Genomic DNA, 57671 nt, shown 5'->3' on the forward strand with positions numbered 1-57671 from the left:
CAAAGTGGAGCTAACGCAATCTTATCAAATCTCCATGTCGAAGAGAAGCAATACATCCCGACGTGGAATCATCATGTCAAGCATGCGCGACCCATGCAACCAGGATTTTGAACGGTGTGGTTTTTTCCCGCGGATCACCCGAAGCGACTCCCACGGTGGGGAGGTACGGAGGCTTTCCCCCCATCCTGCACGTTTATCGCATACCCGCCTGTCGCGCGGATGCCGCCAACATCCACAACGCCCACAGCGCGGCGGAAAAATCCCGTCTCCCGGCCAGATGGCGATCGATCATCCGTGTGACCGCCCCAGGTTCGAACCAGCCGGTGGCGGCGAGGGTCTTCACAAAAGCCGGATCCCGCAACCGACCCGCCAGCGGACCCCGCGTCCAGGTCACGAGCGGCAGGTTGAACCCCTGTTTGGGGCGCCAGAGGATCTCTGCGGGCAGCACGGGTTGCATGGCCTGTTTGAGGAGATATTTTCCAATTCCTTGATGTAGTTTCCAGTCCGGCGGCAGCCCGGCGAGCCACTCCACCAGCTGGTAATCGAGCAGCGGAGCGCGCACTTCCAGGCCATGGGCCATGCTGGCGCGATCCACCTTCACGAGCACCCGACCGGCCAGAAACCCCTTGAGATCCAGAGCCTGCAAGCGTGACAGGGGGTGTTCCGGCGCATCCGTCGCGTAGGCGCGCCAGATCTCGCGGGTTTCGAATCCCTGCAATTCGCGTCGGGCCCGATCGGTATAGAGACCCTGGCGGACCTCGATCGGCATGATTTCGACCGCTTGCAGGGCCGCGTCGATCCAATTCCCGCCGAGCGAGCGCAAGGTGTTGCGTGCCCGGAGCCAACGTGGGGCCCGATCGAGTTTCGGATACCAGCGCCCCGGCCAGCCGAACAGAATCCGTCTGAGCATCTCCGGCACCGTTCCGCGCAGCCGCTCCTCGGCGAGCAGGGCGCGATGGCGGCTGTATCCGGCCAGATTCTCATCCCCGCCGTCGCCGGAAAGCACCACCTTGGCATGTTGTCGCGCCATGCCGCAGACCAGCCAGGTCGGCAGGGCCGACGGATCGCCGAACGGTTCGCCGTAGTGGCGTGCCAGGCTTTCGAGCAGATCGAACCGTTCCGGATCGGCCCGCTCCACATGATGGCGCAGACCGTGGCGGGTGGCGACGAGGGCCGCATGGCGGCTCTCGTCGTGGTCGCGGTCGGCGAAGGAGACGGTGCAGGCTTCCGGGGGATCCGGGGTGTAACGGGCCATCAGGGCCGCGACCGCCGAGGAGTCCAGTCCACCGGACAGGAAAGTCGCCACCGGCACATCGGCGATCAGGTGGCTTTTGACCGCTGCGGCGAGTCGTTCGCGCAGTTCCCCGGCGGCGGCGTCCAGATCGCGCGGCGGCTGTTCGACCTCGAAGCGCGGTCGCCAGTAGCAGGATGGTTCCGGAACACCGGCACCCCCGCGCGGCACCCACAAATGGTGGGCTGGCGGGAGTTTATGGATATCGGGATGGATGGTGAGCGGATCCGGCACGTAGCCGAGGGCACAGTAGCTCTCCAGCGCCTGGATCGACCAGGGTCGCGTCATCTCGTCCGCGGCCACGATCCCCCCCAGCTCCGAGGCGAATCCCAGCCAGCCATCGGCATGCCGTGTGTAATAAAGCGGCTTCATGCCCAGCCGGTCGCGGGCCAAAAAGAGTCCGCGCGCCTGTTCATCCCAGATCGCGAAGGCGAACATGCCGCTCAAGCGCGACACGCAGTCGCTTCCCCACGACTCCCAGGCGTGCAGGATCACCTCGGAGTCCGAGCGGGTCTTGAACCGGTGACCCAGTTCGACCAGCTCCTGGCGCAACTCGAGAAAATTGTAGATCTCGCCATTGAACACCAGCCACGCCGTGCCATCCTCGTTGCCGATCGGCTGATCCCCGCCGGCCAGATCGATGATCGCCAGGCGTCGGTGGGCCAACCCCACACCCGGCGCGATCATCCGGCCCGCGCCGTCCGGTCCGCGATGACTCTGGGCGTCGTTCAGGCGTTCGAGACGCGCCGGATCCGGACGCCGCGTCCCATTCAGATCAAACAGTCCGACGATGCCACACATGGAACGACCATCTCCGGGTCCATTTGCGCGTCAGATGGGGAATCAACAGGTTCATCGGCATGCGCAGCCAGTGGGAACGGGTGTAGAGCAGCCAGGCGGCCACGGCGATCCGGGGATCGGGGCCGCGCTGGTCGGGGTGTTTGGGCAGAATCACGGTCGGAATCAAATAGTTGCGCATGAAACGCGCGTGGAGTGGGGTGTTGCTCTTTTTCGCGAGTTCGCGGTGTGTCGTCTCCGGGACCGGGCTATTGCACCAGCGCATGCAGCTCCACAGGGCGTGATCCAGGGGCCGGATCAGGTTGAGTCGTTCGGCCCGTTCCAGCAGCGCCTCCCAGAAGCCGGGCCGATCCCCAAAGTGGCGCAGCATGCCATCCAGGTCGAACAGATCCCGCAGGGCCATGCGTTCGAAAGCGCCATCATGAAACAGATGCACCGCAGCGTGCAGGAGCATGTCCGCCGGGGCCAGCGTCCAGATCCCCGGATGGCCAGCCACCTCTTGGACGTTCTCGAGCAGGGGGGTCGAGTCGGTCACCAGTCGTCCGGTGCGCGGCAGGATGGCGTGATGGAGATCGAGTTCGCTCAACCGGTCGCGATGGCGCATGGGGGGGAGTTCGTGCATCCACTCCCGGTAGTAGCGTTGATCGTAATCATCCGGCAGTGCGGTCATCCAGCCCCAGGCTTTCAGGGTCTGTTCGGCCATGGGAAGGTCCTGGCGGGGAAGCAGCAGATCCACGTCACCGGTCAAGCGGCCTTCGGCGAACGGAAGGTTCCGCATGTGGTAGGCCGCCCCCTTGAGCAGGATCACCGGCAGTCCGGTGCCGAAGAAGGCCCGTTGGATGCGTCCCACCTCCCAGCGGATCGACCGTTCCCGATCCAGGGCGACCATGCGTGCCCCTTCGAGGATGGATTGGATACGGGGGGTCAGTTGATCGAGGCAGCGGGCTCGTTCCAGCCGTTTTTCGAGCGCGGCGAGAATCCCGTTGGTGCGTGCCAGGCGCAGGATGACCTCCTGGCGGGCCGAGGGCATGGCCGGGAGGGTGGTGGGGGTGAGCCAGGCGGTCAGGAGCCAGGTGGCCGGCGTGTCGGGAGGAGGATGTGGCATGCCTGAGTCTGGAGAGCGTGTGAGGAGTGGGGGGGGTGGTGAATGGAACGGTTGCAGGAGACAGGGGGAGCTTGCAATCCCCTGTCCCTGCGACCGTCAAACCAACACCCGACTCTCCCCCTGCCCCTCCACCAACCTCTCCAGACAATCCACCGCTTCTCCAAGATCCCCAAAGGTCAATTCAAAAAACCGACACCGCCTCGTCATGCGCACCACCTCCCGAAACCCACGCTCTCCCATCATTTCATAATTGAACGAATGCCCGGCCAAACGCATGAAACCATGATCCTCACCCATGGCATCCAAACTCAAAGCCGCTCCACGCCGAAACTTGGGCGTCACCACCCACGCCGGACAGGCCAACGACTCCTCAGCCCGCACGCTCTCCAGCGGCGGCTTCATGTGCGCCACACGCCCCTTGCGGGTCTTGGGAAACACCGGACCCATCACCGCCCCAGGCGCAAACTTACGCATCACATCAATCGACTCGTTCTTCAAGGCGATCGGTCGGGGAAGCGGCTGCATGAACCCGCGCTCCGGCTCCACCAATCCAAACTCGTCCGACAACAACCGCCAACCTCGCGCCACCAACGCCGCACACAAGGTGCTCTTGCCCGATCCGGGCAGCGCGGGCAAGATCAAAGCCCGATCCCCACGCGCCACCACCCCGGCATGCAACATCAAATAACGGTTGGCACGGGAGGCGATGCCGAAATTGAAACCCCATTCGAACAACGGAAACGCATGATCCAACGGAAAGGGCAACAACTCGGTGGGACCATCCAGATCGAAAAATACCCGTGGATGCCACCACCGCCGCAAGAAACGATCCTGACGCAGTTCGATGTGAAACTCGACCACCTCGCCACAATCCGCCTCGCACAACCGATGATCGGCATACAACGTTCGAAAAAGCGCCAGGAACGACTCGGATCGACTCCGCAACCGCACGAAAAACGGACCAACCCGCCAGATCAGACCGGACCCGCGCGCACGACGCATCAGCTCCGGCAAGGTCGAATCGCCAATCCTCATGCGTCCACGGGCTGGATCAGTCCGAGCAGGTCCAACTCGCGCAACAGACGCGGATAGGCCTGGGCAACCTCGGCATCGTCGGAATCGAGATCAAGACGGTCGAACAACTCGGCAAGCGTGGCCGGCGCCCCTCGCAACGCCTCGAGCGTGGCGATGGCCAACGCATTGAGAACATGGGTGTCGTTGGAAGCGGTGTTGAAAAGAACGTGACTTTCGCCGAACCGCTCCAAAAGCCAGGGCTCGGCGTCGCGCGCCACCCAGCGCCCAGGATTGGCCAAGGAGATGGTCATTAGAAAGGATGTCCCGTCGCATCACCCTTCGCGCCGGGCGTGTTGTGCAGGGAAGACCAGCAACTGTGGGTCATCACCTTGTAACCGCCTTGATTCCGACCATAGTAGCCGGAATCTTCCGTGGTGTACCAGCCGAGATCCGGATGAAAGTAGACCAGACACTGATCGGCATCGTTGGGCGTGGCCACGCCGGTCAGGGTGTAATTTGGAGCGTCCCCTGGATTGCTGTGTGCACTGTAATTGGGAAAAGAGTTGCGATTCTGACGCACCTTGTCGTCCGCGGTGGCCTGGCATGGATCGCCACTGGTGCTGGCATCGGGCATGTCGTTCAAACAGGCCTGATTGCTGCCGAAAAAGGCCGCGCGTCCGCTGCGTTGCAGGGTGAAGATCATCGGAACCGCCGTGCCGACGCCGATCAACCCCTTGAGCAACCGCCGGCGCCGTGCGTCCTGGGGCGCGACGGAACGCTCCGTCGTCGCGTCGGACTGCGTGCCGTCGGGTTGCGGGATCGGTGGCGTTGCGTCGGAAGATGGGGTCATGCTCGATCTCTCCTGCCCTCGCGGACAGAGCTGTTCATGAATGCCGGGATCTTGGATCGGATTTTGGCAGGATAGCCATTCTCACGTCAAAAATCAAAAAGAGAATTGTCAAAATTCTTGATCTTTCGTAACCGAAACACCCAAAAACAGTGCCAGATAGGCGGCGATCATCCGCTCCTGGGAAAAACGGGCCGCCACCCGTTCCCGTCCGGCGGCGCCATGCATCGCACGGCGGGCCGGATCGAAGAGATACGCCCCGATCGCATCCGCCAACGCGCCTGGATCGTTGCGGGGCACGAGCCGACCGGTTTGACCGTCCACCACCAGATCCCCCACCCCGCCGACGCGGGTGGCCACCACCGGCAGGGACTGGGCCATGGCCTCAAGAATGGTGAGCGGGGTTCCCTCGGCCCTGGAAGGGAGCACGAACAGATCGAACCGCTCCCAGAATGGTGTGACATCGTTCTGCCAACCCGCCAGATGAACCGTATCCGCGAGGCGATACTCGGCGATGCGCGCCTCGATGGCCGGTCGTTCCGGTCCGTCGCCCACCAGGATCAAGCGAAGCGGAGTCTCCGGATAAGACCGGCGCAACTGGAAAAAGGCTTCGATCAGGTTGAGCGGATCCTTGATGGGCCACTGACGCCCGACATGACCGATGGTGAACGGTCGGTTCGGATCGGGGCCGGGGCGTGACCGGTTGGGAACCGGCGGAAGCCGAACGCCGTTGACGATCGGATGGATCTTCTCCGGCGGGATATGCACGGTATGGAGCATCCATTCGTGCAGGTCGCGGGAGACCGGCACGAAACCATCCACCCAGGGGATCAGAAAGCGTCGCAGCAGCAGATATTTGCGTTTGGTGCCATCCGGGTCGTGGCTGTCGCGGCCATGTTCGGCGTGGATGAACCGTTTGACCCCGGCCAGTCGGGTCGGGATGGCGGCCTCGAGGGTGGCCAGATTGCAGGCATGCACGAGATCGGGCTTGAGCTGTCGCAACAGTTTCCAATAGCGCCACCAGACCGCAGGATCCTGACCGCGCCGCTTGCCCAGGGCATGAAAGGTGACGCGCGGATGGTGGAGTCTCTCTTTGAACGCGGTGATTTCGGTCAGGCTGATCACCGCGTGGTCGAACCGATCGTGGGGCAGATGGTTGACCAGATCGGCCACGACCTTTTCCAGGCCACCGATGTCGAGGCGATGGATCAGATGGGCGATCAACATGGGTAACGATTCAGACTCCCCGGTTTGTCGAGTTTCAGGAGCAGACATGCGGGGTCCAGGTCCATGATTCTGGTCGCGCGACCGTTTTCCTCTTTCGAACCCGTACCGCGTCAATTCGGCAGGATGAAGATGATCTCGTCCGGATAGACCAGTCCCAGATCACGCCGGGCCACCCCCTCGACCGCGGACGGATCCTTTTCCAACAACCGGATCTCCTCCTTGAGTTCGTGAATGCGGTTCTCCACCTCGCCAACCTCGGCACGCACGGCCATCAACTCCTTCTCCGTATGCCGCCACCGGATCAGACCCTGCTCGCCGAACCACAACAGATACTGGGCCCAGGCATTGGCCACCAAAAGCGCCAGACCGATCAACACCCCCTTGGAAGTTCCCTCGTTCATGCCGTACACTCTCCCGGTTTTTTGCCCATTTCAATCTTGCCGATGGATCCTCGCCATGACCATGCAACCGGACTCACCCGCACCATCCACCCTGGCGGAACGGTTTTTGACCTTCGCCATCCAGGCCGAGGTGTTGCGGTTCGGCACCTTTCAAACCAAGGCCGGTCGTTCGAGCCCCTATTTCTTCAATGCCGGACTTTTTCACGACGGCGAACGGCTCTCCCGTCTTGGGAGCTTTTATGCCGACACGCTGGTCGCCTCCGGGTTGGATTTCGACATGCTGTTCGGACCGGCCTACAAGGGGATTCCCCTGGCCGCGACCACGACGATCGCCTTGAGCCGCGATCATGGGCTGAATCTCCCCTTTGCCTACAACCGCAAGGAGATCAAGGACCACGGCGAGGGGGGCAACCTGATCGGCGCGCCGCTCCGGGGCCGGGTCGTGGTGATCGATGACGTGATCAGCGCCGGCACCTCGATTCGCGAATCGGTCGAATGGATCCAAAAGGCCGGAGCAACCCTGGCCGGGGTGGTGATCGCGTTGGATCGCCAGGAGCGCGGCACGGGAACCACCAGCGCCACCCAGGAGATCCAGGCCACCCACGCCGTACCGGTGATCGCCATCGCCCGGCTGGAGGATCTGATCGGATGGCTCGCCCGGGATGCGACGCAGGCCGGAAATCTGGAGGCCATCCAGGGGTATCGGGCGCTCTGGGGCGTGTGACCCGGCAGGTCCGGCCACGGTCGGGGGGGGTCCGGGATGGCGACGCACGGACTCCCGGAAACGGGGCGTATGACCCGGCAGGTCCGGCCACGGTCGGGGGGTCCGGGATGGCGACGCACGGACTCCCGGAAACGGGGTGGAGAACGGCGCTTATCGGCAACCGCGCAGCGCGGCCACGGCCTTGCCACTGCCCTTGAGGGGCACGACGTATTCGAAAGTTTTGGTGCCATTGGAGAAGCTGACGCGCATTTCGCCACGTTTTTGGATCATGGCGAGCAGTTCCTGGGTATCTTCCAGGTATTGCCAGCGCCAGAAGCTGTCCTTGGCATCGGCATCGGGGACGAAGGGGATGCTGCGTGGTTTGCTGCTGTCGAAGGAGATCAGAACCTTGTCGCGGGCCAGACCGATCTTTTCGCGCTCGGTGAACAGTTCGCCGTAGTAGTCCTCGGAGGGAAACAGGGCCAGAATCGCCTGATGATCCTTTTCGTTCTTGGCGAGGAGGATCTCGAGTTTGCAGGTGCCTTCGACCTTGCGAACCGTGTAGCGTCCGCTCTTGTAGACCTCCTTATAGGAGCTTTCCGCGCCCGGAACCGCCAAGACCAGCAAAGCCATCACCGTTGTCGCGAAAATTCGGGAAAACCGCATGCCATCGACCTCCTGTTGATTCTGCGTCGAGCCTGTCGGGATCGGAATGATTGAGTTGATGCGAAAGAGTGACAAGCAACGCACGTTTGGAAGTCCCCCAGCCCGACCGAGGGGGTGAGGACTGGCGGGGACTCTCCTATCATGATAGAAAGATGCTTCTTTCACAAGGTCCAGATCATCAAAAAACGAAAAAAGGAACTCGCATGACCACGAACCGATCCACGCTTCTGGGCCAACAGCTCAAAGAGCGCATCCTGGTGCTGGATGGCGCCATGGGCACGATGATCCAGGGGCACGACCTGACCGAAGCCGACTTTCGCGGGGCTCGATTCGCCTCCCATCCTGGCGAACTCAAGGGGAACAACGACCTGCTCTGTCTGACCCGCCCGGATGTGATCCAGGGGATCCATGCCGCCTATCTGGAGGCCGGGGCGGATCTGATCGAGACCAACTCGTTCAACGCCAATGCCATATCCCTGGCCGATTACGGCATGCCCGAGCTGGCCTACGAGATCAATCTGCACGCCGCGCGGGTGGCACGGGCGGCGGCGGACCGGATCACCCAGACCACACCCGAACGCCCGCGTTTCGTGGCCGGCATCCTGGGTCCGACCAACCGCACCGCCTCGATCTCGCCGGATGTGAACCAGCCAGGCTATCGCAACGTCACCTTCGCTGCGCTGGTGGATGTCTACACCACCGCGATCCGGGGTTTGGTGGATGGCGGGGCGGATGCCTTGATGGTGGAGACGGTGTTCGATGCCTTGAACTGCAAGGCCGCGCTTTTCGCGATTCTCGCCTTCAACGAGAGTCGCCCCGATCCTTTGCCGATCATGATCTCCGGCACCATTTCGGATCGCAGTGGACGGATTCTCTCCGGTCAGACCATCGAAGCCTTCGTGCATGCCACCGCCCATGCCAACCCGTTGACCATGGGGCTCAACTGCGCCCTGGGGGCCGAGCAGCTGCGTCCCCACCTGGCCAATCTGGCGCGCGCCTCGGAGGCGTTGATCTCGGTGCACCCCAATGCCGGCCTTCCCAACGAACTGGGCGGCTACGACGAAACCCCGGAGGCCATGGCGGCGATCATCCGCGACTTCGCGCAACAGGGGCTCGTGAACATCGCCGGTGGCTGTTGCGGCACCACGCCGGCCTTCATTCGCGCCATCGCCGAGGCGGTGCGCGACCTGCCGCCGCGGATTCCGGCCCGGTCGAGCGGACTCTGCCGGCTTTCGGGGCTCGAACCCCTGGAGATCGGCGCCAAGGAATCGCTGTTCGTGAATGTCGGCGAGCGCACCAACGTCTCCGGATCGCGCAAGTTCGCGCGGCTGATCCGCGACGGCAACGACGAGGAGGCCATCGAGGTGGCACGCCAGCAGGTGGAGGATGGCGCCCAGATCATCGATATCAACATGGATGACGCCATGCTCGACGCGCCGGCGGCCATGACCCGGTTTCTCAACCGGCTGGCCGCCGAGCCGGAGATCAGCCGCGTGCCGGTGATGATCGACTCGTCGCGCTGGGAGGCGATCGAGGCGGGTTTGCAGTGTCTTCAGGGCCGTGGGATCGTCAACTCCCTGAGCCTGAAGGAGGGCGAGGCGGCGTTTTTGGAACACGCCCGGCTCACCAGGCGGTATGGCGCGGCGGCGGTGGTGATGGCTTTCGACGAGGAGGGGCAGGCCGACACCCTGGAACGGCGCGTCGCCATCTGTCGGCGCGCCCATGATCTGCTCATCCAAAAGGCCGGTTTCCGACCCGAGGAGATCATCTTCGACGCCAACATCTTCGCGGTCGGCACCGGCATCGCCGCACATGACCGCTATGCCATCGACTTCATCGAGGCGGTGCGGCGCATCAAGGCCGACATGCCCGGCGTGCTCACCAGCGGTGGGGTGAGCAACGTATCCTTTTCGTTCCGGGGCAACGACGCGATTCGCGAGGCGATGCACGCGGTATTTCTTTACCACGCGGTATCCGCCGGACTCGACATGGGGATCGTGAACGCCGGGCAGCTGGCCATTTACGCCGAGATCGCACCCGTGCTGCGCGAGCAGATCGAGGATCTGATCCTCGCCCGGCGCGAGGATGCCGCCGAACGGCTGTTGGAGACCGCCCAATCCCTGAAGGATCAGCAACCCGGCGTCCGCGAAAAAAGCGAGGAGCAGAGCTGGCGCGGTCTGCCGGTGCATGAACGGCTGGTCCATGCCATGGTCAAGGGGATCGACGCCTTCATCGACGCCGATGTCGAGGAGGCCCGTCTGGCGGCCAGCGATCCGTTGGCCGTGGTCGAGGGTCCGCTCATGGCCGGCATGAATCAGGTCGGCGAGTTGTTCGGCGCGGGGCAGATGTTTCTGCCCCAGGTGGTCAAGAGTGCGCGGGTGATGAAAAAGGCGGTGGCCCAGCTCACCCCCTACATCGAAGCCACCCGGCTGGCCGGCGCGGGGAGCCCCTCGGCCAAGGGGAAAATCCTTTTGGCCACGGTCAAGGGCGATGTCCACGACATCGGCAAGAACATCGTCAAGGTGGTCTTGCAATGCAACCACTACGAGGTGATCGATGCCGGGGTGATGGTGCCTGGCGAGGTGATTCTGGATCGTGCCCAGGCCGAAGGGGTGGATATTGTCGGTCTGTCGGGTCTGATCACCCCCTCTTTGGAACAAATGGCCCTGGTCGCCGCCGAAATGGAGCGGCGTGGCATGACCCTGCCGCTGATGGTGGGTGGTGCCACCACCTCGCCGTTGCACACCGCGGTCAAGATCGCGCCCCATTATTCCGGGGTGGTCGTTCAGGCCCGTGATGCCTCCCAGGCGGCCTCAACCGCCGCCAAACTGCTCCATGACGACAAAAAAGGGCCATTCAGTGCCGAAATCACCGCCCAACATGCCCATTTGCGCGCCCAATATCAATTAAAGAAAAGTCAGCGTCCGCCACTTCCCCTCGCCGAGGCTCGTGCCCGGCGACTGGTTGTTGACTGGTCAGTCCAACCGCCTGTTCCACCTCGTTTTCTCGGCATCCGGGTGATCGACGGGCAGTCGTTGGAGGCTTTGGTTCCCTTCATCGACTGGACTCCATTCTTTCAGACCTGGGGTTTGAACGGTCGTTTTCCGGAGATTTTGAACCATCCGGAGCGAGGTGCCGAGGCGCGACGATTGTTCGAGGAGGCGCAGCGCACCCTGGAGCGGATTTTGGCCCAAGGGATTTTGCGGGCCAGGGGTGTATTCGGGATTTTCCGCGCCAATGCTCTGGAGGGTGAGGAGGTGGTGATCCGTCCGCATGCCGGTTTCCCGGACGCGGTGTTGGCCAGGTTGCGGTGGCCGCGTCAGCAGGCCGATCGGCCCGAGGGTCAGCCTTGTTTGTCGTTGGCCGACTTCATCGCGCCGTTATCGACTGGTTTGGAGGATGCCTTGGGGATGTTCGCGGTAACTGCCGGGTTGGGATTGGACGAGGCTGTGGTGGAACTTGAGGCGCGAGGGGATGATTTTGAGGTGATCATGCTCAAGGCGTTGGCGGACCGGTTGGCCGAGGCGTTTGCCGAGCAGTTGCACTGGCGGGTACGGCGTGAATTCTGGGGGTATGCCGCGGGTGAGCCGATGGACAGCGAGGCTTTGATTCGCGAGCGGTATCAAGGAATTCGGCCTGCGCCGGGCTATCCGGCCTGTCCGGATCATGCTCAGAAGCGGGTGATTTTCGATTTGTTGGATGTGGGTGCGGTGACCGGGATGCGGTTGACCGAGAGTTTTGCCATGCATCCGGCGGCAGCGGTGGCTGGATTTTATCTGGCCCATCCGCAGGCGCGTTATTTGCGGGTGGACGGGTTGGATCGGGAGCAGGTGGCTGAGTTGGCGCGGTTTGGGAATGAGTCGGTGGAGGTTCTTGAGATGCGATTGGTGAATCATCTCGGGTATGCGACGTAACAACCGTGAGGACCGGGGACCAAAGGTCCCCGAAAAATCGTCACGGGGGACCGGGGACCGAAGGTCCCCGAAAAACCGTCACGGGGGACCGGGGGCCGAAGGTCCCCGGCGGAGGTTCGGAGGCAGAGCCTCCGAGGTTTTGGTTCTGACTCTTTGCTTTTGACTTTGGCGCGCTCTACAAAAAAGCGTTTTTTCGCGCCTTTGGCGAAAAAACGCTGCGCGCTGCCTTGGTCACGGGAGTTGGTTTTGCGATTTTTGCAAAACCAACTCCCGTGACCCTTGCCAGAACTGGCCGCCGGAGGAGTCTATCCCGCCGCGTTTCATGTGCCCCCTCCTTGCCCTGACGGGCAACGGAGGGGGCACATGAAACGCGCGCGCTGCGCGATTTTTCGCAAACTTGCAGGATGGGGGGAGCCCCCTCGCCCCCCAACCGTGGACCTCCCTTACGGGAGTTCCACGGTTTAATCGCGCAAAATCGCTTGTCGTGTAAAACGCGCGAAAATCAAAAACAACAAAAAAGCGTTTTTTCGCGCCTTTGGCGAAAAAACGCTGCGCGCTGCCTTGGTCACGGGAGTTGGTTTTGCGATTTTTGCAAAACCAACTCCCGTGACCCTTGCCAGAACTGGCCGCCGGAGGAGTCTATCCCGCCGCGTTTCATGTGCCCCCTCCTTGCCCTGACGGGCAACGGAGGGGGCACATGAAACGCGCGCGCTGCGCGATTTTTCGCAAACTTGCAGGATGGGGGGAGCCCCCTCGCCCCCCAACCGTGGACCTCCCTTACGGGAGTTCCACGGTTTAATCGCGCAAAATCGCTTGTCGTGTAAAACGCGCGAAAATCAAAAACAAAGTCAAAAACAAAATCGTGGGACTTCGTCCCACACCCTACCGGAGGCTCTGCCTCCGGACCTCCGCCGGGGGCGATAATCGCCTCCTGTCCTCCTTGATGACTTGTCTTCTATCCCAACTGCTCCACCATCTCCCCCAACGTCGCCACGGGCCGCACCTCCAGATTGAGCGATTTCGGCAAACTCTTCACACTCTGCGCCGGCACCAGACAACGGGTGAACCCCAACTTGTCCGCCTCCCTCAACCTCGGCCCCACATGCGATACCGCCCGCACCTCGCCACCCAACCCCACCTCACCAAAAATCACCAACCCCGGATCCAACGCCCGATTGCGATACGAGGCGTACAACGATGCCGCCACCGCCAGATCCGCCGCCGGCTCGCTGATGCGAAACCCTCCGGCCACGTTCAAAAACAAATCATGGTTGAACAACCCCAACCCGAGCCGCTTCTCGAGAACAGCCGCCAACATCGCCAACCGGTTGGGATCAAACCCCAACGTCGCACGCCTGGGCTGGGCCATGAGCGAAGCTGCGGCCAGTGATTGAATCTCCACCAACAACGGACGGGTTCCCTCCATGCCGGCAAACACCACCCCACCCGGCGACCCCACACCGCGATCCGGCAAAAACAACTCGGAAGGGTTGGAAACCTCCACCAAACCACGCTCGCGCATCTCGAACACGCCAATCTCGTTGGCCGGACCGAAACGGTTCTTGATCGCCCGCAAAATACGGTAGTCGTGACCACGCTCCCCCTCGAAATAAAGCACCGTGTCCACCATGTGCTCCAACACCCGCGGACCAGCGATCTGACCATCCTTGGTGACGTGACCGACCAGAAACAAAGCCATGCCACGCTGCTTGGCCAACTGAATCAACCGCGCCGCACACTCACGCACCTGGGAGACCGAACCGGCACCGGAAGGCACGGCATCCGTGGCCAGGGTCTGAATCGAATCCACGGCCAATACACGCGGTTCGCAGGCGGAAACCGCATCGAGGGTCGCTTCCAGCCGGTTCTCCATGAGCACCAGCAACCGGTCCCCGGCAATGCCAAGCCGCTCGCCCCTCTGACGGATCTGCTGGGGAGACTCCTCGCCCGAAACATACAATACCCCACCCTGCTCGGACAGAGCGGACAGAGCGGTCATGAGCAGGGTGGATTTGCCGATGCCCGGATCCCCGGCCAGCAACACCGCCGATCCGGGAGTCAACCCGCCCCCCAGAGCCCGATCGAGTTCGGCCACACCGGTGTTCAGACGAACACGGGCATCCCCTTCGATGGCCGAAAGCGGCAAGGGCCTGGAGACGGGAGCGGCGGAATGAACATGCGCACGCTTGGGCGCGGAGGGATCGACCGTGAAGGCCTTGAGGGTGTTCCAGGCGCCGCAGGAGAGACACTTTCCCTCCCAACGCCCGAAATCGGCACCGCAGGATTCGCAGACAAAACGTTGTTTTTCTCGGCTCATGACAAGGGCTACGACACGACCCGCAAGTTGGGCCTGGGCCGCTTGGTGGTCGTTTCGGAAGACGGAGCCGCCGCACCATCCCCATCGATCACCCGCAAGGCCACCCGCTCGCCTCGCGCCGGGGTCGGCGGCTCCGGAGGCTCGATCGGGGTGGACAGAACCACCCCTTCCGGCAACCGCACCATCGACTCCTCCATGCCATGCCGAACTCGGATCTCCTCGGGCATGGAGTCGGCCCAGAACATGCCATGGCGACTGTCGGGATTGAACGCACCCCACAACGCATCATACGGAACCACGCAGTAATGCGGAATTCCCCCGAAACGCAACTCGGATTCGATCCCCTCGGGACCGATGTGAATCGGTTGCGGCATGGTACGGTTGAGGATCAGACGCAAACCGGTGTCCGAAGCGAACCGCCTGGGCACGGCCACACCGGGCCAGGTGGCATCCAGACAGAGCATGACACGCCCCTCGGACTCGAGAATCAGACGGACAAGCTCAGCCTTCTGAGCGGCGCTGGCACTCTCCATGGCACCCCTCCACTCACCCCTTGAATCCGGTTTGATTGCAGAAAACACACCCCTTGCCCTGACACAACGAACAAGGCTCCCTCCCGGAGGAACGCACGGCGGTCGGGGCGGCCTGAACCGGCGGGGGGGCGGCCTGCTGGTACGGCGCGGCCTGCGGAGCCGCCTGGAAGGGCGAAGGCTCGGACTGAACCGGCGGGGGGGCGGACTGCTGGTACGGCGCGGCCTGCGGAGCCGCCTGGAAGGGCGAAGGCGCGGACTGGTACGATGCGGGGGCGGCCTGCTGGTACGGCGCGGCCTGCGGAGCCGCCTGGAAGGGCGAAGGCGCGGACAGGAAAGGGGCGGCATGCACCGGGGGCGGCAGGATGATCCCCATGCGCCGAGCCAGCACCTCGGTGTTGACCGCCAGGCGCTGGGCCAGCTGCTCCAGCAGCATCCGCTCGTTTTCGTCGCACTGTCCGTCCGCGTAGATGACGTTCAGACAGCCGGTGACGATCAGTTTGGCCTCTTCCGAATCCTGGGGGATCGGATGGAGCACGGCATCGAACACCGCGCGCTCATCCAGGAAGGCCTTGATGGCGTAGTCGCGGAACTTGTCGATCAACTCCTCGAGAGGGAACCCGCCAAAGACCGGGTGCTGGGTATTCTGCAACAGGAAATTGCGAAATCCCTCGATCTCCGTGCGTTGCAACTTGCCGTGCTGGGCAGCCATCAGGCCGGTCCAGGCACAAAAGGCCTCGACGATGGGCCGGTACTGGGCGGACTGAACCCGCGAACCGATATTCTGCAACCCCTTGAACAACCCGGTGGCCAGATCGGTGGCCGCGCCCATGGCCCGTTGACCCTTCTCCTTCCAATCCGTTTGCGTGACCATGCGCGTGCGAACCCCAAGAGCGTGCGGTGATTAAGGATGGGACGAAACCAGGGGTTGGGATGGAGACGCGCCCCAACCCAACCCTTGGAACACTTTGTAAGGGAGTTCGCGGCGAAACTCAACCCACGTCCACGCCGAAGCTTCTGGCCAGGGGCCCCAGACCCCCGGCGTAACCCTGTCCCACGGCACGGAACTTCCATTCGCCGTTGCGCTTGTAGATCTCGCCGAAGATCATCGCCGCCTCGGTGGAGGCGTCCTCGGAAAGATCATAACGGGCGATTTCGGCGCCACCCTCGGCGTTGACCACCCGCATGTAGGCGTTGTTGACCTGACCGAAATTCTGCCGGCGGCTCTCGCCCTCGTGGATGGTGGCGGCGATCACCACCTTGTCCACGTCCGCCGGGATCCCCTCGAGATTCATCAGGATACGCTCGTCATCTCCCTCGCCCGCGCCGGTGCGGTTGTCGCCCTGGTGCTGCACCGCGCCGCCCGCGCCCTGGGCGTTGTTGTAAAAAACGAAATCGGCATCCGAACGGACCTTGCCGTTGGCGCCCAGAATGAAGACCACCCCATCCAGGTCAAACGGCTGGCCATCGGTGGAACGGACATCCCATCCCAGACCGATCATGGCCGCCTTCATGCCGGGGGCCTCCTTGGACAACGACACATTGCCACCTTTGGTGAGGGAAACGGGCATTGGAACTCTCCTTAGGATGATGAATGAGAACGAAAGATTGATGGTTCAACGCGATCAGAGGTACTGACGCATCCGCTCGGCCAGATCGGCCAGGGTGCGACCCTGGGCGGTTTCGCCCACGGCGCGCACCGACCAGCCGGTTTCGCGGCGATAGAGGGTCATCATGATCATCGCGGTGTGGGGACCCTGGGTGGTGAGTTGATAGCGCAGGATCTCCTGACCGTTGCTGGCGTCCACCATGCGACAGAAGGCGTTGTCGATGCTGTCGAAGGTGTCGTTGGAGTAGGAGCTGACCACGAACACCAGGGATTGGACCTGGGGCGGAACCCGATTCAGGGCGACGATGATCTGCTCGTCATCCCCCGCGCCCTGGCCGGAAAGATTGTCCCCGGTGTGCTCCACCGAGCCGTCCACGCTGCGCAGTTGCCGGAACCACACCTGATCGACCATGTTGCCCCGGTTGTCGAACAGGCCCACCGAGGCGTCGAGATCGATTTCGCTCTCGCCGCCCCCGGTCAAAAAGCTCAAGAAACCCTTCTTGGGTTGCACACGGGCATCCCAACCCAGACCCATGACGATCTTGTCATAGGATTTACCGGTATCCTTTTCCAGGGAGACTCTTTGACCCTTGGTCAACGAAATGGGCATGGCAACCTCGCGAGCGAACATGAATGAAAGGGACGACGGTCGAAAAAAACCTTATCGTACAAAATGGGGCTTGACCCCCCGTTCGTCAAGAGCCAACTTTTTTTAATGATTGGTGCCCGGGTCGCAAGCGTGATAAACTGACCGGATGGGGGAAAAAACCTCCCCTCAACCCCCGCGGAACGCTCCTGGAACCGTCCCACGGGTGACCGAAGGTATTGTTTCTCCATTTCGCACACCATGCAAGGAGTCCAGACGGACCATGCGACCCAGACCCATGACCCTCGTGGTGCTGGATGGTTGGGGCATGCGCGGGGAGACCCGTTTCAATGCCATCCACCATGCCGCCACGCCCCACTTCGACCAGTGGTGGCAGACCCGACCCCATGCCCTGTTGCAAACCTCCGGGGAGGCCGTCGGCCTGCCGGAAGGACAGATGGGCAACTCCGAGGTGGGTCACGCCAATCTCGGCGCAGGTCGGATACTCTATCAGGATTTCACCCGCGTGGATCGCGCGGTGCGCGCCGGCGAGCTGATTCGCAACCCGGCCCTGGTCCAGACGGTCAACAACGCCAGCGCGGCGGGCGGAGCCATCCACATCATGGGGCTGCTCTCGCCGGGCGGGGTCCACGCCCATTCGGACCACCTGCTCGGCGCGGTGGCTGCGGCACGGGATCTGGGGGCCAAGCGCATCTTCGTGCACGCCTTTCTCGATGGCCGGGATACCCCGCCCCGTTCCGCCCTGGAGTACGTGGCCGCCTTCGAGGCCGGATTGCAGGCGTTGAACGCGGGTCGCATCGTCACCGTGTGCGGTCGCTACTGGGCCATGGATCGCGACAAACGTTGGGAACGGGTGGCCCGCGCGCATGCCATGCTGCTCGAAGGAACGGGAGAACGGGCCGAAGGGGCCCTGGCGGCCATCCAGGCGGCCTACGACCGCGGCGAGGATGACGAGTTCGTCCAGCCGAGCGTGATCCCGGATGAATCCGGTCGGGTGGTGGTGCTCGAGGATGGGGACGCCATCCTGATGATGAACTTCCGTGCCGACCGCGCCCGCGAGATCGCCCACGCCCTGCTCGATCCGGAACCGGATCCCGCCTCGGGAAGCCCCGGTTTCAGCGGCTTCCCGCGCGCGCGCCGGGCGCGATTCTCCGGTTACATGTGCCTGACCGAACACGACGCCACCCTGCCGGGCGTGGTGGTGGCCTTTCCGCCGCAAATCCCCACCATGACCCTCGGCGAGGTGCTCTCGGGTCTGGGAATGCGCCAGCTGCGCGCCGCAGAGACGGAAAAATACGCCCACGTCACCTACTTTCTCAACGGCGGTCAGGAGGTGTGCTTTCCCGGCGAGGACCGGCTGCTCATCCCCTCGCCCAAGGTGCCCACCTATGATCTCCAACCCGAAATGTCGGCCATCGCGCTGACCGACCAGGTGGTGGCCAAAATCGAATCCGGGGTATACGACCTGATCGTGGTGAACTTCGCCAATCCGGACATGGTGGGCCATACCGGCAAGTTCGACGCAGCCATCCAGGCCATCGAAACCGTGGACCGCTGTCTCGGTCGCCTGGCTCAAGCGGTGCTGGCGGCGGGCGGGGAGCTTCTGATCACCGCCGATCACGGCAACGCCGACTGCATGTTCGACGACCAGACCGACGGACCGCACACCGCCCATACCCTCAACCCCGCGCCACTGCTGCATGTGGGCGCGCGTGAGCCGCGTCTGGCCGATGGCCGGCTGTGCGACGTGGCGCCGACGCTGCTCAAACTCATGGGGCTCCCCATCCCGCCGGAGATGGAAGGGGTGGCGCTGGTGGATGGCCCATGAAACCCGACCACTTCGAACGCATCTGAACGTGACCAGGCAAGGAACCCGCGTGTCCCGCACGTCGCGCATCATCGCATCCCTGTTCCTGACCGGCGCGGTGTTCTTCGGCTCCACGACCCGGACGGGCGCGATCAGCGAAATCGACAACCAGGAGCACGCCACCCTGGAACGGGGACGGTTGCAGCTCAACCGCACGGTGCGCGAACTGGTGCGGGAACAGCAGGCCCTGGAGCAGGCGCGCGGTCAAAGTCTGTCGCTTTTGACCGAACTGGAGACCATCGACCGGAGTTTGAGCGCAAGCGAACGGCGTCTGGTGGGGCTGATCGAGGAGCAGAGCGTGGCGTTGCGGCTGCAACCGGAGCTGGAGGCGCGCATCCAGACCAATCGCGAACAGGTGGCGCGTCAAAAACAGCGCCTGGCCAACCATCTGCGGCTGATGTACCTTCTGGGCGCCAAAGGGGGCGTGGCTCGCACGCTCCTGTCGCAAAAGGGGCTGGATGCCGGACGACGCGGCATGCTCTACTACAGCCGGCTGGTGAAGGCGCGCAATCAGGAGTTCATCGACTTCCGCATCGCCGCAGCGCGTCTGCGCGGCGATCTGGAAAAGGGCAAGGAGCTGACCGCCACCCTGGACCGCCTCACCGCGAGCCTCACCGAAGAGCAGAAAAACCGCCAGTTGGAACGGCTCAAGCGTCAGGAACTGCTGCGGCGCGCTCGCGAGGAGGAGTCGCTGCGTCAACGCAAGGTCGAGGAGTTGAGCCAGGCCAAGGGCCATTTGAGCGCCTTTCTGGAGAAGCTGAGCGGCTATTCGGAGCCGGAAGGTGTGTCGTTCGCCCAGGAGGCCGGCGAAGGCGGGGGGGCCATCCCGGCGCGCATCCAGGAGCGGCGCGGTCATCTGCCCAATCCGGTGCCCGGCAGGTCGGAAAAACGTCCGCCGGGACTGTTCTATCCCGTGACGGCCCACACCCCGGTCACGGCGATCCATGCCGGCGAGGTGGTCTATGCCGACTGGTTCAAGGGGTTCGGACTGCTTTTGATCCTCAAGCACGGCGAGCAGGTCTACACCCTCTACGGCCACAACCATCGCCTGCTGGTCAACCTGGGGGATCGGGTGCGCGCCGGCGCGACCATCGCCGAAAGCGGCGATACCGGGGTTCTGGACGGAGTGCCCGGACTCTATTTCGAAATGCGGGTCAACGGCAAGACCATCAATCCCCTCAACTGGCTGGCCAACACCGGGTGAACGACGAACCCATTACCAATGGGTCTGATTCTTGTATACATTCGACCGAACCCAAGGGACGTTCGGGCGCATCCATCGAGACTTCGAAAAGAGAGATTCAGGAGACGGTATGAACAATCCAAAACGGGGCAAGCGCCCCTGGCTCTTCGGCGGCGTGCTGGCGGTGGTGCTGATCGGGGCCAGCCTGACCGCCGAAAACGTCCTGGCGGTCAGTCAGATCACCTACGAGAAGCTGCGCGTCTTCTCGGAGGTCTTCTCGCTCATCAAACAGAACTACGTCGAAGAGGTGGATGAAAAATCCATTCTCTACGGTGCGATAGGGGGCATGCTCAAAACCCTGGACCCCCACTCCTCGTTCCTGACCCCCGAGCATTTCAAGGAGATGCGCGTCGATACCCGCGGCGAATTCGGTGGTCTGGGCATCGAGATCTCCCGCGACGACAAAGGGGTACGCGTGGTCTCCCCCATCGAGGATACCCCGGCCTACCGCGCCGGCATGAAGTCGGGCGACATCATCGTCAAGATCGATGATGTCAATACCGCGGACATGGATCTGTTGGAGGCCGTCAAAAAAATGCGCGGCAAACCCGGCTCCAAGATCACCCTCCAGGTGGTGCGCAAGGGCGAAAACAAACCGCTCAGCTTCACCCTGATGCGGGCGATCATCAAGATCCGCAGCGTCAAATGGCGCGAAGAGGCCCCCGGCATCGGCTACGTGCGCATCATCCAATTCAACGAACAGACCCAGCCCCTGCTGGAGACCGCCATGGCCGATCTGACCAGGAAGGTCGAGGGCGGCAAACTCAAGGGGCTGGTGCTCGATCTGCGCAACGATCCGGGCGGTCTGCTCGATCAGGCGGTGTCAATCTCCGACGCCTTCCTGGAGGAGGGGCGCATCGTCTATACCAAGGGACGGATTCCGGGCAAGGATATGTCCTTCGACGCCCAGAGCGGCGATCTGGCCAACGGCGCACCGATCGTGGTGCTCATCAACGGCGGCTCGGCCTCGGCCTCGGAGATCGTCGCCGGTGCCCTGCAAGACCACAAGCGCGCGGTGATCATGGGCACCCAGTCGTTCGGCAAAGGATCGGTGCAAACCATCATTCCCCTCGCCGACGGCTCGGGCCTGCGTTTGACCACGGCCCAGTACTACACCCCGAACGGACGTTCCATCCAGGCCAAGGGGATCACGCCGGATATCGTGGTCGAGGACCTGGATATGAAGGACAAAAAGGGGCAACAGCGTCCCAAGGAGGCGGATCTCAAGGGCCACCTGCAAAACGCCGACTCCCCGGAGAAGGGTGCGTCCGGCGAGAACGGCAACGGCGAGGAGTCCAAACCCGACGCCGACAAGGAGCCGAAGCACGAGAAAGAGACCCCCGAGCCGGGCGCCGACCCGGAAAAGGGGTCGAAAAAGGAGGGCGGGGAGAACGACGAGGAGAATCTCGATCGCATCACCGGTCACATCAAACAGGATCATCAACTGCAACGCGCCCTGGATCTGCTGAAAGGGTTCCAGGTGCTCGAGGGGCGGGTGAAGAGCAAGCCGGCAGGGAGCAAGTAAACCTTGACCGCTGACCTGACCAGCCCCCTCTCCCCGGAGTCCGGCAACGGCTCGGATGGACCATCCGAACCGTCGGACGGACGCGCATCCCCGCGCGCCGCGGATGCGCCGCTCCTGGAGAGTCGCGAGGATCAGCCCCTCGAGGAGGAGACGACCGGCGCCGAGGATCACCCCCTCGAGGAGGTCGGCGCCGAGGATCGGCCCCTCGAGGAGGAGACGACCGGCGCCGAGGATCACCCCCTCGAGGAGGAGACGACCGGCGCCGAGGATCACCCCCTCGAGGAGGAGACGACCGGCGCCGAGGATCGGCCCCTCGAGGAGGAGACGACCGGCGCCGAGGATCGGCCCCTCGAAGAGGAGACGACCGGCGCCGAGGATCGGCCCCTCGAAGAGGACCGGCCCGTATTCGACCCGATCGCGACCGATGCAACCGAAGCGTCGCTCGAGGACGATCGGATCGCGGCCTTCCTGCCGCCCGGCACGCGCGAAGAGGGTGCCGACGGGTTCGAATCCCCGCCGGAGTCCGAACAGGGGGAGCGGGTCGGCGAGAAGCGCCCCATTCAGACAGACGACATCCACGCACCAACCTCCGAACCGGAGGCTCCGACGGACGAATCCGCGCCCGTCCAACCGCTCCCCACCGACACGGATGACGACCGTCCGGTGACCCTGCTCAAGCGGGTCTATCTGCCCGACGAGGCGGAAGAGGAGCCGGCAGCGCGTCCAGGGGGCAATCCGATGCCCGACGCGCCCCTGACCGGGATGACGACGGACCGGGATCCCGAGCGGGCAGCGCGTCAGGAGATCGAATACGAGCCCGAAGAGGAGAACGACTACGATCCGGCCACGCACCGCTGGTGGATTTTGCCACTGGTGGCGGCGATGATCTTTTTTCTGGCCGGAATCGGCACCGGACGCTATCTGGACGGTTTGAGCTGGCCCTTTGGCCGTGAAACGGCCCACGCCGACAAACAGACCCTGGTGACCATGGCGGTCCCCCCGCCGGGGGTGCCGGGCGCCCTCTCCGGGACCAGCGCGCCGGGCACCGTCAACGACGCAGGACCAGCCGTGACGGCTCCGGCCAAGGGTGAGACGACCCCCGCCAAGGGTGAAACGACTCCCGCCAAGGAGAACGGATCGGGCAAGGAGGGGAGTGCCTCCAGGGAGGGACACCCCCCTGGCGAGACCGGCCCGCTCTCCGACGAGGTGAGCGCGCAGCCCAAGCCCGCCGCGGAGGAGACGCCGCAGTTCGATCTGCAATACGAAGAGAGCCTGCCCCACGAGCCGACTCCCGAAGAGGTTCCGCCGGCCACCCCGCCGGATACCAAAGGCGGGCCGCCGCGCGTGGCGGTGGTGATCGACGATCTCGGCTACAACGGACCGGTATCCCTGAGCATCGCCCGCCTGCCCGAGGCGATCACCCTGGCGATTCTGCCGGGTGGGGATTTCTCCCGGCAGGTGGTGTCGATCGGCAAGTCCACCCACAAGGAGATCATCCTCCATCAACCCATGGAGCCCCTGGGCTATCCGCGCGTCAAGCCGGGTCCGGGCGCCCTGCTCAACGGCATGGGGCATGACGAGATCCGCACGATTCTGATCCGCAACCTGGAGAAGTATCCGGAGGTGACCGGCATCAACAACCACATGGGTTCGCGACTGACCCAGAACCGCGAGGCCATGGACACGGTGATGGGGGTGTTGAAGGAGCGGCATCTCTTTTTCCTGGACAGCCGCACCAGTCAAACCAGCGTGGGTTACGCCCGCGCCAAGGCCAACGGCGTGCCCGCGGCCCGACGCGACGTCTTTTTGGACAATGTGCAGAAGGTTTCGGCCATCGAGACCCGCCTGGCGGAGTTGGAACGGATCGCCCGCCACACCGGACGGGCCATCGGCATCGGCCACCCCCACGCCGAAACCCTGACCGCCCTGCGCAACTGGCTTCCCGCCGCCACCAAACGCGGCATCCGCGTCGAGGGGCTCTCCCATTTTCTGACCAACGGCGAGGCCGGACAGGCCCGTCCCGCCCCGTCGGGAGAGGTGGCCCGCGACCCGGCCCCGGACAAGGGGGCCCTCAACAACAAACCGGTCAAACTCAAAAGCGAAACCCAACTGGGCCATCCGCTCCCCTCCGACCGTCCCGCGCCACCTCCGGTCACGGAACCGCCGGTCGAGCGACCCACACCTCCGTCCGATGATGCACCGGTCGATCGACCCCCGGTCGGCCCGAATGTCGCGACGCCGATGGAGCGTCCCGCGCCGCCTCCGGCCACGATCAAGCCCCCGACCCGACCCGCGCAACCCGCGGCCACGGCGAAACCCCCGGCCCGACCGGCCCATCCCCCGGCACCGGGCGCCCCGCCCCCGAGCCTGGCCGATGAGTCGCCTCCCGCGCCGCCGATCGTCATCCGCACCACCCGTCCGGCGGGTCAGGGCGGCAAGCCGACCTCCACGGTGATCATGTCGCCGGATCAACCCGCCACGGTGCTGCGCACGAACAAACCGGAGCCCGCCACCGCGCCGCCGGTTGCCACACCCGCCGCGCCGCCTCCCGTGCCCGCCGCGCCGCCGGTTGCCACACCCGCCGCGCCGCCGGTTGCCACACCCGCCGCGCCGCCTCCCGCGCCCGCTGCCGCCGCGCCGGCACCGGTCGCGCCAAAACCCAAACCGGTGCCCCTGGATCCGGACGATCCGTCGGCGCCTCCCCCTGCCCAGCACGAATCCAACGAATACGTGCTGCCGGTGGACCGACATCCCTGACGCCCGGAGGCAAGAGCGTGAACGCACACACCGCACGGGTTCTCGAACGGGTTCTGGTGCTGCTGGGCGCCAAGCCGCCCCATCTGGCCACGGCCCGCAAGCAACTGGATGATCTGATCGCCCTGCCCCCCTGCTCCGAGGAGAGCCGCAGCGCGCGCAAGGCGGTGGTGCATCTTTTCGACCGGCTGGCCATGCCGGTGCTCGAAGGGCATCCGGAAACCCGGCTGGTGGCCGAGGGGTTGCGCGAGCGGTTGAACCAGAGCGGTTCGTTGAGCGGCGCCAAATCCCCCCTGGAAAAAGCCGCCGGTTGGATCCTCCGTCCCCCGCCGCTGGACGAGTCCCGCGAGGCGTTGCCCGCGACCCTCTCCGGGCGACTGTTGACCGCGTTGCGGCTGCACGGCGAGGCCCTCGCCGAGGTGGCCGGCGAGGCGAACCGTCTCTCCGACCGTCCGGCGGTCGCGGATCCGTGGCCCGAGATCGAGCTGTTGTTGCGGCGGGTGGCGGCCAATCGCGAACCCTTTCCCCCCACCCCGCTCGCGCGGGAGCGCAAGGGTTTGCGGCGGGAGATCGTCCAGGGTCTGGAGGCGCTGCGCGCGGTGCATCCCTCCCTCACCGAAGAGCCGGAAGGACAGCATGGCAAGCCGGAGTCGGATCTGGCTGCCCTGTTGCGACAGCGCGGCAAGGAGGCGCGGCAGAAGGCCCGTTCCCTGGCCGGACGCATGGCGGACAGCAAGGCGATGGCCGAGCGACTCAAGAGTCGGTTGCGGCAGTTGGAAGAGGCCGTCGGTCAGGCGCGTATCGAGGGGTTCATGGATCCCTTGACCGGCTTGCCGGACCGGTTTGCCTTCACCGCGCAGTTGAAGCGGCATCTGGAACGCGCCGTGCATCTGAACGAGCCGTTCTCGTTGGCGTTGTTGCATCTGCATGAGTTCGCGCCGCTCGTGACCAGGCTGGGTCACGAGGGGGAGACCCGGTTGATGGATGGTCTGGTGCGGGAGGTCCGTCGTCATCTGCGCGATGAGGAGTACCTGGCCCGGTTGAGCGTCGAACGGTTGGTGATCCTGTTTCCGCGTTCGGATCAAAGTCGCGCCGAGGTGGCGGTGCGGGATATCGAGGGGATGGTGGGACAGACCCGGTTCCTGTTGGACGAACGCGGCATCGAGCTGGAGGTCCATTGTGGCACCGTGGCGTTGGATCCGGGCATGAGCGGTCAGGAGATGTTGGAGTTGACCGATCGGGTGGCGGTGGTATCGCGACGCGAAGGTGCGGCGCGGGAGCCCAAGTTGGAGCCGATGCGGGTTTGTCCGTGTTAGGCGATGAGGCGTTGGTAGCGTGCTTCAATTCAAGCCTCCCACTGTCGCGGGGACCGGGGGACCGCGGAAGAGTCCCAAGGGCTTTGCCCCCTGGACCCCGGCAAATGCAAGGGTCCTGATGAATCGTTACCTGAATCGTTACATTGTCGCCAGACTGGGAACGAAACCATGAAATCCGAACGGTTGACCACCGAGTTGACCCGCATCCGCTCCCTGCTCGAGGAGCCGCGTCCCGACCTGCGCGGAGCCTTCATGGCCACCCGCGAACTTCTGACGCGCGGCCCCTGTCAACGAGAGCTGGAAGAGATCCGCGAGGCGGCCATCCTGATCCTGGAAAAACTCACCCTTTCCGCCCTGAACAGCGAACGCGACCGCCAAGTGCAGGTGAGTCGCCTGATCCGGGCGATCCGTCGCGTGGATCGACTGGACTCCGAAACCCTGCTGCCGATGATCGAGGAGATCGCTCCCTGGATCGCCGAGGCGGCCTTGCGGGGTGGACGGCGCGAGCCGTTGCCAAACTTCGAACCCGAATTGATCACCGAGGCGTTGCGTGCCCTGAACGCCTGGGAGAACGGCGACGATCCGGACGAACCCCCACCGAACCTGGTCCTCTCCTCCGGGGGCGCCGAAACGCCGCTCAACATGCGCTGGCACGACCTCTATCGACGCCTGGGGCGGATCATCACCACCGAACACCGGGGAAGATCCTCCTGGGCGCGGGAACGCAAGGCGCTCACCGAAGCGGTGGCCACGTTGGGCGCCGATCTGGTGGAGGCCTCGGCGTTGATCGGTCGCAAGGACGGCGCCACCACAAGTTGGGCACACGGTCTGAGCGACGAGGTGTTGACGCGGCCCGAGGCGGTGATGGAGGCGTTGCTGGCCGAGGAGCAGGGTTACTGGGAACGGGTGACGGAACTCGAAGAGGCGTTGGCGCGCAGTCAGGCGGTGGTCGGCCAGTTCCAGAACCTGTTGCGGCGCGCCGAAAATGCCTTGATGGCCTCACGGGATGAGACCTTCGTCGATACGGCCACCGGACTGCCGAACCGTTTTGCCTTTCTGGCCCGGTTGGCCCGGCAGATGGAACCGCCATCCGGCGAAAAGAAGCCTCGGGATCCCTTTTCGTTGATCTTCATCCAGGTGGACGAGCATGGGGCGTTGACCCAATCGTTGGGTCGTGACCGGACCGCCCAGGTGCTCACCGCGCTTGCGACCCGGCTGGCCCTGCTGCCGGCCCCCGAGGATTATCTGGCCCGCTGGAGCGAAGAGAGCTTCGTGATTCTTTGTCCTGGCGTCGATGGTCCGGCGACTCTGACAGCAGCCAGGACGCTGCACGCCTCCCTGGCGCGGGAACGGTATGAGTTGATCGATGCGTTGGTGACCTTGCGCCTGGGCATCGGGGTGGTCGCCTGGCGCGAGGGTCTGGGTCTGACCGAGGAGCGTATGCTCGCCCTGGCCGAGGTCGAGGCCAAGGCCGCTCTCGGGGATGGTTCCCCGCCGGTGCGGCTGGCCGAGCCGAAGTCATGAGTGGTTTGACTTCCTGAGCGCAGGTGCTAACATCGACTGAAGAAGCGTTTGTCGATAGAACCAACGCTCCTTGAACCCAATGGGATTCCTCTTTTTTACGACGAGCCGGTACACGCATGTTTTGCACCCAATGTGGAACCAGAAACGAGTCGGACGCCAGGTTTTGTGGCCAATGCGGCTTGGTGATCGCACCCGCGACCTCCCCCATGACATCCCCAACCGCGGAGGTGGCCACGATCCGTCATGCCGGGTTCTGGTTCCGGGTTCTGGCATCCCTTGTCGATACACTGCTTACCCAGATCGTGACCGTCGTGATCGCTTTTCCCCTGGGCTTCGCCGTGGGCGCCTCCCTGGCCGAAAGCCATACGCAGGATGAGATCATGTCCATCGCCGGAGCGAGTGGCTATCTGTTGGGAATCCTGGTGAACTGGCTGTGGTTCACGGTGGGGGAGTCCTCCCACTGGCAGGCATCCCTCGGCAAAAAGATGTTCGGTTTGCAGGTGACCGACGAAGAAGGGCAACGCATCGGTTTTGGCCGCGCGAATATGCGCTACTGGTCCAAGATCCTCTCCGCGCTGCCGTTGCTCGTCGGCTTCATCATGGTGGCCTTCACCAAGAAAAAGCAGGGACTGCACGACAAGATCGCCGACACCCTGGTCATTCACCGTCCGGCTGCTTGATGGACGAACTGCTTTTTCTCGCCCACCGCATCCCCTACCCCCCGCGCAAGGGGGACAAGATCCGCTCCTATCACCTGTTGCGAGCCCTTTCCAGCCACTATCGCGTCCATCTGGGGGCCTTCATCGACGATGAGGCGGACCGGAAGCACGCCGAAACCGTGGCCGGCATGTGTGGCGGCGAGACCTGTCTGGTCCGGCTCGATCCGATCACCACCAAACTGCGCGCCTTGAAGGGACTGCTCACCGGTCAGGCGCTCACCCTCCCCTATTACGACCATCCGCACATGCGTTCCTGGGTCGCATCCCTCCTGGAACGCCATCCGATTCGCCGGGTGGTGGTCTATTCGGCAGCCCCGGCCCAGTTCATCCTCGATTGCGACCCGGCGATCCGGCGGGTGATCGACTTCGTGGATGTGGATTCCGCCAAGTGGGCCGCCTATGCCGAACGGCGCCGTGGCTGGACCCGCTGGCTTTACCGGCGCGAGGCGCGCCTGCTTCTCGAGGCCGAGCGCGCCATGGCCATGCGATGCGATGCGGCGTTGTTCGTCAGCGCCCCGGAGGCGGCGTTATTCAGACAATTGGCGCCCGAGTGCGCCGGCAAGACCGGCTATTGGGAGAATGGGGTGGATCTGGACCATTTCTCACCCGTCCGCGAATATCCGAACCCCTATCAGCCGGACGATCTGCCCCTGGTCTTCACCGGCGCCATGGACTACTGGCCGAACGTGGATGCCGTGACCTGGTTTGCCCGCGAGGTGTTCGGCGCGATCCGGTCGCGGGAGCCGCGCGCCCGCTTCGTGATCGTGGGAGGTCGGCCCGTGCCGGAGGTTGTGCGCCTTCAGGGATTGTCCGGGGTCACGGTGACCGGTCATGTTGCGGATGTGCGGCCTTGGATCGTCTGGTCCAAGGCGGCGGTGGCACCGTTGCGCATTGCCCGCGGGGTTCAGAACAAGGTGCTGGAGGCCATGGCCTTGGCACGTCCGGTGTTGGCCACCTCGCAGGCCATGGAGGGGATTCGGCATGACGCCCGATTGCGGCGTTGGGTGGCGGACTCTCCGGAGGGGATGATCGACAAGGGGTTGGCGTTGTTGACGGACGCGGACGGTGGGGAGTGTGGGCGGTTGGGTCGGGAAACGGTGGAGCGACAGTATCGTTGGGCGGACAATCTGGCCCGTGCCCTGGCGGTGGTGGGGGGTGAACGGACGGATGGCGTCGGCTGATCGCGGTCGCCGGGGAGCATCCGTGGCGACCTCTGGATCCATCAGGCCGGTTCGCGCTGGATCCATGGTCGGTTCGCGCTGGATATCAGGCCGGTTCACCCAAAAAAAGCCTGGTGGAACGCATCCACCAGGCTTTTTTTCCTTTCCCCAAACGGGAGACGACTGACCGCCCCGAGGACGGGCAGATCGTAACCTCCCGCTGGGAAAAGCTCTGAAGAGAACGGATCAGTGCAGCTGGGGCTGTTTTCCGAGCTGCGTCACCGCCTCCTGAACCATGCGATTGGCATCCTTCGCGTTGATCGATTTGGCGATCAACTTCTCTGCGGCCAACATCGACAGATCCACCGCAGCGTCGCGCACCTCTTCCATCGCCTTCTGTTTGGCCTGTTCGATCTCCAGCAGGGCGGCGTTCTTCTTTTTGGCAAGCTCCTTGTTAAGCTCCTCCAACGCTTGCTCGCGATAGCGGTTGGCCTCCTGACGCGCCTCGTCCAGAGTCTGGGCCGCCACCTGACGGGCCGCCACCAACTGACCCTGATAGTTCAACAACAACCGCTCCCCCTCCTTGCGCGAGGCTTCGGCCTTCTGCAAGTCATCGGCGATGCGACTGGCGCGGCTGTCCAGAATGGTGATGATCGGCGGCAGCACGTACTTCTTGAGCAGAAACATCAGCAAGAAGAACGACACCACGGTCCAGAAGATCTGGGACTCGAACACACTGGGCTCGAATTGCGGCAAGCCCGACGACGCGGCGGCGCCCCCCGCCGAGGCATGCGCCGAGGCAATCATCAGCCTTTACCCATGATGATGAAGGCCAGAACCAGACCGTAGAGGGCGATGGCTTCGACGAACGCGGCACCGATCCAGACATACTTGGAGAGCTGACCCTCCGCGCTCGGCTGCCGCGCGAAGGCTTCGATGGCCTTGCCGAACATGTAACCCAGTCCGATACCCGCGCCACCCAACCCCGTGGCGGCCAAACCCATTCCGATAAAAGAAGCGGGAAGGCTTTCCATGATTTTCTCTCTCCTCATGCCAACGCAAAAAAAAACGGATCCAAGGGACAAAATAACCTCACATCGCCGATTCAGTGCATGTGCAGCGAATCGTTGATGTAGACACACGTCAGGATGGTGAAGATGTAGGCCTGGATGAATCCGATGAAGATCTCCATGCCCGTGAAGACCACCGTGAAGCCGAACGGCAGCCAGGCACCGAACCACTCCAGGGTGGCGGTGAAGAAGAACAACACGCCCAACACCGTGTGACCGGCGGTCATGTTGGCGAACAGACGCACCGACAGGGAGATCGGACGGGCGAGAAAGGAGATGATCTCGATGGGGACCATCAGGGGGAGCAGGGCCGGCGGCAGGCCATGGGGCACGAAGAAGCCCAGAAAGTGCCAGCCGTGATGCAGGGCGCCGAGAAAGATGCAGAAACCGAAGATCCCCAATGCCAGGGTACCGGTGACGATCAGTTGCGAGGTCACGGTGAACGAACCGGGGATCAGGCCGGTCCAGTTGCAGAACAGGACGAAGAAGAAGAGGGTGAAGATGATCGGGAAGAATTTTTTTCCTTCGTGGCCGATGATCTCGTTGATCATGGTATCCACGAACAGATAGGCGGCCTCGGCCACGCTCTGGAGACGTCCGGGGACCAGGGTAGGATTTTTCAGCGCCAGGTGGAAGAGTCCGATGACCACGCCCACGACGATCCACATCCACAGGACCGAATTGGAGATGGATATGTCCAATCCGAGCGGGGTGATGTTGATGTAGTTGACCACCTGGAAATGGTGCAGCGGATCCATTTTCGGGGCGGTGTTTGCCACTTCTTGGGCAGCCCCGGCATGTGCGGCGGCGATGAGCGATAAATCCATGGACGCTTGGCCTCCATCGTCTACGATCTGGGTGGTTCCTCCGGGCGATTCGCGTCGCGAATCGTCTCCCCCCGGCCTATTCCCTCCCTACCGGGAGGATCCTGCGTGGCAATGCGATACATATTCCGGAAGCCGGCGGCCAGACCGAACATGAAGAAGAGGACGGTCAGCCACGGCTTGGTGTTGAACCAGTAGTCGAGCAGATACCCGATACCCCCGCCCACGAACACCGCGGATACCAGTTCGGTGCTCATGCGCATGCCCATTCCCAAGCCTTGCGGCGCGCCACGCCCGGTATCGCGCTTGGGGATCTCCGGTGGTGTGCGGTGCATCATACTAGTAAAGACCCGTTTTCCGTGTCAAGGTCTGACTCGGCGCCAGACGCGTTTTCCATTCGGGATTCCTGAATTTTTTTACGCAACGTATTCCGGTTGATGCCGAGCATGCGCGCGGCCTTGACCTGATTGCCGCGGGTTTCGCGCATCACCCGTTCCAGCAGCACCCGTTCCACCCGTCCCATGATGGCGTCGTGGAGATCCTCGGGTTCCCGACCGGGATGGACGGCCAGATGCTGGGTGATCGCCTGTTCCACCGCCGCTTCCAGGGTGATCGGTTCGCTTTCGCCGCCGGTGACCGCGGGCGCCGCGCCAGGGACGCCGCCGCCGGGGGAGCCGACCCGCTTGCCGGCTGAATTGGGCAGTTGCAGGTACTCCGGATGGATCAGCACCCCGGGGGTGAGGGCCATCAACCGGTAGATCAGGTTCTCCAGTTCGCGCACGTTTCCCGGCCAGTCGTAGGCCATCAGCCTCTCCAGGCTCTGCGGGGTGAACCGCTTGGGCGGGAGGTTCATCTGCCGGGCGGCGCGGGCCAGGAAAAACTCGGCCAGCACCGGAATATCCTCCAGACGGGAGCGCAGCGACGGGACATGCAGCGGGGTGACGTTCAGGCGGTGGTAGAGATCCTCGCGAAACCGTCCCGCGGCGATGGCCGCCGGCAGATCCTGATGGGTGGCGGCGATGATGCGCACGTCGGCGCGCAGGGTCTCCGAGCCGCCGACGCGGGTGAAGGCGCCGTTTTGCAACACCCGCAGCAGCCGGGTCTGGGCCTCCAGCGGCATGTCGCCGATCTCGTCGAGCAGCAGCGCCCCCTCGCGGGCCCGTTCGAAGTGACCGACATGACGGGCGATGGCGCCGGTGAAGGCCCCCTTCTCGTGACCGAACAGTTCGCTTTCGATGAGATTGGCCGGAATCGCCGCCATGTTCACGGCAATGAACGGGCCGTTGCGGCGCGGACTGTTGGCGTGGACCGCGCGGGCGATCAGCTCCTTGCCGGTGCCCGATTCGCCGTGGATCAACACGGTCATCTCCGAGTTGGCCAGGCGACCGATGGTGCGGAACAGCTCCTGCATGGCCCGCGAAGCGCCGATCACCCCGCCGAAACGGTCCATTTCGCGGGCCGGATCCCGCGGCGCGGCCCGTTGGGTCTGTTCCAGGGCGCGCCGCACCAGCTCCACCACCTGATGGATGTCGAACGGCTTGGCCAGATACTCGAACGCGCCCCCCTCGAAGGCCTGCACCGCGTGACGCAGGGTGCTCTGGGCGGTGATGACGATCACCGGCAGCCACGGGCGACTGGCCTTCAAGGTTTTCATCACGTCCAGGCCCGATCCGCCGGGCATCATGATGTCGGTGATCACCAGATCCCCGGCCCCGTTGGCCGCGAAGTCGAGCAGCGCCCGACCCGAATCAAAGGCGCGCACCGTGAAGCCGGCGCGGGTCAGGGCCTGTTCCAGCACGAAGCGTACCGCGCGGTCGTCGTCGGCCACGAGAATGGTACGTGTGCCGCTCATGGCGACCCCACCGGCAGCAACACGCGAAAGATGGTATTTCCGGGCATGCTCTCCATCTCCATCTGACCGCCATGGGCCTGGATGATCTTCTGGCTGATCGACAGTCCCAATCCCGTGCCGCTCGCCTTGGTGGAGACGAACGGCAGAAAGATCCGTTGACGCATCTCCTCGGGGATGCCCGGACCGTTATCGCGCACCTCGACCTCGATGTGGCGGCGCCGGCGTCCCTGTTCCATGCGGGTGCGTTGTGAGAAGCGGGTCAGGATGCGCACCTTGCCATCGGGTCCGGCGGCCTGCATGCCGTTCTTGACCAGATTCAGGAACAGCTGGATCAATTGATCCCGATCCCCGCGCACCGGCGGCAGCGACGGATCGTAATCGGCGATCGGCGCCGGGCGTTCACCGGAGCTGATGCACACCCGTCCCACATGATCGAGGATTTCGTGGATGTTCAGATCCTTTTCGCGCACCAGCTGTTTTTCGGCCAGCCCCAACAGATCGTCCAGCAAACGGCTCACCCGGTCCACCTCGGAGCGGATCAGCTCCACGCAGGCGGCATCCGCGCCGCTGGCCCGTCCTTCCAGCAACTGGGCGGCGCCGCGGATTCCGGCCAGGGGATTTTTTACCTCGTGGGCCACGGTCATGGCCAGATCGCCCAGGGAGTCGAGGGCATCGTGAATCCGTTTGCCCTCTTCGATGCGCTCGGTGGCGCCAACCTCCTCCATTTGCAACATCGCCCCCATCCAGGCGCCATCCGGGGTGTGCAGCGGAACCGCCGTCAGGGCCACGGCCACGGTCCGTTCCGGAGAGGGGTTGAGGCGCGCGTCGCGAATCCGGCAGGGGGTGTTGAGGGCGCGGGCGCGGGTCAGAAGATCCATGGCCACCGGATGACCGGGAAGCAGGGCCTCCAGCCGCACGCCGATCAGCCGACCGCGTGGTTTGCCCAACAGTTTTTCCGCGGCGTCGTTGACCGCGCGCACCACGCCGGCGGCATCCACGCCCACCACGCCCAGGGTCATCTGATCCCAGAGCGACACGGGCGTGAAGAATCCTTCGCGATCCAGGGGGTTGCTCATGCCGCCCGTTCCGCCGCCTGATCGAGAAATTCCCGCAACATGGTCAAGACTGCCTCCGGATGAGGTGCGTGATTGATCCGATCCCGAAACGCGGCTCCGTCCGGATACCCGCGCGTGAACCACCCCAAGTGCTTGCGTGCCAACAAATGTCCGCTTCTCGGGCCATGGTGGGCGATCATCGCATGAAAATGGTCGATGATCACGGCGCCCCGTTCCGCCAGCGAAGGCAACGCGCCCGGCGTGCCACAAGCCAGATACCGGGCGATCTGTGCAAACAGCCAGGGACGTCCAAGCGCGGCACGTCCGATCATGATGCCATCCACGCCCGTATTTTTCCACCATTTTAATGCCAACTCCGGGGATGTGACATCCCCGTTGCCGACCACCGGGATCGACACCGTGGTCTTGATCGCGCCGATCGCCTCCCAATCGGCCATGCCCGAGTACATTTGCGCGCGGGTGCGGCCATGCACGGTGAGCATGCGCATGCCCGATTCCTGGGCGATGCGGGCCATGGTCTGGCCATTGCGGCTGTTGTCGTCCCACCCCAGGCGGATCTTGACCGTCACCGGCACCTTGACCGCCGTGACCACCGCCTCCATGATCCGCGCGGCGAGCCGTTCGTCACGCAGCAGGGCGGCCCCCGCGCCGGTTCCGACGATCTTTTTCACCGGGCAACCCATGTTGATGTCGATGATCTCCGCGCCCAGATCTTCCTGCATGCGTGCCGCCTCGGCCATGGCCACCGGATCGGCCCCGGCGATCTGCACCGCCAGGGTGGCATCCGGGGTGGCCCCTTGCGACATTTTCAGACATTTGGCAATGCCGCGGATCATCGCCTGGGAAGCGATCATCTCCGAGACGGTCAGGTCCGCGCCGTAACGGGTGGCCAGGGCGCGAAACGGCGCGTCGGTCACGCCGGCCATGGGCGCCAGCAAAAGGGGTGGCGTGCCGTTGGCGCGGGGTGCGAAAAGTCGTTCAACGGGATCGGAGAGGGTCATTCCGAAAACGTGCTCCCTTTAAGAATATCGAGATTCCCACTGTTGCAGGGGGCCGGGGACCGCAAGGGGAGATCATCTCCCCAATCCCCCATGACACTTTGTCGACCACCTGGACCGCAAGGGGAGATAATCTCCCCAATCCCCCATGACACTTTGTCAACCACCTGGACCGAATGATACCATCTCCCCCCATGAACACATCCGACCCCACACACATCATCACCGGCTCCGATCCCACCATCACCAGCCCAGCACCCACCCCCCTGGCCGGTCACTCGGCCCAATTTCTCGTCGGCGCCGTATCGCGTCACCAGTTCCCCTCCGACGACCTGCCCGAAGTGGCCTTCGCGGGCCGCTCCAACGTCGGCAAATCCTCGCTCTTGAACCGCCTGCTCAACCGCCGCAACCTGGCACGGGTCAGCCGCACGCCAGGCCGCACCCGCGAAATCAACTTCTTCGCCATCCGCGAACAGGCCCGCTTCGTCGATCTGCCCGGATACGGCTACGCCGCCGTGGGACGTGATCAACGCCTGGTCTGGGATCGGGTCGCCGAGTCCTACTTCAAGGAACGACGCTGCCTGCGCGGGGTGATCCTGCTGATCGACCTGCGCCGGGGTCTGCTGGAGTCGGACCTGGAGCTGATCGCCTACCTGGAAACGCGCGGCATCGGTTTTCTGCCGGTTGCCACCAAGATCGACAAACTCAACGCCAATCCACGCCGTCAGGCCCTCCTCACCCTGGAAACAAGCCTCAAGGAGCACACCAAACTGGCCATGGCCCCACCCCTGGCGGTCTCCTCCCTGGACGGCACCGGCATCCCCACCCTCTGGGAACAGCTGGAACGGATCCTGGCCACGACGTGATCCAATCTTACCATGGACCTCCCTTCGGGAGTTCCATGGTCGGGGGGTAAGGGGGTTCTCCCCCCATGGTGCGGTTTAACACTCTGGTTCCCCATAAAGCCGCTCCAGAATCGCCACGATGCGCGCACCGGTGCGTCCGTCCCACAACTCCGGGATCGCCCCTTGTTTCCACTTTCCAGCGAACAAACGCTCCAACGCCGGCGGTATCGCCCGCGGATCGGTGCCCAACAGCTCGTTGGTACCCATGGTCACGGTCTCCGGGCGCTCGGTGGTGTCGCGCAAGGTCAGACACGGCACCCCCATCACCGTGGTCTCCTCGGTGATGCCGCCGGAATCGGTGATCACCGCCTTGGCGTGACGCGCCAGATGATTGAACTCCAGATAGGGTTGCGGCTCGACCAGGATGAGGTTTTCCGGAAGCCCGGCCAACCCGCGCAAGGTCCGACCGGTGCGGGGATGAACCGGAAAGATCACCGGCAACCCCCGCGCGCCCGCGCCGATGGCCGCGAGCAGGGCGGAAAGCGACGCCTCCCCATCCACATTGGCCGGACGGTGCAGGGTCAACAACAGATAGCCGCCGGCCTCAAGGCGATGTTCATCCCAGAACGGTGGCGGGCGCAGGCGGGACAGATTGGCCAGCAAGGTATCGATCATGGTGTTGCCCACGAAAAAAATCCGCTCCTCGGCAACACCCATGCGGCGCAGATTGTCGTTGGCCACGCCGCTGGTGGTGAAAAAATGGTTGGTGATCGCGTCCGTGACCATGCGGTTGATCTCCTCGGGCATGGTCCAATCCCCGGAACGGATCCCTCCCTCGACATGGGCCACCGGAATGCGCAGCTTCTGGGCGGCAATCGCGCAGGCCATGGTGGAGGTGACATCCCCGACCACCACGCACAACACGCTTGGCGCTTCCAACAGCAGCCGCTCGTAGCGGATCATGATCGCCGCAGTCTGTTCGGCCTGGGTGCCGGAACCCACCTCCAGATTGACATCCGGGGCCGGGATGTTCAGCTGGGTGAAGAACTCCCCGGACATGCGCGCGTCGTAATGCTGACCGGTATGCACCAGCCGGTGCCGCAGACGCGCTTCGCCCGGCGCCCGGTTCAGCAGGGCGTGCAGGATCGGCGCGATCTTCATGAAATTGGGTCGCGCGCCGGCGATGATGTCGATCAGGGGCGGGATCATGGCAAAGGCATCCAGGCTTTGAACGCGAAAAATCGCTTATCGTAAAAGCGCGCGAAAAGATTGACGAAAAGCTTCCAAGGGCTTTGCCCTTGGATCCCATCAAAGGACCATTGCCCCCCTGGACCCCGCCCAATGGAGGGGCCTGAATCGTTACCATGGCACTCCCGAAGGGAGGTCCATGGTACGGGGGGTGAGTGGGTTCTCCCCCCATCATGCCAGTTACGCTTTTGGTTTCGATCCATGATCGGGAAAACCATGGCTGCGCGAATCCCCGCAATCCATCCGTGGCTCGCTCACTCCTTGGTGGGCGTGCCGGTCGGCGGACTCACGCGGGAGAAATCGACCGTGCCCGGCTCGAACCGTTTGATGGCGTCGAACGGGCCGCGCAGCGTCCACGGCTGGGTCAAACCCTGATACCGTTCGACATCGATCGCCACCCCGCGCACGGCGGTGGTCACATCGACGTTCAAGGCGGCTTCCACCTGCCGTTTGGCGCAATCCACCTCGCCGGAGCCGGTCACCAACAGATCCGGGCCGGTGGCCTTGAAACCGGTGATGCGTGCCTTGCCATCGCCGAGGCGAACCGTCGCGTCCAAACCGTTGAAAACGGTCTCGTCCGCGCCGGAGGCCGGCGCCCTTTGCCGGGTGAACTGGGCATGGGCCTGACGCGCCTTGCCGACCAGATCCAGCCCGGTGACCACCCCTTCCGCCATCTCCAGGCCGATCTCGCCCTCCAGGGCGCGCCACATCGCCAGCCGCTCCCGGCCACGGGTGGTCAAGCGAGCCCGCCAGCCCCCCTTGCCATCGACACCGCTCCAACCGAACCCCTCTTTCAACAGCGGTCCGACGCGAATCCCCTCGGCCTGCTGCTCGATCCGGGTCACCGGCTCCGCGCCGCGTTGATCGATCTCGATCACCGTGCGCATCCGGCCTTCATGCGCGCCAAACGTGACGGGATCGATGCGCATCACCCCATCGCTGGCCGCGAGCAGCAGATCCAGATCGGTCAACTCCCCCTTGGGGGTGATCAGACGACCGGCCAGGAATCGACCCTCCACCCGCCAGTCACGCGCCGGCATGGGCAACCACCCATCCGCGCCGCTCTCGGCCTTGACCCCGCCGGAAAGCAGCGGCACGAAGCGGGTCAAATCCAGGCTGTCCACCCGTCCATCGAAGCGCAGCCGTGTTTCGTCCATCGACCAAGCCGCGGAGCCGGTCAGATGGCTGTCATCCACGCCCACCTCCAGACGCGGGATCCGCCAGGTTCCGTCCTTGAGTTCAAAAGCCATCTCGGCCTCGGCCCCGGCGCACACCTTGCCATCCGCGGGGGCGGGTATCGTCCGTCCCAGGGCGATCAACAGCGCCCGAAAATCGAAACGTCGCGCCTCCAGGCTCCCCTCGATCAGCAGAGGTCGCGCCGCGGCGCGCATGTCGCCGTTCACCTTCAAACCCGCCGGCCCTTCGATCTCCAGGTTATCCAGATCCAGAACATGGCGCGAGGGATCGGCGCTCAGATCGGCTCGGACCAGCGCCCGCACCCCGGCGGGTGGGAGAGAATTGGCCTTCAGGAGCAGGTTGAGCCGCGCATGGGGCGCGGCCAGACGACCGGAGTTCAGATCCATCTCCATGCCGCCCTGGAAACCCAGGGTCAACTCGCGCATCCACTCGGCATCCGACCAGAGGTTGGCGTTGAGTTCCACCCGCGACCAGGCCGCCTGCCGGGCCCGCGGATCCAGGATCAACTCGGCCTGGAGTCCGGCCTTGACCTCCTTGACCATGCCGTTGACCACCCCGGAGGCAAGCTGAAGGGTCAACCCCTCGATGCCGATCCGGCCTTGGGAGAGGGGTCGCAGCTGGGCTTTCATCTCCAGGCGACCGTTGGCGCCATGCCCGGCCTCCAGAAAACGGCTCGAACCGGTCACGGTGACCGGTCGGCCCGGATGAATCGGCCCGGTCTTGAAGGCCCACGGTTCGAGCTTGAGATCCAGGCCGGCCTGCCGGTCATGCCAGAAGAGCGTGGCCTGGGCGATTTCGATGCCGCCGATGGAGAACCCCAGCAGACGGTCGAGCAGGGAGGCGGGATGGGCCACCGGTTCCGTGTCGCCGGTCTTTCCCCCCGGACTCGGAGAGGCCAGGAGTGCCGACCAGTTGGAGCGTCCATCCGCCAGGGTGGCGAGGCGCAACCGCAAACCGGTCAGTTCCGCACGATCCATCTCCACCCGACCGGAGAGCAGCGGCATGAGTTTCACCCCCATCACCAGGCTGCGCGCCTCGGCCATCGGCTCGACGCCGAACGCCGGGTCCTCCTCCAGGGAGAGGTCGCGCAGAATCAGCTCCAGGCTCGGGAAAAAGGCCAGGCCGACCTCGCCGTGAATGGTCAGCGTCCGACCGGTGGCGTTCTTGACCAGCGCGCCGATCGGCGCCCGGAACTGGTTGGGATGCACCAGCACCGGCACGGCGACAAGCAAGATCATCACCAGACCCGCCAGGCCCGCCGTCACCCGCAAAACACGTTTCAGGGTTGGATTCATCCCCTCACCCCCGCCCAGCATGCTCACCCGGATGGCCGCCTGATTCGCCCTACATGATCCGCAACCGTTTCACCGGTTCGCCGCTCACAAGATGGGTCTCGAAGATCTCCGCGACATCCTTGGGCTTCACCCCGCCATACCAGACCCCGTCCGGATAAACCACCACGGTCGGTCCCTTGTCACACGGACCCATGCAGAAGGTACCGGTCACCATGATCTGTTCGAACAGACCCCGCTTCTCGATCTCGCCGGCGATCGCCTCGTAGACCGAACCTGCCCCGGCACCGCCGCACGAGCCGCGCGGATGGCCCGGCGGACGCTGATTCATGCACACGAAGAGATGATGTTTGAGTTTCATCGCGCCAATTTCCTCTCTGGTAAAAAAAAGCGGTTCATGTTCAATGGGGGTTGATTTTGGGTGCCAAATCCCTGAAAGTCAATCAAAAGAGATTTTGTCCAAGCGCGTGGGCGTTCCCAATGGATTCCAGGAGCGCCTCCCCAACCGGAGCGAAAATGGCGGTGCGTGGATTGGGGCTTGCTGTTTTGGAGAATCATGATATGCTAATGTTCGAATCGACAACACGCAAGACGCGAAAGCGATAAATATAACTTTTTTAAATTTTTCAACCGTATCCGCCGCGAATCGCCTTCGGTCCCAGACCACGGCGCGACGCGGCGTTATCGATCCAACCGGGTCACGACTCCCCCGACTGGATCCAGAATGGTTCAGAATTCTTTGTCCGCGAAATGTTTCGCCCCCTTTCATCGCACGTTTGAGGAGATGTCATCATGCCGAGTTTTGAACTGAACGGCCGCACCTACGAGACCGACGAGGACGGTTACCTGGCCAACCTGACCGACTGGAGTCAGGATGTCGCCGGTTATCTCGCCAAGACCGAAGGCGTGGATATGTCCGAGTCCCACTGGGAAGTGGTCAATTTCCTGCGTGAGTACTATGACGAATACAAAATCGCCCCGATGATCCGCATCCTCACCAAGGCCATCGGCAAGAAGCTCGGCAAGGAAAAGGGCAACACCAAATACCTGTACGACCTCTATCCGGGCGGACCCGCCAAGCAGGCCTGCAAAATCGCTGGACTCCCGAAGCCGACCGGCTGCGTGTAATCCCAGGATCGGGCCACACCTCAAAAAAGATCATCAACCGTCCGGGCGCTTTTTTTCAAGCACCATGCGGACGGGGTCGAGATGGTTGCCGATCCATGGATCACGGGATTGGATCGGCAACCCATTTCCAAGCCTCATCCCTTTTCTTGACATGGGGAAAGCCGGATGTTGACCTTCCTCGCCTATATTGTTCTGGCCATCTTCGTCCTCGGTTTCGCAAGCCGGATTTTCGTTTACGCCCGCTCCCCCGCGCCGCTCAAAATCGCCACCACGCCGGCTCCGACCACCCTGCCGGGTGTCGCCTGGCGGCTCTGCACCGAGGTCTTCTTTTTCAACAGCCTCTTCAAGAGCGACAAACTGGCCTGGGCCGGTGGCTTGGCCTTTCACGGAGCCATGGCCGTGGTGCTGATCCGGCATCTGCGCTATTTCGTCGATCCCCTGCCGGCCTTCGTCGGGCCGTTGCAGATCTTCGGCATCGTGGCCGGCATCGTCATGGCGGGGGCTCTGGCCTTTCTGCTGTTGCGCCGTCTGGTCTTCCAGCGGGTCAAGCACATCTCCTCCAAGGCCGATTATCTCTTCCTGGTGTTGCTTCTGGCCATCGCCGGATCCGGTTTGTTGATGGATTTCGCGTTGCGTCCCAACATCGTGGCCATCAAAAGCCATCTGCTGACCATGTGGAGTTCCGTGACCGGTCTGCCGCCGCTCAACTCCGCGGGGGATGTGATGTTCCTGTTGCATCTGCTGCTGGTCGGCCTGCTGCTGGTGGTCTTCCCCTTCAGCAAGCTGATGCATGCCGGCGGGATCTTCTTCAGCCCGACGCGCAACCAGGTGGACAACCCCCGGGAAAAGAAACACGTCAACCCCTGGGCGGAACCGTGACCTGATTCGGAATCGCAACGGCTCGTCTTCATGATTTGGATGATCGCAACCTTTTTTCAGGAGTCCTCGCGTGGCTGACTATCATGTTCCCGTTGTCGGGGATGACATCAAGACGCCTGATCTGAAAACCGGCACCATGGCGCATCTGGCCCCTTATCCGGCCACGGCCAAACATATGGATCCCATGGGTTTTCCTGGCGAACGGGTGGAAAACTGGCAGCAAAAGGGCATCGAGAAGCTCGGTGAGTTGCTCAAGAAATACCGCTCCTTGCAGGTCTATCTGGACATCTGCGTCAAGTGCGGCGCCTGCACCGACAAGTGCCACTACTATCTGGGCACCCAGGACGCCAACAACATGCCGGTGCAGCGCGCGGAGTTGATGCGCGGCGTCTATCGCCGCTACTTCACCCCGGCGGGCAAGATGTTTCCGGGTCTGGTGAATGCGGTCGATTTCGACGAAGAGACCCTCAACAAGTGGTTCACCTATTTCCACCAGTGTTCCCAGTGTCGGCGCTGTTCGGTCTTCTGTCCGTTCGGGATCGACACCGCCGAGATCACCATGGCCGCTCGCGAGATCATGAACGCCATCGGCGTGGGCCACAAGTATTCGGTGGAGATCATCGGCAAGGTCCATCAGATCGGCAACAACCTCGGCATCCCGAAACCGGCCTTGAAGGGAACCCTCGAGTTTCTCGAAGAGGAGATCCTGGACACCACCGGTCACGACGTGCGCATCCCCCTGGATCAGGAGGGTGCCGACGTGCTGTTGGTCGCTCCTTCCGCCGACTTCTTCAGCGAGCCGCACATCCAGTCCCTGATGGGCTATGCCAAGGTGTTCCATCAAGCCGGCATCTCCTTCACGATCAGCTCCCATGCCTCGGAAGCGGCCAACTTCGGCATGTTCATCGGCTCGTATGACCAGCAGAAGAAAATCGCCAGGCGGGTGGTCGAGCAGGCCCGTGCCTTGAAGGTCAAGCGTCTGGTGGTGGGCGAATGCGGACACGCCTGGCGTGTGGCCTACGCTTTCTGGAACACCCTGAACGGTCCGTTCGATTTCCTGGATCCCCGGTATCCGGCTCCGCAACACATTTGCGAGTTCACCCATGACCTTCTCAACCAGGGTGCCCTGACCCTCGACAAGGAGGCCAACGATCCATACCGGGTCACCTTCCACGATTCGTGCAACGTGGCGCGTGCCACCCGCATGGGTCCGAAAGCGGGCGGGCAGTTCGAGATTCCGCGTGATCTGATTCGTGCCAGTTGCAACCATTTCGTGGACATGGACGAGGACACCATTCGCGAAAAGACCTTCTGTTGCGGCGGTGGTGGGGGGTTGTTGACCGACGAGTTGATGGATCTGCGCATTCGCGGGGTGCAGCCGCGCGTCACCGCCTTGAAGCGGGTGATGGAGAGCGACAAGGTTAACTTCATGGCATTGATCTGTGCCATCTGCAAGGCCCAGTTCACCAAGGTGTTGCCCATGTATGGGATCCCCATGGAGATGGTGGGTGGGGTGCATCAATTGGTGAGCAATGCGATTCAATTGGGTGCCAAGAAGGGTGTGGTGTAGAAAAAGACGGGGTAACTTGCATGATGGGGGGGAGAACTCCCTCATCCCCGACCGTGGTTCCACGGTCACGATGCAGCCTCCCCACTCTTGCAGAGACGGGGGACCGCAAGGTCTCCGGCGGAGGTTCGGAGGCAGAGCCTCCGAGGTTTGGCTTTTGCTTTTCAAACCGCGCCTATTTTGAAATGCGTCGTTTCCCGCAAGGCCACAGTGCAAAAAAGCCGCGCGCGGCGCCTTTTTCGCAAAAGACGCGAAAAAGGCTTCTTTGAGAAGAGCGCGCTAAAATCAAAAGCTAAAGTCCCAAGGGCTTTGCCCTTGGATCCCACCAGGGGCCATTGGCCCCTGGACCCCGCCAGGGGTAAGGGGGGGCTCCCCCCGTCATGCAGGTAAACGGATCGGGTCCAGGGGCCAATGACCGCGCGATCATCGCCCTGGACCCGCAATACTTGAATTCTCAACTTCCCATCGCGGTTCCCACCGCCGAAAGCCCGACATATGAGCCGAAACGACGGACGCCAACCAGACGAAATGCGGCCCGTGACCATCACCCGCCCCTTCAACCACCGCGCCGAAGGCTCCTGCCTGATCGGCTTTGGCCAAACCCGAGTCATCTGCACCGCCTCGGTCGAAGAACAACAACCACGCTGGATGAAAAACCAGAATCGCGGCTGGGTGACCGCCGAATACGGCATGATCCCCCGAGCCACCCACGACCGCACCACCCGCGAGGCGAGCCAGGGCCGCCAGGGCGGACGCACCCTGGAGATCCAACGACTGATCGGTCGTTCGCTGCGTGCGGTCACCGACCTGACCAAACTGGGCAAACGCACCATCTGGATCGATTGCGACGTGGTGCAGGCCGACGGCGGCACCCGCACCGCCTCGATCACCGGTGGCTTCATCGCATTCATGGACGCCTGCCGCTGGCTGGAAAAACAGGGACTGATCAAATCCCTGCCCATCACCGATTTCGTGGCCGCGGTCAGTTGCGGCATGGTCAAGGGAACGCCTCTGCTGGATCTGAACTACAAGGAGGATTCCGACTGCGAAACCGACATGAATTTCGTCATGACCGGTAGCGGAAAATTCATCGAAATCCAGGGCACCGCCGAAACCACCCCCTTCACCCTCAACGAATTCAACGCCATGGCCAACCTGGCCAGCAAGGGAATCGGCGAACTGATCGCCCTGCAACGCAAGACCTTTCTGGGTGAGCTGTCCGCGTGACCGGACAACAGGCCGGCATCCCGATCACGCTCTACATTCATCTCCCCTTTTGCATCCGCAAATGTCCCTATTGCGATTTCCACTCGCTCCCCGACCGACTCGGGGACGAGTCGGCCTACGTGGCGCGTCTGAGCGAGGAGTTGCGCCATTGGCGCGCCTTCGCCCGTGGGGATGATCGCCCCCTGCACGCGATCTTTTTCGGGGGAGGGACCCCTTCCCTGCTCAACCCGGCGGCCATCCAGACGATCCTGGACGCGGTGCGAACCCTGTGGCCCCTGGAACCTGGATGCGAAATCACGTTGGAAGCCAATCCGGAGTCGTGTCCGCGCGAGAAGATGCCCATCTGGCGCGAGGCCGGCATCAACCGGGTGAGTCTGGGGATTCAGGCTCTGGATGACGAGCGGTTGCGGCTGTTGGGGCGGCCCCACGATCGGGCGCGCGCTCTGGATGCGGTGCGAGGGTTGTTGGAGGCTGGTTTCAGCCATCTCAACGCGGACTTGATTTATGCCACGCCGGGCCAGACCCTGGAGGCTTGGGAGGCGGAGTTGCGCGAGGCTGTTGGTTTGGGGTTGGGTCATCTCTCCGGCTATGCGTTGACGCTGGAGGAGGGCACCGCGTTTCAGCGTCGTTACGCTGCCGGACGCATGGTGATGCCGGATGAGGGGTTGGCGCTCGAGTTTCTTGGTTTCACGCGGCGCTTTCTGGCCGGGCACGGCTATGATCCGTATGAGGTCAGCAACTTCGCCAAACCTGGGCAGGCGTGTCGTCACAATCGGAACTATTGGGCCTATGGGGATTATCTGGGCATCGGGTCCGGCGCGCATGGCAAGTGGCGCGACGAGGCGGGTGTGACCTGGCGCTGGGCCAATTCAACGGATCTGACGGGTTATTTACACGGATCGTTTGCCACGCCCGAGCCTTTGTCCAAGCGGGAGGCGGGGATGGAGTGCGTGATGATGGGGTTGCGGATGACGGTTGGGGTGGAGCGTGCGGGGTATCGGGCGCTCACAGGGGTGGATTTGGTGGAAGCGCGTGGCGCGCGGGTGTGGGAGTTGGTCGAGGCGGGGTTGTTGGAGGTGGATGAGGCGCGGGTGCGGGTGACGGAGGTTGGCGTTGCCTGTTTGGATGCGATCGTGGAGCGGTTGACCGGGTGACGGCGGGATGGGGTCATCACGGAGGGTCCGGGGGCAGAACCGCCTCCGGCGGCCTGATTCCGGGCCATGTTCGCGGCATCGCCGGACGAATGGCACGTCAGCACATAAGCCGCCTCCCGCAGCTTTGGTTTCTTGGGCCATGTTCGCGGGAACGTTTCGCCAAAGACGCGAAACATTCCCGCAGCCAAGGCAGCGTGCGGCGCATTTTTCGCAAAAATAGCGAACAATGCTTCTTTTGAAGAGTGCGCTAAAGTCAAAGGAAAAATCAAAACCCTGGGAGAGTAATCTCCCGAAGCCTCTCTTTGTTTTACAAATAAAAACTGAAAATCAAAAGATTGGTGCGGATCGGAAAGCAAAGTCCAAGTCGAGACCTTGGAGGCTCTGCCTCCAAACCTCCGCCGGGGACCTTCGGGCCCCCCATCCCCCGCAAACGTTTTTCTCACCGCCACATGCCAGCCGGAATCGGCCTGGCGATCGCCCGCCGCAACCGCGCCAGAAACCGATCCCTCGGAATCGGACGGGCCCCAAACCGTAACAGATGATCCGTGGCCACCTGACAATCGATCAACTCAAAACCCATCTCCACCAACCGCCGCATCAGAAACACAAAGGCCACCTTCGAAGCATCCGTCCGTACCGAAAACATCGATTCACCAAAAAAAACCGCTCCCAATGCCACGCCATACACCCCACCCGCCAAAAGGGGCAACCCGCTCTCCTCGTCCAGGATCCACGCCTCCGCCGAATGGGCCAACCGCAACCGGTGCAGACGAATGAAGGCACGCTCCATCTCATGGGTGATCCAGGTGCCACTCGCCTCCCGCGCGGCGGCACAACCACGAATCACCTGGTCAAAGGCACAATCGAACGTGACGGTATACGTTCCCCGCTTGATGGTCTTCTGAAGACTGCGCGAAATGTGGAAATCACCCGGCTCCAACACCACCCGCGGATCCGGACTCCACCACAAAATCGGCTCTCCCTTGGAATACCACGGAAAAATCCCCTCGGCATAGGCAGCCACCAACCGCCGGGGCGACAGATCCCCACCCACGGCCAACACCCCCTCGGGCTCGGCCAGACTCGGATCCGGAAAATAAGGCTCGGGCTGCAAACGAAAGATGGGCATGACCTCAATGCGCCTCGGCCCAGTTGGCGCCCACCCCCATGTCCACCCGCAAGGGGACCGACAGGTTCATGGCCTGCTCCATGGCGTCGCGCGTCACCGATCGGACCCGCTCCAGCTCGGCTTCGGGAACCTCCAGCACCAGCTCGTCATGGACCTGGAGAATCAGGCGGCTCTTCAAGCCCGCATCCCGCAAGGCACGCTGCAACCGGATCATCGCCAGTTTGATCAGATCCGCGGCAGACCCCTGCAACGGCGCGTTGATCGCCGTGCGCTCGGCCAGCTCGCGCAGATTGCGGTTGGTATGGTCGATGTCCGCGACAAAACAGCGCCGTCCGCCCAAGGTTTCGACATAGCCATGCTCGCGGGCGAAGCGGATGGTCCGCTCCATGTGCGCCTTCACGCCGCTGTAGCGGCTGAAATAGAGGTCCATGTAGTTGAAGGCCTCGCCCACCGAAATCCCCAACCGCTTGGCCAGACCATAGGGACTCATGCCGTAGATCAACCCGAAATTGATGGTCTTGGCCAGGCGCCGCGCCTCGGCGTCCACCTGATCCGGCGCGAAACCGAACAGCTCGGCGGCGGTGGCGGCGTGGATGTCCAGCCCCTGCTCGAAGGCCGCCTTCAAACGCGGAATGTCGCCCAGATGGGCCAACAGCCGCAACTCGATCTGGCTGTAATCCGCGGAGAGCAGCACCGAACCGGGCGGCGCGATGAAGGCGGCGCGAATCGCCTTGCCCTCGGGACGACGCACCGGGATGTTCTGCAGGTTGGGATCCGAGGAGGAGAGCCGACCGGTCAGGGTGGCGGCCTGGTTGTAACGGGTGTGGATGCGTCCGGTTCGCGGATCGAGCTGGGCGGTCAGGGCATCGGTATAGGTGGATTGCAGCTTGGTCAGACCCCGATACTCCAACACCAGACCAGGCAGTTCATGCCCCTCCTCGGAGAGCCGGGTCAACACCTCGACATCGGTCGAAAAGCCGGTCTTGGTGCGCTTGCCCCCCTTGATCCCCATGCGGTTGAACAGGATCTCCCCGAGCTGCTGGGTGGAGTTGATGTTGAACTCCAGACCGGCCTTGTCGTGGATCTGACGGGTCAGGGCGGCGCGGCGCGCGGAAAAATCCTCGGAGAGCCGCTCCAGCGCGGCCCGATCCACCAGGGCGCCGGCCAGCTCCATCTCGCCCAGCACCGGAATCAAGGGCCGTTCGATGGTTTCATACAACCGCGTCAGAGAGGGCACCTCGGCCAGGCGCGGGGCCATCCTTTCGGTCAGAAGCCAGGCCACCTCCGCATCCTCGCAGGCATACGGGACTGCCTCGGACAGGGCCACCCGATCGAAGGTGACCTGCTTTTTGCCGACGCCGGCAACCTCCTTGAAGGAGATGGTCTGGCGTCCCAGCTCGGCCAGAGCCAGGGCATCGAGATTGTGCCGCCGCGTCTGGCCGTGCAACAACCCGGAAAGCAGCATGGTATCGCTGCCGATCCCGGTCAGGGTGATCCCATGCCGGCGCAGGATGGCGTATTCGAACTGGCTGTTCTGGCCGTGCTTGACGATGCGCGGATTCTCGAGAATCGGCTTGAGATCCGCCAGCACCCGCTCGCGGGACAACTGACCATCCGGCACCGCCTCGGGAACGTGTCCGACCGGGATGTACCACGCCTCCCCGGCCTGCCAGGCGATCGACAAGCCCACCAGCTCGGCTTGGGAGGGGTCCAGACCGGTGGTTTCGGTGTCCAGGGCAAAAGCCGGACGCAGACGCAACCGCTCGAGAAACGCCACCCAGGTGGCGGCATCGGTGATCGCCCGATAGCCGCTGCCAGGGCGTTCGCCCGCCGGCTTCAGCGGGTCGGATGGAGGGTCGGTGATGCCACCGGCTGACTGACCGCCTGGGACTTGACACGGGTCGGTCCGCTCGGGCGGGATGACGCGCTCCGCAGCTGCCGGCGCCCAGCGATCCAGATCCCGCAACTCGGAGAGAAACTCCATCTCGGTCAACAAAGCCCGCAACGCCTCCCGATCCGGCGGACGACGCTTGAGCGCCTCGGGCTCGAAAGGCAGCTCCATGGCATCATCGACCGTCACCAGCCGCAACGACAACCACGCCAGACGGGCCACCTCGGGATCGCTCAGGGTCTGACGCAACGCCGGTCGGCTCACCTCGGCCACGCGGGCGAACAGAGTTTCCAGGTCGCCGAACTGCCCGATCAGACCGGCGGCCAGTTTCGGTCCCACCCCCGGCACGCCGGGAATGTTGTCCGAGGTATCGCCGATCAGCGCCATGGCCTGGGTAAGCCGCTCCACCGGCACGCCCCATTTCTCCTGGACCTCGGCGGGTCCGATCCACTGCTCCTTGCCGGGATCGAGAATCCGGATCCGCTCGGAGACGATCTGCGACAGATCCTTGTCCCCGGTCACCACCACCACCTCCCACCCGTCGCGTTCGGCGGCGCGGGCCAACGTGGCGATCAGATCATCCGCCTCGTGCCCCCCACGCTCGAAGATCGGCACGTTCCAGGCGCTCACCAGCCGCCGGATCACCGGTACCTGCGCCTTCAGATCATCGGGCATCGCCTGACGGTTCGCCTTGTACTCCGGATAGATCCCGTGCCGGAACACCGGACCCCCGGCATCGAACACCATGGCCAGGTATTCCGGCTTGTGATCATGCACGACCTTGCGAATCATCTTCAGGAAGCCGAAAATGGCATTCGTGGGAAAACCATCGCGTCGGGCCAGTTGCTTGACGCCGTAAAAGGCCCGGTATAAAAATCCGGAGCCATCCATCAAAAACAGCCGGGGTGTCGTCATGAAGTCCAGATCATCCTCCATCGTCATTCAGGGTCGCTTGACCGCCCGTTCGCCGTTTCTGGCCCCGCTTCTGGCCCTGCTCGTGGCGCTTTCGACCACCGGTCTCGCCCGGGCCGCCGAGGTCCGCGCCGGGGGCCATCCCGTCCCCGCCAAGGGACCGCTGGTCTCGGAACTGCGCGAGGAGGTGGAGTCCGACAAACCCGGACACATCACCGTCATCCGCAAATACGAGGATGCCCAGGGCAATCAGGTGCGCGAATTCAGCTCCCAGGGCGCGGTCTATCAGATCCAGGTGGTGCCCGCCAATGGACCGACCTACTATCTGATCGACACCGACGGCGATGGTCTGTTCGAGTCGCGCAGCAACGGTTATGAACCCTTGACCGTGGTTCCGCAATGGGTTCTGTTCCGCTATTGATCCATCCCGCCTGATCGTCACCTTTGACCACCTCCGTTCGCCGCTGGCCGATCGCCGGTTTCTACGCCTGCTACTTTGCCGTGGTGGGCGTGTGGATCCCCTATTGGCCGCTCTATCTGGCCCATCTGGGCCATGGCGCCCAGACCATCGGCCTGTTGACCGCCCTCACCCAGTGGATCCGCATCCCGGCCCCGCCCTTCTGGGGCCACCTTGCCGACCGGGGCGGTCGCCATCCGGTGATCCTGGGCACCAGCCTCGGCGCCCTGGCCGCGTTCTCGCTGTTTTTCATGGACTCCAGTCTGCTCTGGATCTTCGGGGTGACGGTCCTCTACAGCCTCTTTCACACCGGTCCGCTCGCCCTGGTCGATGCCACGGCCATGGAACAATCCATCGCCCACCACTGGGATTACGGACGCCTGCGCCTGTGGGGATCGTGGGGGTTCATCGTCTGCTCCCTGGGCGGCGGCCCGTTGAGCGACCAGTTCGGGCTCGGCGCCATTCCGATGCTCATCGCCCTGCTGTTGGCCCTGACCGTGCTCTGCACCACCTGGCTGCCGCGCACCTCGATCCGCCACGACGCGGGCATCCGCTTCTGGACCCTGTTCGAGCGGACCGACGTGCGCTGGTTCTATTTCAGCGCCACCATGATGCAGTTCTCCCACGGCGGCTATTATGGTTTCATGTCTCTGCATCTGCAACACCAGGGATTCTCGCGCACCGCCATTGGTCTGTTGTGGGCGATCGGGGTGCTGGCCGAGGTGGTGTTGATGAGCCGTTCGCGTGCCTGGATCGAACGGATCGGCGTGGCGCCCCTGCTGACCCTTTCCCTTCTGTTGGCCACGCTGCGCTGGTCGGTTTATGCCACCACCGTGGAGCTGGTCTGGTTGGTCGGCGCACAACTGCTGCATGCCTTCACCTTCGGGGCCTTTCATGTCGCCTCGGTGCGACGCGTGCATGATTTCGCCCCCGAGGCCGCGCGCGGCGTGGCCCAGGGGTGGTTGGCGGCCCTCTCCTACGGGGTGGGGGGCGGCATGGGCATGGCCCTCTCCGGAGTGCTCCTCGAACATGCCGGCCACGCGGCCATGTTCGGCATGCTGGCTCTGGCCGCCGGCGTGGGTACGCTCGCCTCGCGCCGCTCCGAACGGTTGCTGGCGGGTCACGCTGCCTCCACCCTCCCGGGACCCGAAGCGCCCGATCCCCGCACTCCTCCCTGGAACCCTTGAGATCCGGACATGAACCCAAACCCTCCGCCTCCCGTTGCCGTGATCCCAAGGCCGGACTTGAAAGCGATGCTCGGACTGGCGCGCACCCTGCGCCGTCTCGCCCTCGCCCACCCGCATCCCCTCCCGGATGCCCCGGATACCGCCCGCTTCGATCCGGGTCACGAGGCGGTGATGATGGGCTATGATTTTCATCTTACCCCGGAGGGTCCGCGGCTGATCGAGATCAATACCAATGCGGGCGGCCTGTTGATGGCCCACGAAACCCGCCATCCGGATTTCGCCGCTCGGGATCCCGCCGCCACCCGGAACGATCGACGCCTGACGCGCCTGATCGACACCTTCCGCACCGAAATGGCCCTGTTCACGGGGAGTCCGACGCGCCCGCCCGGTCTGATGGCGATCCTCGACGAACAACCCGAAGCGCAGTTCCTTTACCCCGAGATGGTGGTCGCCGCCCGACTGTTCGCCGAGGCCGGCATTCCGTGTCGGATCGTCGCTCCCGGCCACCTCGACGCGCGCGCGGACGGGGTGTTTCTCGACGGGCAACGGGTGGAGCTGATCTACAACCGCCACTGCGATTTCCACCTCGAAACCCCAACCCTGGCCGGACTGAGAACAGCCTGGCTCAACCGTCAGGTCTGTCTGACCCCCAATCCGCGCGCCTATGGCCTTCTGGCCGACAAACGACGCCTGATCGGCTGGTCGGACCCGGATCATCTGCGCGCGCTCGGCTGTTCCGAGACGGAGGTCGCCCGGATCGTCACCCTGGTGCCCCGGACCCGTCTGCTCGCCTCCCTGGATCCCGAAACGGTCTGGAAAGAGCGTGCCCGCTGGGTCTTCAAGCCCGGCTTCGGAGGTTTCGGCGGACGCGGGGTGCTGATCGGCGACAAGATCAGCCGAGCCCGCTTCGCGACCCTGGATCCGGCCACCACGCTGGTGCAACGCCATGTTCCGCCGGCCTTGATCCCGGTGACGGGCGCAGCGCCTCTCAAGAGCGATGTACGCCTGTTCATGTACCGGGACCAACTGCTCGGAATCGGCGTGCGCGGCTATCGCGGTCAGGTGACCAATTTTCGGGAACCAGGCAACGGTTTTCTGCCGGTTCGAATCGATTGATCGTCTGGCAGGGTTTACCAGACCGAATAAAACCCGTAAACTTCCAAACTGGGGGAAGAACCCCCCAACCCCCACCGTGGATCACGCTTTCGACGATCCACGCCGCACGGGGGATGATCCATGCCCCAATGTGAATGCGCAAGCCCGTAAGCGCGCGTCCGATGACACCCCACCGCGAGGTGAACCGATGCCTGCCCTTGATCCCTCCTCCAGCGACGTCCTCTTTCGAGTCCAGGACCCCGTGCAACTCCTTGAAATCCATGCCCAGGAGGAGTTGCAGCGCCGCAAGGCCGCCAATCCCTCCCTGGACCTGACACTCCATCAGGATGCCGTGGAGCTGCTGATGTCCCGTTTGAACGCCGCGCGTCCCACCGTGGAGGGCGTGGCATGATCATCCGCCGTCTGCAATCCGAAAATATCCTCCGCTTCAAAAAACTCGACCTCGACGACCTGCCCGCCGCCGGTCCGATTCTCATCACCGGACCCGACGAGGCGGGAAAATCCGCCCTCCTGGAGATCCTGTGTCTCGCCCTGTTCGGACGCAGCGCCAACCTCGCCGACGAGGCGGTGGCCAAGGCGGTCCGCTGGGGCGCGGAACAAGGCTCCATCCAGCTCGATTTCAGCCTGGATGATCACACCGCCTATACCCTGATCCGCCATTTCGACAATCAGGGCGGTCAGGATGCCCTGCTCAAGCGCAGCGGCGAGGAAACCCCCCTGGCCCACGGCGCGGAATCGGTCGATGCCACCCTGGCCACCCTGCTGGGATTCGGCTTCGAAACCTACATCGATACCCTGTATCTCACCCAGGGACGCCATGCCCATCACGCCCGCGGCCTGGGCACGGTCAAGATGCTCTCCGGCATGACCACCCTGGAAAACCTGGCCACCACCCTCACCCAGGAGCGGATGGCCATCGGTCAGAAGATCGAAGCCCGGGTGCGTCGTCAGGATGAGCTGAAAAACGAGATCACCGGATTGAATCTGGTCGAGGAGACCCTCGGTCAGCTGGAAGGCCGACTGAAGGCGGCGCGCAACCGGGTGGCGGTGGCGGTGGCCGCCATCGAACGGTGGCTGGGATTCGATGCCGGCGTGGTCCAGGCGGGTCGGCGCATCGAGGCGGCCTGCAACCGGATGATCCAGACCTCGCCGAACATCGGCGTGGCCAGCTGGACGAGCCGTTGTCAACAGCTCGATCACAGCCTCAAGGAGATCGAAAGCATCTGTCAGGGTGGTCACTTGAGCGAGGTGGAGGTTCCCGCCGGTCCGGTGCGTCAATGGCATGCCAAATCCCGTGCCCGTCTCGATTCGCTGGGCGGGATTCTGGCCACGGTGGTTTCCGAACAGAACCGACTGGCCAGCTGGCTCGGCGAACCCACCTCCAATCCGGTCGAAGCGCCGACCCTGGCCCATGAGAACACCGAACTCGAGCAGGCGCGCCAAAAGGCCAGACGAACCCGTACCCATCGTGGTTGGGGGGTGATGTTGTTTCTGATTCTGGCGCTGGTGGGCGGGCTTTTCACCGCCCTGGCCTGGCAGGTGACCCATCATCCCGGCTTCGCGCCCGGTTTGAACGCCCTGCTGACCCGCCTGCTACCCGCCTGGCCGCTCTCCCCGATGGTTCTCGGAGCGCCGACGCTGGTGTTCGCGCTGCTGACGATCTGGAACCTCATCAAACGCTTTTCCGCCGGCAGTCGTCTGCAAGCCATCTCCCAGGCTGGACAAACCATCGAATCACGCGCCGCCCAGGCCCGTCAAACCCTGGAAACCCTGCGCGACGCGGCCAACCGTCCGGTCAAGGAGCAGATGGAGATCCTGTTGGGCATGGAAGGTACCCCCTGGTCCGATGCCTTGAAAAACTGGTCCATGGCGGATGGCCAGCCGTTGTTGGATGCCGGGCTCATGGAACAGGAGTTGAGCGAGCTTGGGGAGCGGTTGAAACTCTTCCAGGCCGAACACGCCCTGTTGCGCGAAAAAAGTCAGGCGCGCGTGCGCATGGCCAAGGAGGAGCATGCCGCCCATCTGGCGGCGGTGGCCACCCTGGAGAGCGAGGTGGAAAACGAGCGGAGCAGACGCCGCGAGCATGCCCGTCTGCTGGCTGCGGTGTCCTCCTTCGAAAACGAAAATCAGCGCGATCGCCGCGCCATCGAGGTGCGACGCATCGCCGAATCCCTGTTGAGCGGCTGCGCCACCCAGTTGAAAAGCGACTTTCTCCATGAAACCAACCGGCTCGTGGCACGGGCCGCGCCCCTGTTCACGGGTGGACGGTATCACCAGCCGCGTCTCGACGGAGAGCTGAATCTGGCCATCTTCTCCGTGGCCAAGAACGATTTCATGCACATGGAGGAGCTTTCCACCGGCGTGCGGCGTCAGTTGACCCTGGCGTTGCGTCTGGCGTTGTGTCAGGCGTTGGCCGCGCGCACCCAGGCGGTCCATTTTATCGCCCTGGATGAACCGTTCGCCTATTTCGACCGGGAGCGGGCACGCGCCTCCCTGGCGGCCTTGATCCACTTCTCCGATCGGCTGCCGCAACTGTGGATCACCGCCGAAACCTTCGAGGTCGAGCCGATCGCCTCGTCCCGCCTCATCGCCTGTTCCGTGGATGCCGACACCCTGACCCTTTCCGCGAGGTCTGGCCCGTGAGAATCGTTCCCACCTCTCTCCGCCGGCTTATCCCTGCCCTGCTTTTCCTCGTGATCGGCGCCATGCCGTTTCCGGCCTGGACCGGCGAGCACGAGGGCGCGGGCAAGGTGATTCGCATCAAGGGTTCGGATACCCTGATCAAGGCGCTCAAGGAGTGGGCACGCATCTATCCGGAGAAAAATCCAGGCATGCGCGTCGAAGTGAGCGGTGGCGGTTCCGGAAACGGCATCGCCGCCCTCATCAACGGCCATGTGGAGATCGCCTCCGCGAGTCGGTTGTTGCGCGAACGGGAGATCCATCTGTTGTCGCGCAAGCGGGTGGGACAGATTCCGATTCCGCATGTGGTGGGACGCGACGCGGTATCCGTGATCGTCCACCCCGACAATCCGATCAACGGCCTGGCCTTGCACCAGCTCACCGATATTTACAGCAAGGTCAACCGTTCCCTCACCTGGGGGGATTTCGGGGTCAAGGTGCCGGAGTGTCCGGATCAGAAAATCATACCGATCAACCGCAAGAACAACTCCGGCACGTATGTCTTTTTCAAGCAGACCATCTTCGAAAAGCGTGAGCATTTCGATTCCCAGATGCTCAGCATGGACGCTTCGGAGAGTCTGGTCAGCATGGTGGGTCAGATGCCCTGTGCGATCGGTTATGTGGGCATGGCCTATGTGACCAACACGGTCAAGACCCTGTGCATCTCCAGGGAGCAGGAGGCCAATGCCCCTTGCGTCCCTCCCACCACCGCATCCACCATGGATCAGGCCTATCCGTTGGCCCGATCCCTCTATCTGTACACCCTTGGCGAGCCGCGACCGGAGGTGGCGAAGTTCCTGGAGTGGGTGCGCGGACCCGAGGGAAGGGAGATTCTCACCCGATCCGGATACATTCCGCCGCCGTAGCCCATGCCGATGATTGCAACGGTTGCGGACAGGGGACCGAAGGGCCCCCAGAGGTTTGGAAACGGAGTCTCCAAGGTGTTTCTGTAACGTGCATGATGGGGGGAGAATCCCCTCACCCCCAACCGTGGACCTCCCTTCGGGAGTTCCATGGTAACGTGCATGATGGGGGGAGAACCCCCTCACCCCCCGTACCATGGACCTCCCTTCGGGAGTTCCATGGTAACTGTTCAGGATCTCCACTCTTGCAGGGGGCCGGGGACCGCAAGGTCCCCGGCGGAGGTTCGGAGGCAGAGCCTCCGAGGTTTGGCTCTTGACTTTAACGCGCTCTTCAAAAGAGCGTTTTTTCGTGCTTTTTGCGAAAAAACGCTGCGCGCAGCCTTGGCTGCGGGAACGTTTCGCGCCTTTTGCGAAACGTTCCCGCGAACATGGCCCTGAAAACCGTCCGGCGGCGATTTTGCATGCCGCGTGCCTGTGCCGTATCACCGAGGAACTTTAAGCAGATGATTGAGACCCTGGAAGGTTTTTTGCGGGATTATGGTTACATCGTGCTGTTCGTCGGCACCTTTCTCGAAGGGGAGACCATGGTCTTGATTGCCGGTTATCTGGCCAAGGCCGGGGTATTGGATCTCAACTGGGTGATCCTCTCTTCGTTTGCCGGCACCTATCTGGGCGATCAGACCGCCTTTTTCATCGGTCGGCGCTGGGGTCATCTGTTGATCAAACGGACCAGCAGCGAAAGTTGGAAGCGACGTACCGAGCGGGTGATGTATTTACTGGATCGTTACGACACCTGGTTCATCATGGGGTTTCGTTTCATCTACGGGGTTCGCAACGTCACGCCATTCGCCCTGGGGGCCTCTCCGATCTCCGCGATTCGTTTCATGTTGCTCAACTGTCTGGCCGCTTTCATCTGGGCCACCAGTTTTGGTTATGGCGGATACATCTTCGGACATGCCATGGAGGGATTTCTGGCTGAAATCAAGCACTATCAGTTCTATTTCTTCGGGGGTGTGGGTGTGGTGCTGATTGGGATCTGGGCGAGAAAGCGGTTTTTCAAGCGTGAAGCGGCCCCGGCGGTGATGGAGGAGAGTGCCGAAAATTCCGTGCCGTAGGTGAATGGCCACGGTGGGATAGCCCGCCTCCGGCGGCCTGATTCCGGGCCATGTTCGCGGGATCGTTGCGCAGATTGTACCTATTCAGACCCCCCACGATTGCAGGAGACGAGGGACCGCACGCCCGTCCCCTGCGACAGTATTGAAAGCTCCAGCCACTCCCACAAACTTGCATGATGGGGGGAGAACCCCCTCACCCCCCAACCGTGGACCTCCCTTACGGGAGTTCCACGGTAAAGAATCCCGCCACCCCTCACTCACGCTCCACCGCACACCGCTCCAAATACCCGGCAATCCGCTCCACCCCAACCCGCGAACCGGCCACCGTCGATCCCTCCCCACCCGCGACAGCCGAGACCTGAATCGCCTCGGCATTGCCCACCACCTCCGCCTTGCGCGTGCAGGTGTAAACCGACAGATCCACCACCCAACCATCCGCCACCATCCGACGGTATAAACATTCCGAAAGCCCTTTGTAATGCCCGACATGGGCCACCTGATGCTCCGGCACACCCGCCCCACCCGCACGCGCCACGCAACCAGCCATGCACAACGATCCAACCGTGCCAACCAACAGTGCCATGCGTTTGATGTGGGTCATGTCACGATCCAAATTCCAGGTCACCGGTATCAAAACCATCGAAAGTTCCACGTCAAGGGCCATGCCCTCCGGTCCACCATGCGACTGACCGCTTCCAACCAGATGCCCACCCCTCACCACCCCTTGCCCGGCTCATACCCCGGACTCGGCAGATAGCGACGTCCATCACGCACCACGGGGGATGTCTCTCCACGCTCATCACCCAATCCGGTCACCACCACCACCCG

50 protein-coding genes (1 of these 50 running past the window's edge) are annotated in these 57671 nt (G+C 63.4%); 23 read left to right on the forward strand and 27 right to left on the reverse strand.

Translation table 11 applies throughout. From position 1 onward, the window contains the following. Positions 1-193: 193 nt before the first annotated feature. From asnB to ACV4UY_RS08505, 7 genes are all read right to left on the reverse strand, one after another. Positions 194-2092, reverse strand: a complete 1899-nt coding sequence (asnB, locus tag ACV4UY_RS08475; protein WP_491607169.1) for an asparagine synthase (glutamine-hydrolyzing) — start codon at positions 2090-2092, stop codon at positions 194-196. After that, positions 2067-3194, reverse strand: a complete 1128-nt coding sequence (locus ACV4UY_RS08480) for a nucleotidyltransferase domain-containing protein (RefSeq protein ID WP_491607170.1) — start codon at positions 3192-3194, stop codon at positions 2067-2069. The genes asnB and ACV4UY_RS08480 overlap by 26 nt, the downstream gene beginning before the upstream one ends. A gap of 96 nt (positions 3195-3290) precedes the next feature. Continuing rightward, entirely contained in the window at positions 3291-4229 is a 939-nt protein-coding gene (locus ACV4UY_RS08485; protein WP_491607171.1) for an HprK-related kinase A, read from the reverse strand. Next, positions 4226-4519, reverse strand: a complete 294-nt coding sequence (locus ACV4UY_RS08490; protein WP_491607172.1) for an HPr-rel-A system PqqD family peptide chaperone — start codon at positions 4517-4519, stop codon at positions 4226-4228. The genes ACV4UY_RS08485 and ACV4UY_RS08490 overlap by 4 nt, the downstream gene beginning before the upstream one ends. Continuing rightward, the gene (locus tag ACV4UY_RS08495) at positions 4519-5058 is read right to left on the reverse strand and encodes a hypothetical protein (RefSeq protein ID WP_491607173.1); all 540 of its coding nucleotides are present in this window, start codon (positions 5056-5058) and stop codon (positions 4519-4521) included. Before ACV4UY_RS08495 ends, ACV4UY_RS08490 begins: the two co-directional genes overlap by 1 nt. Positions 5059-5166: 108 nt before the next feature. Next, complete coding sequence (locus ACV4UY_RS08500; RefSeq protein ID WP_491607174.1) at positions 5167-6282, reverse strand: TIGR03088 family PEP-CTERM/XrtA system glycosyltransferase; 1116 nt, start codon at positions 6280-6282, stop codon at positions 5167-5169. A gap of 110 nt (positions 6283-6392) precedes the next feature. After that, positions 6393-6683 carry an FtsB family cell division protein gene (locus ACV4UY_RS08505; RefSeq protein WP_420903432.1) on the reverse strand — a complete coding sequence of 97 codons (291 nt, stop codon included), beginning with the start codon at positions 6681-6683 and terminating at the stop codon, positions 6393-6395. A 55-nt stretch (positions 6684-6738) separates the two neighbouring features. On the opposite strand from ACV4UY_RS08505, the gene pyrE reads away from it, so the two are divergent. Continuing rightward, positions 6739-7407, forward strand: coding sequence for an orotate phosphoribosyltransferase (pyrE, locus tag ACV4UY_RS08510; RefSeq protein WP_491607175.1), 669 nt, complete (start codon positions 6739-6741; stop codon positions 7405-7407). Between the two features lie 150 nt (positions 7408-7557). Here pyrE and ACV4UY_RS08515 read toward each other — a convergent pair whose 3' ends face one another. After that, complete coding sequence (locus ACV4UY_RS08515) at positions 7558-8052, reverse strand: hypothetical protein (RefSeq protein ID WP_491607176.1); 495 nt, start codon at positions 8050-8052, stop codon at positions 7558-7560. A 203-nt stretch (positions 8053-8255) separates the two neighbouring features. Between ACV4UY_RS08515 and metH the strand changes: the two genes are divergently transcribed. Continuing rightward, positions 8256-11966, forward strand: coding sequence for a methionine synthase (gene metH, locus ACV4UY_RS08520; RefSeq protein ID WP_491607177.1), 3711 nt, complete (start codon positions 8256-8258; stop codon positions 11964-11966). 955 nt (positions 11967-12921) lie between these two features. Here metH and radA read toward each other — a convergent pair. From radA to ACV4UY_RS08545, 5 genes are all read right to left on the reverse strand, one after another. Beyond that, entirely contained in the window at positions 12922-14283 is a 1362-nt protein-coding gene (gene radA, locus ACV4UY_RS08525) for a DNA repair protein RadA (protein ID WP_491607178.1), read from the reverse strand. A gap of 8 nt (positions 14284-14291) precedes the next feature. Next, positions 14292-14816, reverse strand: a complete 525-nt coding sequence (locus ACV4UY_RS08530) for a ClpXP protease specificity-enhancing factor SspB (protein ID WP_491607179.1) — start codon at positions 14814-14816, stop codon at positions 14292-14294. Between the two features lie 13 nt (positions 14817-14829). Continuing rightward, the gene (locus ACV4UY_RS08535; RefSeq protein WP_491607180.1) at positions 14830-15687 is read right to left on the reverse strand and encodes a tellurite resistance TerB family protein; all 858 of its coding nucleotides are present in this window, start codon (positions 15685-15687) and stop codon (positions 14830-14832) included. Between the two features lie 118 nt (positions 15688-15805). Continuing rightward, positions 15806-16384, reverse strand: a complete 579-nt coding sequence (locus ACV4UY_RS08540) for a TerD family protein (RefSeq protein WP_491607181.1) — start codon at positions 16382-16384, stop codon at positions 15806-15808. Positions 16385-16438: 54 nt separating this feature from the next. Beyond that, positions 16439-17032 (reverse strand): TerD family protein, encoded by a 594-nt coding sequence (locus tag ACV4UY_RS08545; protein ID WP_491607182.1) that lies wholly within the window; start codon positions 17030-17032, stop codon positions 16439-16441. A 259-nt stretch (positions 17033-17291) separates the two neighbouring features. Here ACV4UY_RS08545 and gpmI point away from each other — a divergent pair, with 259 nt between their 5' ends. The 8 genes from gpmI to ACV4UY_RS08585 all read left to right on the forward strand — a co-directional run bounded on the left by gpmI (position 17292) and on the right by ACV4UY_RS08585 (position 29158). Next, a complete protein-coding gene (gene gpmI / locus ACV4UY_RS08550) occupies positions 17292-18857 on the forward strand; it encodes a 2,3-bisphosphoglycerate-independent phosphoglycerate mutase (protein WP_491607183.1) in 1566 nt (521 codons plus the stop codon). A gap of 49 nt (positions 18858-18906) precedes the next feature. After that, entirely contained in the window at positions 18907-20100 is a 1194-nt protein-coding gene (locus ACV4UY_RS08555; protein WP_491607184.1) for a murein hydrolase activator EnvC family protein, read from the forward strand. Positions 20101-20209: 109 nt separating this feature from the next. Continuing rightward, entirely contained in the window at positions 20210-21664 is a 1455-nt protein-coding gene (locus tag ACV4UY_RS08560; protein WP_491607185.1) for a S41 family peptidase, read from the forward strand. A gap of 3 nt (positions 21665-21667) precedes the next feature. Then, positions 21668-24421 (forward strand): divergent polysaccharide deacetylase family protein, encoded by a 2754-nt coding sequence (locus ACV4UY_RS08565; protein ID WP_491607186.1) that lies wholly within the window; start codon positions 21668-21670, stop codon positions 24419-24421. A gap of 17 nt (positions 24422-24438) precedes the next feature. Continuing rightward, the gene (locus tag ACV4UY_RS08570; RefSeq protein WP_491607187.1) at positions 24439-25734 is read left to right on the forward strand and encodes a GGDEF domain-containing protein; all 1296 of its coding nucleotides are present in this window, start codon (positions 24439-24441) and stop codon (positions 25732-25734) included. Between the two features lie 168 nt (positions 25735-25902). Then, entirely contained in the window at positions 25903-27258 is a 1356-nt protein-coding gene (locus ACV4UY_RS08575) for a GGDEF domain-containing protein (protein ID WP_491607188.1), read from the forward strand. A 116-nt stretch (positions 27259-27374) separates the two neighbouring features. Continuing rightward, the gene (locus ACV4UY_RS08580) at positions 27375-27938 is read left to right on the forward strand and encodes an RDD family protein (RefSeq protein ID WP_491607189.1); all 564 of its coding nucleotides are present in this window, start codon (positions 27375-27377) and stop codon (positions 27936-27938) included. After that, on the forward strand, positions 27938-29158 hold the full coding sequence (locus ACV4UY_RS08585) for a TIGR03087 family PEP-CTERM/XrtA system glycosyltransferase (protein WP_491607190.1): 1221 nt from the start codon (positions 27938-27940) through the stop codon (positions 29156-29158). The genes ACV4UY_RS08580 and ACV4UY_RS08585 overlap by 1 nt, the downstream gene beginning before the upstream one ends. A gap of 225 nt (positions 29159-29383) precedes the next feature. Here the strand turns inward: ACV4UY_RS08585 and atpF are convergent, their stop codons facing one another. From atpF to dusB, 7 genes are all read right to left on the reverse strand, one after another. Then, entirely contained in the window at positions 29384-29944 is a 561-nt protein-coding gene (atpF, locus tag ACV4UY_RS08590) for a F0F1 ATP synthase subunit B (protein ID WP_491607191.1), read from the reverse strand. Continuing rightward, a complete protein-coding gene (atpE, locus tag ACV4UY_RS08595; protein WP_420904298.1) occupies positions 29944-30171 on the reverse strand; it encodes an ATP synthase F0 subunit C in 228 nt (75 codons plus the stop codon). Before atpE ends, atpF begins: the two co-directional genes overlap by 1 nt. A gap of 71 nt (positions 30172-30242) precedes the next feature. Then, entirely contained in the window at positions 30243-31034 is a 792-nt protein-coding gene (locus tag ACV4UY_RS08600) for a F0F1 ATP synthase subunit A (RefSeq protein WP_491607192.1), read from the reverse strand. A 20-nt stretch (positions 31035-31054) separates the two neighbouring features. Further along, entirely contained in the window at positions 31055-31369 is a 315-nt protein-coding gene (locus ACV4UY_RS08605) for an AtpZ/AtpI family protein (protein ID WP_491607193.1), read from the reverse strand. Then, entirely contained in the window at positions 31366-32883 is a 1518-nt protein-coding gene (gene ntrC, locus ACV4UY_RS08610) for a nitrogen regulation protein NR(I) (protein WP_491607194.1), read from the reverse strand. Before ntrC ends, ACV4UY_RS08605 begins: the two co-directional genes overlap by 4 nt. Continuing rightward, entirely contained in the window at positions 32880-33959 is a 1080-nt protein-coding gene (locus tag ACV4UY_RS08615) for a two-component system sensor histidine kinase NtrB (RefSeq protein ID WP_491607195.1), read from the reverse strand. Before ACV4UY_RS08615 ends, ntrC begins: the two co-directional genes overlap by 4 nt. Further along, entirely contained in the window at positions 33956-34960 is a 1005-nt protein-coding gene (dusB, locus tag ACV4UY_RS08620) for a tRNA dihydrouridine synthase DusB (RefSeq protein WP_491607196.1), read from the reverse strand. Before dusB ends, ACV4UY_RS08615 begins: the two co-directional genes overlap by 4 nt. Positions 34961-35151: 191 nt before the next feature. On the opposite strand from dusB, the gene yihA reads away from it, so the two are divergent. Further along, positions 35152-35823, forward strand: a complete 672-nt coding sequence (gene yihA / locus ACV4UY_RS08625; protein ID WP_491607197.1) for a ribosome biogenesis GTP-binding protein YihA/YsxC — start codon at positions 35152-35154, stop codon at positions 35821-35823. 75 nt (positions 35824-35898) lie between these two features. On the opposite strand, the gene wecB is transcribed toward yihA, so the two are convergent. From wecB to ACV4UY_RS08640, 3 genes are all read right to left on the reverse strand, one after another. Further along, entirely contained in the window at positions 35899-37011 is a 1113-nt protein-coding gene (gene wecB, locus ACV4UY_RS08630) for a non-hydrolyzing UDP-N-acetylglucosamine 2-epimerase (RefSeq protein WP_491607198.1), read from the reverse strand. Between the two features lie 293 nt (positions 37012-37304). Further along, on the reverse strand, positions 37305-39542 hold the full coding sequence (locus ACV4UY_RS08635) for an AsmA family protein (RefSeq protein ID WP_491607199.1): 2238 nt from the start codon (positions 39540-39542) through the stop codon (positions 37305-37307). Positions 39543-39591: 49 nt separating this feature from the next. After that, a complete protein-coding gene (locus ACV4UY_RS08640) occupies positions 39592-39900 on the reverse strand; it encodes a (2Fe-2S) ferredoxin domain-containing protein (RefSeq protein ID WP_491607200.1) in 309 nt (102 codons plus the stop codon). Between the two features lie 431 nt (positions 39901-40331). On the opposite strand from ACV4UY_RS08640, the gene ACV4UY_RS08645 reads away from it, so the two are divergent. The 5 genes from ACV4UY_RS08645 to hemW all read left to right on the forward strand — a co-directional run bounded on the left by ACV4UY_RS08645 (position 40332) and on the right by hemW (position 45494). Further along, positions 40332-40667, forward strand: a complete 336-nt coding sequence (locus ACV4UY_RS08645) for a TusE/DsrC/DsvC family sulfur relay protein (RefSeq protein ID WP_420904288.1) — start codon at positions 40332-40334, stop codon at positions 40665-40667. A gap of 165 nt (positions 40668-40832) precedes the next feature. Then, positions 40833-41546: a respiratory nitrate reductase subunit gamma gene (locus ACV4UY_RS08650; RefSeq protein ID WP_491607201.1), complete on the forward strand. Its 714-nt coding sequence runs from the start codon at positions 40833-40835 to the stop codon at positions 41544-41546. Between the two features lie 70 nt (positions 41547-41616). After that, positions 41617-43116 (forward strand): sulfate reduction electron transfer complex DsrMKJOP subunit DsrK, encoded by a 1500-nt coding sequence (gene dsrK / locus ACV4UY_RS08655; RefSeq protein ID WP_491607202.1) that lies wholly within the window; start codon positions 41617-41619, stop codon positions 43114-43116. A gap of 525 nt (positions 43117-43641) precedes the next feature. Further along, a complete protein-coding gene (gene rph, locus ACV4UY_RS08660) occupies positions 43642-44340 on the forward strand; it encodes a ribonuclease PH (RefSeq protein ID WP_420904305.1) in 699 nt (232 codons plus the stop codon). Further along, positions 44337-45494, forward strand: coding sequence for a radical SAM family heme chaperone HemW (gene hemW, locus ACV4UY_RS08665; RefSeq protein ID WP_491607203.1), 1158 nt, complete (start codon positions 44337-44339; stop codon positions 45492-45494). The genes rph and hemW overlap by 4 nt, the downstream gene beginning before the upstream one ends. A 439-nt stretch (positions 45495-45933) precedes the next feature. On the opposite strand, the gene aat is transcribed toward hemW, so the two are convergent. Together aat and polA are read right to left on the reverse strand one after the other, a co-directional pair. Then, positions 45934-46623: a leucyl/phenylalanyl-tRNA--protein transferase gene (aat, locus tag ACV4UY_RS08670; protein WP_491607204.1), complete on the reverse strand. Its 690-nt coding sequence runs from the start codon at positions 46621-46623 to the stop codon at positions 45934-45936. Between the two features lie 4 nt (positions 46624-46627). Next, complete coding sequence (gene polA / locus ACV4UY_RS08675; protein WP_491607205.1) at positions 46628-49429, reverse strand: DNA polymerase I; 2802 nt, start codon at positions 49427-49429, stop codon at positions 46628-46630. On the opposite strand from polA, the gene ACV4UY_RS08680 reads away from it, so the two are divergent. From ACV4UY_RS08680 to ACV4UY_RS08710, 7 genes are all read left to right on the forward strand, one after another. Beyond that, a complete protein-coding gene (locus ACV4UY_RS08680; protein ID WP_491607206.1) occupies positions 49428-49847 on the forward strand; it encodes a DUF2782 domain-containing protein in 420 nt (139 codons plus the stop codon). The genes polA and ACV4UY_RS08680 overlap by 2 nt on opposite strands. 23 nt (positions 49848-49870) lie before the next feature. After that, positions 49871-51070 carry an MFS transporter gene (locus tag ACV4UY_RS08685; RefSeq protein WP_491607207.1) on the forward strand — a complete coding sequence of 400 codons (1200 nt, stop codon included), beginning with the start codon at positions 49871-49873 and terminating at the stop codon, positions 51068-51070. 9 nt (positions 51071-51079) lie between these two features. Next, on the forward strand, positions 51080-52186 hold the full coding sequence (locus tag ACV4UY_RS08690; protein WP_491607208.1) for a hypothetical protein: 1107 nt from the start codon (positions 51080-51082) through the stop codon (positions 52184-52186). 241 nt (positions 52187-52427) lie between these two features. Then, complete coding sequence (locus ACV4UY_RS08695) at positions 52428-52577, forward strand: hypothetical protein (protein WP_491607209.1); 150 nt, start codon at positions 52428-52430, stop codon at positions 52575-52577. Further along, positions 52574-54829, forward strand: a complete 2256-nt coding sequence (locus ACV4UY_RS08700) for an AAA family ATPase (RefSeq protein ID WP_491607210.1) — start codon at positions 52574-52576, stop codon at positions 54827-54829. Before ACV4UY_RS08695 ends, ACV4UY_RS08700 begins: the two co-directional genes overlap by 4 nt. Further along, the gene (locus tag ACV4UY_RS08705; RefSeq protein ID WP_491607211.1) at positions 54826-55731 is read left to right on the forward strand and encodes a phosphate ABC transporter substrate-binding protein; all 906 of its coding nucleotides are present in this window, start codon (positions 54826-54828) and stop codon (positions 55729-55731) included. The genes ACV4UY_RS08700 and ACV4UY_RS08705 overlap by 4 nt, the downstream gene beginning before the upstream one ends. Before the next feature lie 500 nt (positions 55732-56231). Beyond that, a complete protein-coding gene (locus ACV4UY_RS08710; RefSeq protein ID WP_491607212.1) occupies positions 56232-56843 on the forward strand; it encodes a DedA family protein in 612 nt (203 codons plus the stop codon). A 253-nt stretch (positions 56844-57096) separates the two neighbouring features. Here ACV4UY_RS08710 and ACV4UY_RS08715 read toward each other — a convergent pair whose 3' ends face one another. Continuing rightward, entirely contained in the window at positions 57097-57444 is a 348-nt protein-coding gene (locus ACV4UY_RS08715; protein ID WP_491607213.1) for a hypothetical protein, read from the reverse strand. A 113-nt stretch (positions 57445-57557) separates the two neighbouring features. Next, a protein-coding gene (locus ACV4UY_RS08720) for a hypothetical protein (RefSeq protein ID WP_491607214.1) crosses the window boundary here: on the reverse strand, positions 57558-57671 show its end. 312 nt of this gene lie beyond the right edge of the window; the window shows 114 of its 426 coding nt (coding positions 313-426); its start codon lies beyond the right edge, outside the window; it ends in the stop codon at positions 57558-57560.

The sequence above is a fragment of the Candidatus Magnetaquiglobus sp. genome, from assembly GCF_058402785.1.

Bases quoted from the DNA above. Each gene is read 5' to 3' on its own strand.
- asnB (WP_491607169.1), bottom strand. From the start codon at position 2,092: ATGTGTGGCATCGTCGGACTGTTTGATCTGAATGGGACGCGGCGTCCG.
- ACV4UY_RS08480 (WP_491607170.1), bottom strand. From the start codon at position 3,194: ATGCCACATCCTCCTCCCGACACGCCGGCCACCTGGCTCCTGACCGCC.
- ACV4UY_RS08485 (WP_491607171.1), bottom strand. From the start codon at position 4,229: ATGAGGATTGGCGATTCGACCTTGCCGGAGCTGATGCGTCGTGCGCGC.
- ACV4UY_RS08490 (WP_491607172.1), bottom strand. From the start codon at position 4,519: ATGACCATCTCCTTGGCCAATCCTGGGCGCTGGGTGGCGCGCGACGCC.
- ACV4UY_RS08495 (WP_491607173.1), bottom strand. From the start codon at position 5,058: ATGACCCCATCTTCCGACGCAACGCCACCGATCCCGCAACCCGACGGC.
- ACV4UY_RS08500 (WP_491607174.1), bottom strand. From the start codon at position 6,282: ATGTTGATCGCCCATCTGATCCATCGCCTCGACATCGGTGGCCTGGAA.
- ACV4UY_RS08505 (WP_420903432.1), bottom strand. From the start codon at position 6,683: ATGAACGAGGGAACTTCCAAGGGGGTGTTGATCGGTCTGGCGCTTTTG.
- pyrE (WP_491607175.1), top strand. From the start codon at position 6,739: ATGACCATGCAACCGGACTCACCCGCACCATCCACCCTGGCGGAACGG.
- ACV4UY_RS08515 (WP_491607176.1), bottom strand. From the start codon at position 8,052: ATGCGGTTTTCCCGAATTTTCGCGACAACGGTGATGGCTTTGCTGGTC.
- metH (WP_491607177.1), top strand. From the start codon at position 8,256: ATGACCACGAACCGATCCACGCTTCTGGGCCAACAGCTCAAAGAGCGC.
- radA (WP_491607178.1), bottom strand. From the start codon at position 14,283: ATGAGCCGAGAAAAACAACGTTTTGTCTGCGAATCCTGCGGTGCCGAT.
- ACV4UY_RS08530 (WP_491607179.1), bottom strand. From the start codon at position 14,816: ATGGAGAGTGCCAGCGCCGCTCAGAAGGCTGAGCTTGTCCGTCTGATT.
- ACV4UY_RS08535 (WP_491607180.1), bottom strand. From the start codon at position 15,687: ATGGTCACGCAAACGGATTGGAAGGAGAAGGGTCAACGGGCCATGGGC.
- ACV4UY_RS08540 (WP_491607181.1), bottom strand. From the start codon at position 16,384: ATGCCCGTTTCCCTCACCAAAGGTGGCAATGTGTCGTTGTCCAAGGAG.
- ACV4UY_RS08545 (WP_491607182.1), bottom strand. From the start codon at position 17,032: ATGCCCATTTCGTTGACCAAGGGTCAAAGAGTCTCCCTGGAAAAGGAT.
- gpmI (WP_491607183.1), top strand. From the start codon at position 17,292: ATGCGACCCAGACCCATGACCCTCGTGGTGCTGGATGGTTGGGGCATG.
- ACV4UY_RS08560 (WP_491607185.1), top strand. From the start codon at position 20,210: ATGAACAATCCAAAACGGGGCAAGCGCCCCTGGCTCTTCGGCGGCGTG.
- ACV4UY_RS08575 (WP_491607188.1), top strand. From the start codon at position 25,903: ATGAAATCCGAACGGTTGACCACCGAGTTGACCCGCATCCGCTCCCTG.
- ACV4UY_RS08580 (WP_491607189.1), top strand. From the start codon at position 27,375: ATGTTTTGCACCCAATGTGGAACCAGAAACGAGTCGGACGCCAGGTTT.
- ACV4UY_RS08585 (WP_491607190.1), top strand. From the start codon at position 27,938: ATGGACGAACTGCTTTTTCTCGCCCACCGCATCCCCTACCCCCCGCGC.
- atpF (WP_491607191.1), bottom strand. From the start codon at position 29,944: ATGATTGCCTCGGCGCATGCCTCGGCGGGGGGCGCCGCCGCGTCGTCG.
- atpE (WP_420904298.1), bottom strand. From the start codon at position 30,171: ATGGAAAGCCTTCCCGCTTCTTTTATCGGAATGGGTTTGGCCGCCACG.
- ACV4UY_RS08600 (WP_491607192.1), bottom strand. From the start codon at position 31,034: ATGGATTTATCGCTCATCGCCGCCGCACATGCCGGGGCTGCCCAAGAA.
- ACV4UY_RS08605 (WP_491607193.1), bottom strand. From the start codon at position 31,369: ATGATGCACCGCACACCACCGGAGATCCCCAAGCGCGATACCGGGCGT.
- ntrC (WP_491607194.1), bottom strand. From the start codon at position 32,883: ATGAGCGGCACACGTACCATTCTCGTGGCCGACGACGACCGCGCGGTA.
- ACV4UY_RS08615 (WP_491607195.1), bottom strand. From the start codon at position 33,959: ATGAGCAACCCCCTGGATCGCGAAGGATTCTTCACGCCCGTGTCGCTC.
- dusB (WP_491607196.1), bottom strand. From the start codon at position 34,960: ATGACCCTCTCCGATCCCGTTGAACGACTTTTCGCACCCCGCGCCAAC.
- yihA (WP_491607197.1), top strand. From the start codon at position 35,152: ATGAACACATCCGACCCCACACACATCATCACCGGCTCCGATCCCACC.
- wecB (WP_491607198.1), bottom strand. From the start codon at position 37,011: ATGATCCCGCCCCTGATCGACATCATCGCCGGCGCGCGACCCAATTTC.
- ACV4UY_RS08635 (WP_491607199.1), bottom strand. From the start codon at position 39,542: ATGAATCCAACCCTGAAACGTGTTTTGCGGGTGACGGCGGGCCTGGCG.
- ACV4UY_RS08640 (WP_491607200.1), bottom strand. From the start codon at position 39,900: ATGAAACTCAAACATCATCTCTTCGTGTGCATGAATCAGCGTCCGCCG.
- ACV4UY_RS08645 (WP_420904288.1), top strand. From the start codon at position 40,332: ATGCCGAGTTTTGAACTGAACGGCCGCACCTACGAGACCGACGAGGAC.
- ACV4UY_RS08650 (WP_491607201.1), top strand. From the start codon at position 40,833: ATGTTGACCTTCCTCGCCTATATTGTTCTGGCCATCTTCGTCCTCGGT.
- rph (WP_420904305.1), top strand. From the start codon at position 43,642: ATGCGGCCCGTGACCATCACCCGCCCCTTCAACCACCGCGCCGAAGGC.
- aat (WP_491607204.1), bottom strand. From the start codon at position 46,623: ATGCCCATCTTTCGTTTGCAGCCCGAGCCTTATTTTCCGGATCCGAGT.
- ACV4UY_RS08680 (WP_491607206.1), top strand. From the start codon at position 49,428: ATGAAGTCCAGATCATCCTCCATCGTCATTCAGGGTCGCTTGACCGCC.
- polA (WP_491607205.1), bottom strand. From the start codon at position 49,429: ATGACGACACCCCGGCTGTTTTTGATGGATGGCTCCGGATTTTTATAC.
- ACV4UY_RS08690 (WP_491607208.1), top strand. From the start codon at position 51,080: ATGAACCCAAACCCTCCGCCTCCCGTTGCCGTGATCCCAAGGCCGGAC.
- ACV4UY_RS08700 (WP_491607210.1), top strand. From the start codon at position 52,574: ATGATCATCCGCCGTCTGCAATCCGAAAATATCCTCCGCTTCAAAAAA.
- ACV4UY_RS08710 (WP_491607212.1), top strand. From the start codon at position 56,232: ATGATTGAGACCCTGGAAGGTTTTTTGCGGGATTATGGTTACATCGTG.
- ACV4UY_RS08715 (WP_491607213.1), bottom strand. From the start codon at position 57,444: ATGACCCACATCAAACGCATGGCACTGTTGGTTGGCACGGTTGGATCG.